Consider the following 57,671-nt stretch of genomic DNA (forward strand, 5'->3'; position numbering starts at 1 on the left):
CGTTCCTGGTTTGCGACCGCCGGCGGTCTCGGCTTGCAAGAGTTGCGGCAACGTCAGACCACCGAGTCCAAGGGCGCCGATCTGCAGAAAGCTGCGGCGAGAAACTCCATTGCAAAGTGAATTGCGCGTGCCTGCGGCGTGAGGAAGGGAAAGCATCGGCGGGACGTCCTGTGGGTGGGCCGGAGAGGACGGTTTGATGTTATCTCATTATCGGCATCGGATCAATCTTGGTGGATGAAAAGATGGCAGGGACGGGCGGCGAGACGCGAGAGGCGGGGGGAAGGATCGTGAGCCGAAATACGCTGGTCGAGGTAGCGACTTTGGATTTATTTCGAGAAAGTCAGATTTAAATCTGACAGTGTGTCGTAGTTCACAAAGTTTCGTGCGTAGTTACCGCAAAGCGAGTGGCAGCGGCGTTGTGAAGTCGGTCTGAAAAGAAATGACCGGTATTGATTGAGTATCGGGTTTGATCGCGCGCCGCTGCCAGCGAGTGATCAGTCTATTCAGACTCCTCTCTTCACTCGAAGGTTCTTCGCATGTATCTCTCCCTGCGCGCACGGCGTGGATTCACGCTGGTGGAATTGCTTGCTCGTTGTCATTGCGATCATCGGCGTCCTCGTGGCGTTACTCTTGCCGGCAGTGCAAGCCGCGCGCGAAGCAGCCCGGCGCACCAGTTGTGCGAACAAAGTTCGGCAGTTGGCGATTGCGGTTCATAACTTTCACGACACGCGCAACAAGTTGCCGCCCGGCGCATCGGCGGCTGTGTATACGGTGCAGGGCGGTACGACGACGGTGCGGGGCACAAGTTGGATTGTGCATATCTTGCCCTTCATCGAACAAAACGCGCTCTACTCGCAGTATCGCTTTGATATGAACTACGACGATGCGGTCAATTCCGCAGTTGGCGACGTGATTATTCCCACACTGTATTGCCCATCGGGCCCGGATCCGAAGAAATACAAAGATCCCAACGCCGGCGTAACGACCAACGTGACCACGCATTACTACGGCGTGATGGGGCCATCGGGCGCGGCCAATCCCACGACGATCACCGTCGGTGGCATGACCGTGAGCTATACCGTTGGCAGCCCCGGTGCCAACGGCGCGTGGTCGGCCGAGGGCATGATGAGCCAGTATCAAGATACGCCGAGCGGCAGCGTGAGCACCGGCCGCAACATTCGGTTTGCCGATGTGACCGATGGCACCTCGAACACGCTGATGCTCGCCGAGCGCTCGCGGATTTTGCCGGCGACACAGACGAACGACTATCGATCGTGGATTCGCGGCCAGAATGGTGGCAGTGGCGCGACCAAGAACGTGATGAACCCAATCAACGCGGTCTACTACAACGGCAGCTCGAACTTCAACGATTTCAGTTTCGGCAGTCAGCATCCGAACGGTTGCCAGTTTGCCCTGGGCGATGCCTCGCTGAAATTCATGACTGCCAATGTCGACCAGAACATCTACATGGCCGCGGCGAGCATGGGTGGAGGAGAAGTGATTCAACTGCCGTAGTGTGCAAAGCGTTAATTAGCCGCCACACAACTCCTCTGCGTTGGAAGTAATTCACATGTCTAATCGATCGTTGGTTGCTACTGGTTTCGGCTGCGCTGCAATCTTGGCTTTGTTGTCAGGTTGCGGCGATGGCGCGGGGCATGTCTCCGGCAAAGTCACGTTTGGTGGCAAGCCGATTCCCGCGGGCAAGGTTTTGATCCTTCCCGATGGAAGCAAGGGAAACACAGGCGTTTCGGGCTTTGCCGATATCAAAGACGGCGTGTTCGATACCAAGTTGGCCGGCGGGCATGCTGCTTCCCCGGGGGCGGTGACCTTTGCCGTGGAAGGGATCGATCTCGTGCCGCCGCCAAATGCTCCGCCGGACGTGACGACGACGGTCCTCTTTCCACGCTATGAAGAAAAAGGCGAGCTGCCGGCCAAAACCAGCACCAAGGATATCGACGTGCCGTTGACCGCGGCTCAGCGAAACCTGCAGACCGGAACTCAGCACAGAGGTCCGTAGCTCTAGACGATCGTAATTTGACCTGATCGGCAGGACGGTTTAGATTTTGGCCGTGGATCCTGCCTCTTATTCATCGACGAATTCCAGCGTGGTCGCGCGCGTGCGAGCGGCCGATGCGCGGGCTTGGGAACAGTTCGTCGAGCTGTATGGGCCGCTATTATTTTTCTGGGCTCGCCGCGGCGGATTGAACGCGGCCGATGCGGCCGATCTCACGCAGGACGTTTTCCTCGCTATTGCCCGGTCGATCGATCGCTTCGACAAAGCCAAGGGCTCGCTGCGCGGTTGGATGCTGACGATCGTCCGCAACAAGGTCGCCGATCACTACCGGCAACGCCCTGCGGCGGTCGCTGGCGGCGGCACGGAGTTTTTGCGCCGTCTGCAGGAACTGCCCGATGCAGCCGAGGAGGCTCCCGAGGAGCAAAGTCAAACGCAGGCGCTCTTTCGCCGCGCTCTCGCACAGGTCGAGGCAGAATTTGAACGGCGGACCTGGATGGCCTTTTGGCGGGTCGTGGTCGAGGGGCAAGATACGGCGGCGGTGGCGGCCGACCTGGGGCTATCGGCGAGCAGCGTGAGACAGGCCAAGTCGCGAGTGCTACGGAGATTGCGGGAGCAACTGGGCGATTGGCTGCCGGAATAAAGTCGTGTCACACGGCTGCGTACTTGGTGGAGTATGGCAATTTCCTCGTATGCCTGATGAAGTGCACCATGGCCAAGCATCCGCAAACTGACGAACTCCGTTCCTATCTGCTGGGAAAGTTGCCGGAGGCAGCTGCGCAGCAAATCGATTCGCACATCGACGACTGCCCGGCCTGCGAACAGACGATGGCCAGCCTCGACGGCGAAGCCGACACGCTGATCACGCAGTTAAATGCGCAGGCGAGTGCAGTGTCGGGCGACGGAACCGATCCGCAACTGCGGCGGGCACTCGATTTTGTCATTCAGCATGGCAAGACGGTGAGCCCGGGAACTGTTGCCGCGAAAGACGCGAGCCAACCGCCGGCCGAACAGCTGCGCGAGTACAAGCTGCTGGAGAAGCTCGGCGAAGGAGGCATGGGGGCGGTCTACAAAGCAGTGCACACGCGGCTCAACAAGATCGTGGCGATCAAATTGCTTGCGGCCGACAAAATGCAATCGACCGATGCGGTCGCGCGGTTTCAGCGCGAGATGTTGGCCGTCGGCAATCTCGATCACCCGCATCTCATTCGCGCACACGACGCTGGTGAAGTCGACGGCCCCCATTTTCTCGTCATGGAGTTCGTCGCCGGCAGCGATGTGAATCAGATCGTGAAACAGCACGGCCCACTGCCGATCGCCGCGGCGTGCGAGATTGTCCGGCAAGCGGCGCTCGGTCTCGCCGAGGCGCATCGCCACGGGCTCGTGCATCGCGACGTGAAGCCGTCGAACTTGATGCTGACGAGCAAAGGCCAGGTGAAGGTGCTCGACCTGGGCCTCGCACTCCTCGCCGATCAACTGCAGCCGCAGGACCTGACAACCAGCGGACAGATGATGGGGACCATCGACTACATGGCGCCCGAGCAAGGTGGCGACAGCCATCGAGTGGATGCTCGCGCGGACATCTATAGCCTGGGCGCGACGCTCTACAAATTGCTCACCGGCGATGCGCCCTTCAGCGGACCGCAGCATGACACGCTGATGCGAAAGTTTGTCGCGTTATCTTCAGAGAAACCAGCGCCGGTTCGCACGAAGCGGCCTGAAGTGCCGGCGGTGCTCGCGGCGATTGTCGAGCGGATGCTGGCGAAGGATCCCGCCGCGCGACCAGCCACGGCGGATGAAGTGGCGGCAGCGCTGTCGCCGTTCATTGCAGGTGTCGATCTGAATGGCCTGGTGGCGCTATCGGGCGCGGCTGCTTCTTCAGCTCGCGGTAGTGGTGAAGTAGGCGATACCGTTTCCTTGCCGGCGAATTCTCTCGCGCCGGCAGCGACTGCGGAGTTGAAGATCGCGCAGCATCGTCCGCCGACTCGCAACTGGGTGATTGCGGCAGGCTTTGCCGCGGCAGCACTTCTCGCGCTCGGCGTCGTGTTGATTATTCGCAATCGCGACGGGAAAGAGACAGGTCGGCTGGAGCTCAAGCCCGGTGATACCGTCGAGCTACAACAATCGCCAGACAAAGTCCCAGCGATTGCGAATCCACCGACTCCGGCCAAACCAGCGATCGACAAGCCAGTCGCGCTGGTCCGCGGAGATCAGCCCGTTCGTTTCTTTCGCACGCTGGCCGGCGCGCTTAATGAGCAACAACCGGGCGATTGGTTGGAGCTGCACACCAACGGTCGGGTGGAACTAACGGGAGTCGACTCGGTGAAGGGGCAGTTTCGCATCCGCGCAGCGGCCGGTTACCGGCCGATGTTGGTTTTCACGAAGGTCATCCAACTCACCGATGCGGCGGTGCTGGTCGACAGCTGCGATTTTGACATGCGAGTTGTCAATAGTGGCCTGCAGGGGAATGGTCCAGCCTGGGAATTTCGCGGCTGCCGGATTTGGGGTTACGGTAGTTCGATCATGACTCGCAGCACGAACACGCGATTCGTCAATTGTCTGCTCGCCTCGGCTGCCACGCTGATTTCGGCGAGCGGCGATAGCGATGTCACGCTCGACAACTGCATCACCGCCGTTTATGGCGGTGTGCTGAGCATGGGCTACGGCAAGCAACATCTCACCCTGCGAAACAATACTTTCTCGCTGTTTGGCTTTGGCACGCCGACGGTGGTCATGTATACGCGGGCGAACAACGCGACGATTCATGTCGAGGCGGAAGGAAATCTCTTTCTGATCAGCAATTCCGGTTTGATCGGACCGATGATGATCGACAACACTATTCCCCCGGCCGAGAAAAACCTGGAAGAGAAAGTTGTGTGGCGCGGCAAGGAAAATCTGTACGTGGGCAATTGGCAGCTCGCTCCCAACAAACTCGTGGGCGCCGACTTAGCCGATTGGAATGCACTCTGGACTCAACCGGAGGAAGGCTCGCGCGGCGCGGCAGAGGTCGATGTCGACTGGATGCAACTTCACAAAGGATCGTTGGCTGCCGTGATGGGGTACTTCGAGCCGCTCATCGGTGCGTCGCGGCAACGCCATTCGCTGCCGGATCTGGGGCCTGATGTGGCCAACATGGGGCCCGGCGGTGCCTATCAACGAGCGCGTGAGCTCGCCCGCGGCAAGCCATTTACTCCCGACGAAATCCGCGAGGAAGTGAGCGACGGCAAGCCGCTCGTCGTGTTTCGCAAAGACGAACACGCCGGTAGTTATAAGGAATTAAGCGACGCGTTGGCTGCCATGCAGGATGGCGATGTACTGGAGTTCCGAACCGACGCTCTGATCAGCGATGTCGTCAGACCTGCCAAGCCGCGAACGCTGACGTTGCGGGCCGGCATCGGCTACCAGCCTCGCATCCAGATCAACAGTGAGATTCAAGATCGCCTTATTTTGGAAGGGCTCACTTTTCCTCGAGCGATTCAATTTGGGGTTGGGAACAACACAACCAATGCATTTGATGGAACGGGACGGTTAGAGCGCATGAGCCATTGCCTTGTCGAGGGTGCAGTGCAGGGAGGCATGGGTGGCGGTGATTCGCAGCCCGCCACGATCACGCATTCTTTTGTCCATCGCGTTCATGCTCAGTTGAAGGAAGGCGGTTTGCGGATTTCGCAGTCGCAGGTGCGCGAAGTGCAGGTTGCTCCCTGGGAAGAGAAGGGCAATCACTTGCAGATCGATCATTGCCTCCTCGCCGGTTTCAGTCCGGGGTGGAACGGTTACGCGTTCTTGCTGGTGCGCAGCGATAATCCGCAGCCGCCACTGCGAGTCACGATGGAGGATTGCTACGTGCAATCGCACGCGCACCTGCTCTTTGCCAACGAGAACCTCGTCTGGCAAGGTGACCGCAATGTGTACGGCAGTTTGCAGGGTTACGCTTCCGGCCAAGCGGTGCAGTTGCTAAGCGATATGCAGAAAAAGTACGGCAGCGATCAGAAGTCGGCGGAGGACTTGCCGTTGTTGCTGGAGCCGGAGCAATGGGCGATTTCTGCTAGATCGCTGGAGATGGCCAAGCGAAGGTCTGGAGGATTTGTGGGCGCGGATGTGAGCCAAGTGGCGGGGAAACGGAAATAGAACCACAGAGGCACAGGGGACACAGAGAGGAGAGTAAAGGAGTGTTTCTCTCGCCTCCCTCCTAGTTCATGTCGAGCATGTCAAGATTTGGCGCGAGGATGTGTAGTTGCTCGGCCATGTAGCGTTTGACGGCTGCGGTGGTGCGGAGCGTCAAGGCGCGGCGGAGAATGACTCGGCAGGTTTCTTCGGTGAGGTGCGTGGCCAAGTCTTTCATCGAAGGGATGAACGACGCGCTCATGCTGAAGCAGCGCAATCCCATCGCGAAGAGCAAGACGAAGGCGCGCGGCTGAGCGGCCATTTCGCCGCACAGAGTGACGGTTTTGCCGGCTTTGTTGCAGGCCTTGATCACGGTCGAAAGGACACGGAGGACTGGCGGCGCGAGCGGCTGGCAGAGATGGCTGACCTTGGGGTTGTCACGGTCGGCGGCCATCAGGTATTGGACGAGGTCGTTGCTGCCGATGGAGACGAAGTCGACGAGCGGCAGCATGTCGTTGATCGAGATAGCCGCGGCGGGAACTTCCAGCATCATCCCTAGCGGCACTTCGGCAAATGGTTTGTTCTCGGCGCGCAGCTGCTGCGCGGCACGGCGGACCATCGCTTTGGTTTTGCGGACTTCCTCGACGGTGGTGATCATCGGGAACATCAGCTTGACGTTGGTGCCGACTTCCTTCGCATCGGCGGCAGCGCGCAGCACCGCGCGGAGCTGCGTATTGAAAAACTCCGGATGCTCGAACGACAAGCGGATGCTGCGCCAGCCCATGAAGGGATTGGCTTCTTGATGCGTGTGGCCGAGGTAGGGAACCGTTTTGTCGCCGCCGATATCGAGCGTGCGAATGGTCATCGTCATGCCGGGGCAGGCGAGGCAGGCGTCGCGATAGGCGATGTACTGCTCTTCTTCGTCCGGCACGTCGGGGTGCGTGAGATAGATGTACTCAGTGCGAAACAGGCCGACGCCGGCAGCGCCTAGCGCGACGGCGGTGGTGGCATCGAGTGCGCCGTTGATGTTGGCGAGCAGATCGAGCTTGATTCCATCGGCGGTAACGGCGGGCTGATCTTTGTTGGTCGCGAGCGCATCCTTGAGCAGGAAGAACTCGCGCTCGAGCTTCAGGTATGCGCTCTTTTGCTCAGGATCGGGATTGACCAACACGTGGCCGCCGCGGGCATCGACGACGACGATATCGCCGTTCTTCACCTGGCGGAGAATATTGCGCATGCCGCTGACAGCGGGAATGCCCTTGCTGCGGGCGATGATCGCCGCATGGCTGGTTTGACTACCGGCCTGGGTGACGATTCCCTTGACCTGCAAACCCTTGAGCGCGACGACCTGCGACGGCAGCAATTCATCGGCAATCAGAATCACCGGCTGATTGAGCAACTCGGGATCGGTATTCGTGGCTTGGGTAATGTGGGCGTTGAGGCGAATGACAACGTCGCGGAGATCGTTCATCCGCTCGCGCAAGTATTCGTCGTTCGTTTTCTGAAACAGAACGGTGTATTGCTCGAGGAGTCGATGGAGCGCGGCTTGGGCAGTCAGCCGTTCGTCGACGATCCAGCCGCGGACTTTGTTGGTGAAAGCCGCGTCGCGCAAGATCTGCTCATGCACGCTGAAGATAGCAGCCTCGTCGTGGCCGACCTGGCTAGCAACCTTGTGCTGCAGCGCGCGCAGCTCTGCTGCCGCTTCATCGCGAGCGGTTTCGTAATTGGCGAGTTCGGCGGTGACTTCGTGATCTTCGAGGCGTTTCGTATCCGGATTAATGAAAATCTCGTGGATACAGTAAGCCACCCCAACCGCGACACCGGGTGATACGGGAATTCCTTTGCGCATACGGAGCGAGAATGTACCAGCAAATGCTGGCGGTGACAAACGAGCCAGTGCCAGGATTGCAATTAGGGCGATTAAATCTGCTTTAGGGGGGATCTTACGGTCGGCTCGACTTCCCTTCGCTTGGTTGTTCGACAGCTAGTTTTGATCAGTCGACGGAAAGAATCGGCACTCGTTGCCAGCAATGCTGTCCGCTAGCGAAACCTCGGTTGTGGCAATTCGCGCAGGGGGTTATAGTTGCGGACTTTAACGACAATGCGGAGAATGGAAGCTTACGCGGTCCTGCCGATGATTTTATCGGGTACTGCCAAAACGCAGTCCTGCCGATAACAGAGTCGCCCAGTACCCGAGTGTTCCCGAGGAAAGAAGACATGCGGTTTTGTTTGTTGGACCGGATCACCGACCTACAACGAGGGTCGAAGATTACTGCCAGCAAGCTGCTGCGCCCGGAAGAAGACTATCTGGCCGACCACTTTCCCCGCTTTCCGGTCATGCCGGGCGTGCTGATGCTGGAATGCATGTATCAGGCCGGCGCCTGGCTGGTTCGCAGCTCGGAAGATTTCAAACACGCGGCCGTGCTTCTCAAAGAAGCCCGCAATGTGAAATACAGCGACTTCGTCACTCCGGGCAAGGAGCTCGTCGTGACGGCTGAACTGCTGAAGGAAGACGTCACCACCGCCACGCTCAAAACCTCGGGTACGGTCGACGGCAACCCTGCCGTTTCGGCCCGCTTGGTCCTGGAAAAATTCAACGTTGGCGATCGCTTCCCCGTGCGGGCTAATTGCGATCCTTACATCCGCATGTGGATGCGCGGCGTGTTCGATCGGCTGATGAAGGCCGGGCTCGATTCGTCGAGCGGCAGCAGCGGATCCCAAATTGATGTCAAATCACAGCTCGTTTCCGCTCAGTCTTAGAGGCCTACGGACGGTCCTCGGCGGAAGCAGCCTAAACGCAACAACCAAACGGACGGTTGCACTTTTTAGTTTTGGAGAATTGATTCCCATGGCAGTCTCGAAAGACGAAATTTTCAAGAAGGTGCAAACCGCCCTGGTCGATGCGCTCGGTGTGGATGAAGAAGACGTGACGCCCGAAGCCACGATGGTCGGCGACCTCGGTGCCGAATCGATCGACTTCCTCGATATCGTGTTCAAGCTCGAAAAAGCCTTCAGCATCGAAATTCCCCGCAAGGAATTGTCGCCTGAAGACATTCTTACCAACGCCGAATTTGTGAAGGAAGGCAAAGTCACGCCGGCCGGCATCGCCGAGCTGAAGAAGCGGATGCCCTTCGTCAACTTCACCAAGTTCGAAGCCAATCCGAACGTTCGCGAATTCAGCAACCTGATGACCGTCGGCGATCTTTGCCGTTACGTCGAAAGCAAGGTTGCCAAGTAGTGTCGGCTTTCGCTGCGGCGAAAGCAGGCGTCTTCTGAGAGCCGGTTGATTTTTAGTTGAGCGAGATTCCATGCGTTGGTACTGGATCGACCGGTTTACAGAGTTCAAGCGCGGTAAGAGCGCGACTTCGATCAAATGCGTCACCATGTCGGAGGAGCAACACGACTCCTACCTGCCCGGCTACCCGGTCATGCCGTCGTCGCTGATGATCGAAGGAATGGCTCAAACGGCGGGCATTCTCGTCGGTGAAATGAGCGGCTTCGAAGAGCGCGTCGTGCTCGCCAAAATCGGCAAGGCTGTGTTTCACACGCCCACCGAGTGCGGCGATGTGTTGCGGTACTCTGCCGTGCTGCAAGACGTGCAAAAGGACGGCGCCATCGCCTCGGTCACGGCTCACGTCGGCGACGAACTGAAGGCTGAAGTCGAGATGATGTTTGCCTTTCTCGACGATCGCTTTCCGAAGGGTCCGCTCTTCGATCCAGGCGACTTTCTCGTCATGCTCCGCTCGTTTCATTTGTACGATGTGGGGGTCGACGAGAACGGGCAACCGATCACGCCGCCGCAGTCGTATCTCGATGCGGAACGGGCCAAGTATCAGGCCGCGGGAATGCTCTAGTCTGGTGGCTGCCCGGCTGTACCCGGGTTGATTTCGGGCTGCGAACCACGAATCATAGAGGTTCGTGGCGAATGAATTGTTAGGACCTGCCCAGGATAGCGGTGAACGGATGAGACGGCGCGTCGTAGTTACCGGCATTGGCTGCATCAACCCTCTGGGCAACGACATCGAAACGATGTGGTCTGCCCTCAAGGAGAGCAAGTCGGGCGTGGGCCTGACCACCGTCTTCGATGCCAGCCGCTTTCCCACCAAGATCTCGGCTGAAATCAAAGACTGGGACATCACCAAGAGCGGTGAAGACGGCAAAGTGTGGGGCGAGCGCGCTCGGCACACCCGTTTCGCCGCCGGCGCTGCCAAGCAGGCCGTCGCGATGTCCGGCATCCTGGACGACAAATCGCTCGATCCCACGCGCTTCGGCGTTTATCTGGGTGCTGGCGAAGGCTCGCAGGATTTCATCGCCTTCTCGCGTTTGCTCACCTCGGCCCTCTCGCCCGAAGGTGTCGACCTGACCAAGTTCATGCGGGTGGGCCTCGAAACCCTCAGTCCCACGCAAGAAATCGAACAAGAACCGAGCATGCCGACCAGTCACCTGGCCGCGATGTTCAATGCTCAAGGACCGAATGCCAACTGCCTTACCGCCTGTGCGGCCAGCAGCCAGGCCATGGGCGAAGCCACCGAACTGATCCGCCGCGGCGACGCCGACGTGATGATCAGCGGCGGCGCTCACTCGATGATTCACCCCTTCGGCGTGACCGGCTTTAATCTGCTCACGGCACTGTCGACGAGCAACGATGACCCAACCAAGGCTTCGCGACCGTTCGATCGGCTGCGCGATGGCTTTGTGCTGGGCGAGGGTGGCGCGATCGTCATTCTCGAAGAACTCGAACACGCCAAGCGCCGCGGCGCACCGATCGTCGGCGAGATTCTGGGTTACGGCACGACGGCCGATGCGTATCGCATCACCGACATTCACCCCGAGGGTCGCGGCGCTATCGCTTGCATGACCATGGCCATCAACGACGCCGGACTCACGCCCGCCGACATTCAATATGTGAATGCCCACGGCACGAGCACGGCTGTGAACGACCGCGTCGAGTCGTACGCCTGCAAGACCGTCCTCGGCAAAGAAACGCCGGTCAGCAGCACCAAGAGCATGATGGGCCATCTCATCGCCGCGGCCGGCGTGACCGAAGCCATCGTCTGCCTACTCGCGATTCGTGACGGCGTGTTGCCGCCGACCATCAACTACGAAAATCCCGATCCTGATTGCGATCTCGATTACATCCCGAATGTCGCCCGGGAAAAGAAACTCGACGTCGCGCTGAGCAACAGCTTCGGCTTCGGTGGTCAGAATATCTCGCTGGTCGTAGGCCGGTTTAAGGGATAAGTAGGACGGACCATTGGTCCGTCTGGAACTGCGACTGCGGCGGTTTGGCTTTGTGCCCGCTTCGAGGACGGACCAATGGTCCGTCCTACTACGAGTCTTCTATGACCATCTTCAAACGAATCATCGACAAGGAAATCCCGGTCAAGATTCTGTACGAAGATGAGCTCTGCCTCGCCTTTCCCGATATCAGCCCGCAGGCTCCGACGCACGTGCTGGTGATTCCGAAAAAGGAAATCGTTAACGTCGGCGCTGCGCTCGCTGAAGACCAGGCCTTGCTCGGTCATCTGCTGCTCGTCACGCAAAAAGTGGCCGCCCAACTCGGCCTCGCCAATGGTTATCGCGTCGTCATGAACTGCGGTCCTGATGGCGGCCAGAGCGTTGATCACTTGCACATCCACCTCCTCGGCGGACGGCAGATGAAGTGGCCACCGGGCTGATCTTTATGAAGCTTTTTACCAACCCCTTCTTCGCCTTCCTCGTCATCGTCGGCCTGGTCTTCGCCTTCACCGCTTGTGCCTACACGGTGATGAGTTTTCAAAATCTCGACCCACACACCGTCGATCAACCGGGCATGAGCCAGCTGATGAAACAGCATGGCTTGATGATTCTCGCTGTTGAACTCGGCCTGCTCACCGTACTGACGATCGCGGCGATCGGCACGGATGATTTCTGGACGAAGCGAGCTGAGAAGTAGCAGCCGTTCTCTTTTGTTGCCGCGAACGACGACCGTCGTTGCAACCAGCGCGACGAAACGAATATCCTGGGATAACTCTTCATCCCGCCGCCTCTTCGAGTTTCTCATGTCTGCTCCTGCAAAGCGCGTTCAAGAGCTCCGCAAATTGATTCGTCATCACGACGAACTCTATTACAAAAAGGCGACGCCCGAGATCACCGATCTGGAATACGACAAGCTGATGCAGGAATTGCAGCAGCTCGAGTCGCAGCATCCAGAGCTGATCACGGCTGACAGCCCCACGCAGAAGCTGGGCGATCAGCCCGTCGAGGGTTTGACGCAGGTGGCCCATCGCGTGCCGATGCTGTCAATCGAGAATTCGTACGACGTACCGACGGTGAAAAAGTTTGCCCAGAGCACAGCAGATGCGCTCGACGGCGAAGCGGTCGAGTGGGTCGTCGAATATAAGATCGACGGCGCTGCGATTGCCCTCACTTATGAAAAGGGAAAGCTCGTGCGGGCTGCCACGCGCGGCAACGGCTCTGTCGGCGACGACATCACGCACAACGCGGTGACGATTCTCGATGTGCCGAGGCGGCTGGTTGGTTCGCCGCCGCCGATTTTGGAGATTCGCGGCGAAGTCTACATGAATAACAGCGACCTGGTGGCGCTCAACGAGCGCCAAGCCGAGCGCGGCGAAGCGGCGTATGCGAATCCGCGTAACGTCGCCGCGGGAAGTATTCGGCTGCTCGATCCGCGCGAGTGCGCATCGCGACGTCTGCGGTTCTTCGCGCATGGCGTGGGTTATTGCGAAGGGTTGCAGGTCGCCGATCACATCGAGTTCTTGAAGGACCTGGCTTCGTACGGTTTGACCCCCACACCGCGCGTGCAATCTTTCAAGAGCATCGACGAAGCCCTCGCGCATTGCGACGTGATGATCGAAGAGATGGGCAATCTCGATTTCGAAATCGACGGCCTCGTGCTGAAGGTGAATCGCTACGACCAGCGCGAACGCCTCGGCATGCGCACCAAGAGTCCGAAGTGGGTGATCGCCTACAAGTTTGAAAAATACGAAGCCAAGACAAAGGTCAACAAAATCAGCGTGCAGGTCGGCAAGACCGGCGCCATCACACCGGTCGCGGAACTCGAGCCGGTGCAACTCGCAGGGACAATCGTCAGTCGCTCGAGCCTGCACAATGCCGACGAAATCAAGCGGAAGGATATTCGCGAGGGGGATTGGGTCATCGTCGAGAAGGCCGGCAAGATCATTCCGCATATCGTGCGCGTCGAGAAGCACGAGCGGACCACCGAACTGCCGGAGTTCGCTTTCCCAACGCATTGCCCCGAGTGCAAAACCGAACTCATCAAAGACGAAGGTGGCGTTTACATTCGCTGTCCCAACCCGGGTTGCCCGGCGAAGCTGCAGGAGCGGATTCGTTTCTTTGCCTCGCGCGACGCGATGGATATCGAAGGCCTCGGCGGCAAACTCGTCGAGCAACTGGTTGCCGGCGAGATCGTAACGACGTACGGCGACTTATATCGATTGTCCTCCGATTCGCTGATGAAGCTCGAACGGATGGGCAAGAAATCGGCTGACAAATTGCTCGCCGGCATCGAAGGGAGTAAAGGCCGCGGCCTGGCCCGGTTGCTCAGTTCGCTATCGATTCGGCACGTCGGTCAGCGCGTCGGCAAACTCCTCGCCGAGAGCTTCGGCAGCATCGAGGCGTTGTCGGCCGCCAGCGAAGAGCAGCTGCAAATCAACGAGATCGGCCCCGCCATCGCCGCGAGCATGCATGAGTTTCTGCACAGCGATTACGGCCAAGCCATGATCGCCGATTTGAAGTCGCTCGGCGTCAATATGGAGGAAGAAATCAAAACGCCGGCCGCGACGGCTGGCGGCGTGCTCGCGGGAAAAACGCTGGTCGTCACTGGCACGCTCGCCAAGTATAAGCGGAACGAAATCGAAGCCCTGATCGAAGAACACGGCGGCCGGGCGAGCGGCAGCGTGAGCGCGAAGACGGATTATTTGGTCGCTGGGGCCGATGCGGGAAGCAAGCTAGAGAAAGCGACGAAGCTGGGCGTGAAGGTAATTTCGGAAGATGAGTTTCAGGAATTGATTGGGTTGAAGTAGCAAGATCCGCGGTGTGCGATCGCCGCCTGAAGCTGTTCGGCGACACGCTGGTGTTTGAACCGCGATGGAGCGGAGTTGAGGAGCCACCAACAGGGCAGCCCCTCACCCCGACCCTCTCCCCCGGAATACCGAGGAGAGGGAGTAAGACAGGAGGGTCTACGCACGCGGGTATGCGGTTTGCTATGATCGGTGGCATGGAACCGCACACTTACTTTGTGTCAGATCTCCATCTGTTCTCGCGCCGCTCGCAGGCGCCGCAGCATGCGGCCGCGCTGCACGCGGCAGCCCGGCGGGCTCGCACATTCGTGCTTGGTGGCGACATCTTTGATTTTCGCTGGTCGACGCTGGGATCGATTGAAACGACGGTGAGGGCTTCGGTCGATTGGATCGACGACCTGGTTCGAAAGTGTCCAGACTGCCAGTTTCACTTCGTCGCCGGCAACCACGATTACAACCAGCGGTTTCTGAATGCCATCGGCGAGTATTCGCAGCAAACGCCGAACTTACAATTTCATCATTATTACCTGCGACTCGCTGGCAGCATTTTTCTGCATGGCGATGCTGCCGATCACCCGACGATGTGTGCCAGCCGGCTGCAAGCCAATCGGCAACATTGGCTGAAGGATGAATCGCGCGGGCCGATCAAGAACTTGCTTTACGATCTCGCCGTGAAGGCTCGGCTGCATCGCCTGGCTGGCGTGGTGCATCCCAAAAAGAAAGTCGCTCAGCGATTGACCGGCTATCTCGACCGCATCGGCCATGGCCCGGGGAGCGGCCTGGAGCATGTCTACTTCGGCCACACGCACCAGGCCATGTCGAACTACTCGCTCGGCGGCCTGACCTTTCATAACGGCGGAGCGCCGATGGCAGGGCTGCAGTTCCGCATCGTGCCGGTGAATCCGACTGAGGCTACTGAGCAGAGCATTACATCGGGGAATGCGATTGCTGGGGCTTAGTGCGTTTCCATGACCCATCTAGCGCCAGGTGGGCAAGGTCGGTAACTTAGGGATCATCTCAAGGAGGTCTGGTCTGATGGAACCGATTGCCGTGGAAATTCGCACCGAGATTCTTGCCGCTTGCGATGCTGGCGAGGGCACACGCATCGTCGCCGTACGCTACGGCGTGTCGGAGTCGTGGGTGCGACGCGTGAAGCAGCAGCGTCGCGAATCGAATCAGCTTGGCCCGAAGACGGCAGCGCCGCGGCAGCCCGAGTGGAAGGCGTGGGGCGATTGGTTGGTGGCGAAAGTCACGGCTCAGCCGGACATTTATTTGCGCGAGCTGCAGGCGGAACTCAAGGCCGAGCGCGGCGAAGAAGTTTGTTTGATGACGATCTGCAATGCGTGTCGCGCGCTCGAGCTCACGCGAAAAAAAAGACGCTGATTGCGAGCGAGCATGATCGTCCGGATGTTGTCGAGAAGCGCGAGAAGTGGCGCGCTGAGCAGCAAACCATTCCTCCCGAAAAAGCAGTTTTCATCGATGAAACGTGGGCCAAAACTTGTATGACGCGGACCTATGGGCGTTCGCTCATTGGTACGCGACTGATCGAAAAAGTTCCCAGCGGCCGTTGGGAAACAACGACGTTTCTCGGTGCGATGCGAGCCGAAGGATTTATCGCGCCGCTGACAGTCGAAGGAGCCATTAACGGCGAGCTGTTTCTTTCTTGGGTGCGGAAAGAACTATCGCCGGTGTTGCGGCCTGGCGACATTGTCGTGATGGATAATCTCTCCAGCCACAAAGTGGCCGGCGTCCGCGAAGCGATTGAAGCCGTAGGTGCCGAGGTGCGTTACTTGCCGCCGTACTCACCCGACTTGAACCCGATCGAACTGGCGTTCGCGAAGTTCAAAAAGCTACTGCGCGATGGCGCGCGACGCACCGTCGAAAAACTTTGGGAGCTATGCGGCACACTGCTCGATGAATTCACCGAGCAGGAGTGCCGCAACTACTTCAAGCACTGCGGCTACCGCTACACCTAAGATGGAAACGCACTAAGTTAGTAATCCCAGATCTTTGAATTGCGAATGCAGAGAGCGGCTGCGACCGAAATGCATAGCGCGGCAAAGATTCGAATGCGTGCGTCGGGATCGTCTTCGAAGTTGATCCCGCGAGGAAAGACGAAGCGATTCGCGAGTATTGCCAATAGCGCCGCGACAGCAGCGATTCTGAGCGAGCGCAGAAATCCTGGGTTGCGAGCTGGTAGTCGCCACAACAAGCCGGTCAGTCCACCGACCCATGTCAGATAAGGGATGACGAACGACAGCGTAGTCCAGTTGATCAGCGGCGTTGAGCCCACGCTGGGCTGGGCCGACGGTGTTCGGAATGCGAAAGCTAACGCTCGAGCAAAACCCCAAAGCGCGAGCGGGACGATCAGCCCCACGGCCGCCAGCAGCAACGCTGAGATCAGTCCTCGCGCGGAATTTTCCGTGGGGTGCTTACTTAGCGTGGCGCCGATGGGAGGTTCGTCGATCATGCGATTGCCGAACCTCCGAAATAAAATCATCTCGCTCCGCGCGGGATCGACCGAAGCCGGAATTCCAACTTAGCCAAACAGTTTCGTTACCGGTTCGGCCTTCACCAACTCGCGAGGTTGGTTCAGGTGGTTGTAAACGATGGTCTGCGGGTTGATGCCGACGGCGTGGTAAATCGTGGCGAGTAACTCGATCGGATGCACGGGGTTTGCAACCGGGGCCGAAGCCGTTTTGTCACTCTCGCCGTAGACCGCGCCGCGCTTGATGCCGGCGCCGGCGACGACTGCCGTGTAGCAGTAGGGCCAGTGATCGCGGCCGTCGGCGCTGTTGCCGTTGCCGCTGGTGCTCACGCCGCGCTGCGGACTGCGGCCGAACTCGCCGAGGGCCACGACGAGCGTTTCGTCGAGCAGGCCGCGCTGATCGAGGTCTTCGATGAGCGAACTGAGACCGGCGTCGAGCATCGGGGCGGCTTGCTTCTTCATGCGGTCCGGCAAGCCAACGTGAACGTCCCACGAGTGGTTGTCGCTGTTCGCGACCTTCGGCCAGATGACTTCGACCACGCGCGTGCCAGCTTCCACCAAACGGCGAGCGAGCAAGCAGCATTGGCCGAACGTGTTTTTGCCGTACTTTTCGCGGAGGGCATCTTTCTCACTGCCGATGGCAAAGGCTTCGCGAGCCTTGCCGGACATGATGAGGTTGAGCGCCGAGTCGTAGTACTTATCGAGGTCGTACTTCGCGACGGCCTTGTCGATTTCCGGCATGCCTTGATTGACGAGATCGCGCAGGCGAGCGCGGCGATCGAGGCGAGCTTCCGAAACTTCCGGCCGCAGCGTCAGATCGTCGACGCGGATCTTCTCCATCTTCGACATGTCCATGTCGTCGCCTGGTGGAAACAGATAATAAGGATCAAAGGCCCGGCCGAGGAAACCCGCGGTGCCGGCCTTGTTGACGACGTTGCTCTCTTGCAGCGGCCGCGGCATCATCACGAACGGCAGCATCGGCGTTTCTGGCGGCTTGAGGCGGACGATGTTGCTGCCGAACGTCGGAAAATCCTTCGGCGAGGGAGGTTCCAACTGACCCGACGGACTCACCTTATCGGCGGTGTAGCCCGTGTGAATCTGATAGATGGCCGCGGTGTGATTAAAGAGCCCAACCGGCGTGTAGCTCATCGAACGAATGAGCGAGAGCTTGTCGGTGACCTTGCCGAGGTTAGGCAGCAGTTCGGTCAGATCCATGCCGGGAACTTTGGACTTCTCGGTCTTGAAGATCGACTTCACGTTCTCCGGCACGTTCTCTTTCGGGTCCCACAGGTCGAGATGGCTCGGGCCACCCTGCAGGTAAATCATGATCACGCTTTTGGCTTTGCCCCAACCGGGACCACTGCCGGGGGCGGGCGTGGCGGCCTGCACGGCTTGCGTGCGCAGCATGCCGGCCAGCGACATGCCGAGAATGCCGCTGCCGCCGACGCGGAGAATATCGCGGCGAGTAACGCCCAAATGCTTGTCGCACAAATCCTTACCCGGTTGACCAGGGATGCACAGCATCAGAAAGCTCCTTCGGAGAGGCCAAGTTTGGAGTAACTCGGTGACAGCAGGTTGAGCTTTCAACTGCAGCGGTGCAGCGAAATGCGCTGTCGGCGGGACGTAAAGCCAATACGGCAATATACTAAGATCGGCTGATGGGTGTCAAATATTTGCCGGAACGGTAGTGGTTCACTTTGAAAATTCCGGCCCAGCCGCCGGCGCGGTAGAATCTCGGCATGGTTGAATCACGAACCCGTTGCCCGGAGTGTCGCGGCTCAGGAATCGACAAGTCGCTACCCCATCGGTACACCACCGGCGGCCACAACGACCGAGCCTGCCCGCGATGCAACGGCGAATGCTATTTGGAAGATATGCCACGCGACAACGAACACAACCCAGACCCGAATCAAAACGCGGCGCAGATCGTCGCCAAGTCTACCGCAGTCGCCCAGGAGCCAGCAGCCGGCGACATAGAAGCCGCCTGGCTGGCGTGGTCCGGGCATATTCAGAACGTGGATGAACGCGGCATGACGCTATTGCGGGCCGCGTTTGAGGCAGGTTACGACGCTGGCTCGTCGGGCAGCAGTTCTGGGTCGTCTAGGTGATCGAATAGCGGCATTGGCCTGATCGGCAAGTACTTCGGCAGCGCTTTGTTTAACCGCCGCTCAAAATCGGTCCAGTCGTCGGATGATTTCATCAGCGCAATAACTGCCGAAATATGCTCCTGTAGTTTTGGATGGCCAACGTCATCTGTCAGCCATTGATGAAACTTGCTGGTGCGATGGCCCCGCGCGGACTTCGGTGTCTTAGAGCGCAGTTCATCAAGAACCCCTGGGGCAAGTCGCTTGTAAACCAAGTTGTTCGTCCAATGGCCTACGTACTGGGGCGGGTTCTTTTCCGTCGGCCAATTAAGCCCCTTTAAACGAAACAGCTGCACGTAGAATTCATCGGGAAAGCGCTTGGCCCACTTCCCGAGTTCATCTTTGATGAACGCCTCCAGAATTTCTTCGAGTGCATGACGAGCACGGTCGTACTGAAACCCAGTGGCCTCATCAACAAGCGCGGTGATACCAACTTCGGCAAGGCCACGAACGAGAATGTCACATGCATCAACAATTCGCTGCTGCTGCTTCGTGGTTTTGCCGGCATCCCGAGCCTTCAAATAGACTTCGCATACCCGAGGGAGCAATTTGGCTTCGTAGCCATACGTGCGTGCGCCGTTTTTCGAGCGAAACACAATCGGAACCGTCGCTTTCCGTAAGTCGTCATCGACAAACGGCTTAAGCGCTTCGGCAGATAAAAACGGTGGCAATCCGTCGGGCGACGAAACAGCCTGACCGCCCTTGCCCTTAGGAGATCGCCCTATTGCCTCCAGAAATGTCTCTTGCGTTAACACGCGGCGACCATCTTCAAGCACAGCGCAGGAAATTTGATTCCCGGCGATAGTCAAAGCACCGTCGTGTGTTGCCTTGACGGCTACGCCACCCCACCGCTTCGCAGCAGCTGCTTTTGCAACAGCCTTTCGTTCATCCGGCTCCATGCTCTCTGCACGAGCCTTGCCACCTTTTGCAGCGCCCAGTTCGGATAACGCCCGAGCATGTTCGCTGGCCAGTTCACTCTTCTTTTTCTTACCCATGTTTTTCTCCTTTGCATGGTAGGTTCCGTAATTGTAGCCGATGGTGCCTTCCCGAGCAAGCATAGAATTTTGAAATTAATTAGTATTGCATGCTTGCTCGGCCTAGGATAAGATAAGTCGCATCACCCGCTAATGGATGCTGCCTGCCATGCGAAAACTGAGCACCGAAAAACGAGTCATGATTCTTTCCGCTCTGGTGGAAGGAAACAGCATCAACGCCACTTGCCGCATGACCGGCGCAAGCAAAGTAACGGTGCTGCGGTTGCTCGCCGACGCTGGCACGTTTTGCGCTCAGTATCACAATGTGTTCGTTCGTGAGTTGAAATCGAAGCGCGTGCAGCTGGACGAAATTTGGTCGTTCTGCGGCTGCAAAGATAAAGCCAAGCAGCAAGGTGCTGGCGGTCATGGCAGCGTGTGGACTTGGACCGCGATTGATGCCGACAGCAAGTTGTGCGTCAGCTATTTGGTTGGCCTGCGTGATGCGAGCTACGCCGCCGCGTTCTGCAAAGACACCGCTGATCGCCTTGCCAATCGCGTGCAACTGACGAGCGATGGTTACAAGCCCTACTTGGCTGCTGTCGATGCCGCGTTCGCTGGTGCCGTCGATTACGCGATGCTGATCAAAGTTTACGGCGCTGGTGACGACGATCACCGCTACAGCCCAGCCACTTGCACTGGCTGCAAGACGGAAGTGCAATCCGGCAGCCCAGACCCAGAATTCATCAATACCAGCTACGTTGAACGGCAGAATCTGACGCTGCGAATGTCACAACGCCGGTTCACGCGGCTGACGAATGCGTTTTCCAAGAAGATTGAAAACCACGAACACGCGGTCGCTCTGCATTACTTCCACTATAATTTCATTCGGAAGCACCAGACCCTTAAAACCACGCCGGCTGTTGCCGCTGGTATCGCCAGCAAGTCGCTGACGGTGTTGGATTTGGTGACGATGATCGAAGCAGAAGAAGCAAAACTTGGCGAACGGCTTACAAGCTACTTGCCCGCAAAACGGAAGGAAAGCGAATAATGGGTCACCTGCTAATCGTTCCAATACTCCCGCAGCCAATCGCCATGCCAGAAGTGGTGGCCAGCGGGCACGTATGCTACCAATTCGACGGCGGAACGAAGTGCTGTGAGCATCTGCCAAAATCGCTGTACCCTATGCCGGAGGAGTGGGCAGCCCATGGCGAGCATGACCAGCTATCGGATGCGGCATTCGCCGGCAAGCAAGTTCAGGTGAAATTCAGAGACGATAAGCCGGACTTCAATTTCACAAAGTGGCGCAACGGACCGCCACCATATTGGGCATGGCGCTTTCGTATTGAAGAAATCAACTGGCGACGAACGCTGGATGAAATCGATGGCCCAATGATGCTTCGTTCGCTAATTCCAACTGCGGGGGCAATGAAGCCTGCGCAGACTGAAAATGCGTTCTTGGAACATTTCCACAACAATTATCCCGATTTTTGGAACCGCAACCTGCTTTGCTGGGTGTACTCAGTTTCAAAGTGAACCACTACCGCCGGAACCGCTGCCCGGCCAACGCGGCGGTTGAATTCACTTTCGCGAATTTTGTTACGCTGAACTCAGTCTGCCCACACATGCCGGATTTACAGGGGACGAAATGACTGAGCCTGAGGATGATGACTCTGAATACGACTTGGCGCCACTCGAGGGCGAACAGGCTCACGCGCCCAAAAATCAGCCGGCGGCGGGCGGCGATTATCCCGTGCAGGTGCAAGTTCGCACGAAGCCCGGGGCGGCAGCTCCGCGGCGAAAACGAAGCTCACCGATTTACGAATTGATCGGCGTTGTCGTGGGCGGCGTGATGGGCTTGTCTCTCGGTGTGCTGCTGCTGACTTACGTTTTTAAAATCGATCCCTTCGGCCTGTTTCCGCCGGCGAAGAAAGCTCCGGAAGCCACGCCAGCCGTGGCGCCCGCAACCGCCACCAACCCCAGCAGCGCACCAAGCGGCTCGGGGCAAATACCCGGACCTCCGCCGCAAATTCCGGGACCGCCGTCTCCGCAGGTCCCTGGTCCGCCAGCGCCTCAAGTTCCTGGCCCGCCGTAGCACGCGATTAGCTCTGCCACAGCAACTTCGCCGAGTGATTGCCGCAGCCGCAGTCGAATACATACGCGCAACCGCCGCCGCCAAAGTTCATCGCTGGCTCAGGGCCTTCCTCCAGTTGCGCCAGAAAATTCATCGGCTGGCCGCAAGCGTTGCACTCGGGCGTTTCATCGCCTTGAATCCACGCTGGTGCGCGCCCGCATTCGCGCTGGATAATAAAGGGAAGATTTGCGGCACACAAGCATTTCTGAACAGCGTGGGCACTTCACAACCCGCTGCAAACAGGACTGCGCAATGGCTTGCCCGCGTGCTAAAATGTGAACCATGGCCAAAGAAGCAACTCCTGGACCCGCTGCCTCGCAGCTTACTGTGCAACAAGCTCGCGAAATGCTGCGCGCCGCCGATCTGCGGAGCACGGCCTCGCGCCTCGCCGTGCTGCAGCATCTGGCCCAGTTCGATAAACCCCTCAGCCATGCCGAAGTGGCCGATGCTCTCGTGCCGCAGGGCTTCGATAAGTCGACGCTCTATCGCTGCCTGGTCGAGCTCGCCGATGCCAACTTGCTGTCGCGGCTCGACGCCGGCGATCACGCCTGGCGGTTCGAGCTCCGCCGCGGCGACGAGCACGAGGCCGGCGCCCAGCATCCGCACTTCATGTGTCTCGATTGCGGCAAGGTCACCTGCCTGCCCGAGGTCGAAGTCAAAATCGTCCCCAGCGGTAAAAAAACGCTGGCTCTCGGCGACGTGACCGAGATTTTTCTTAAAGGACATTGCACGGAGTGCAAGTAAATGTCGAACCGACTCATCGATCAATACGCGGCAGGCCCTTCGCAACTGCGAAGCGCAGTCGCCGGCATGACTCGCGATCAGCTCATCGCCCGGCCGATCAGCGGCAAATGGAGCACGCTCGAACTCGTCGCTCACATCGCCGATTTTGAACCGGTGTATGTCGATCGCATGAAGCGAATCATCGCGCAAGACAAACCAGCGATGGCGAGCGGCGATCCTGATCTGTTCGCCAGCAAACTGGCTTATCACGATCGCGATATCAACGAAGAGCTCGCCCTGATCGATGCTTGCCGCGTGCACATGACGCGTGTCCTCCGCACGCTGCCGCCGGAAGCCTTCGAACGCGTCGGCATTCACAGCGACAACGGCCCGATGACGCTGGAAAAGATCCTCACCAACATCGGCAACCACATTCCGCATCACTTGCCGTTTCTCGCGGAGAAGCGGCGAGCGCTCGGCGTGTAAGACGGACCATTGGTCCATCTCGACGCGCGGCCTACACGGGCCAATCCCAGCCGTTGCCGATATATCTTCCTCGGCCTAATATCGACAGTTCTGTCGTGCGTTGGATCGGTTTCAGGAGGCGGCATGTCCGAGTTTTTTAGTAGCCCTTTGCAGCGGGCAATCAGTCGAGGCATGCAGCCCGGCAAGAACCTCGTCGAGGAACTGGGAGAACTCAGCGATTACACCGTCAGCTCGGCCAAGGACGGCGAAGCCATCGTTGCCGCTCTCCAGCAGCTGCCGCTCGGGCGCGAAGAAAAGACCTATACCACGTCGCTCCGACTGTTGACCGGTTTGTTTCAAGATGTCGATGGGCGGGAGTCGCCGGCCTACGAAGTGTTGTTCGAAAGTGGCCTGCCTGAGCTCGTGCGAATCTTCCGCGCGCAGTTTCCCACCACCGACGACAAGCTCGCCGACGACCTGCTGTTTGTGCTGAAGATTCTCGCCATGTACGGCGCCCCCGAGGGACCGGAATGCGTGCTGCAAGCCGTTCGGCTGCCGCTCAAGCCCGGCGACTACATGTGGCAAATGGTCCTCGGCGGTTACTCGCCCGAGCATCCGCAGCGCGATGAGATTTTCGCCGCGCTCCGCGATCCGCTCCCGCCCGATTTCATCGGCATGTCGTTGCTCGATGCAGCCAACGGAGCAGCCATCGAAGGAGATCTAGCCGAACATCCCTTCGACACGCCGGCTGGTCACGCGCAGCTGCGGGCCTGGCTGGAAGACACCAATCCCGAACACTTCAGTTATGCCCACAGCGCTACGGCGGCTCTGCCGTTTCTCGACCCCGAGGCCCGCGATCCGTTGCTCGACATTGCGCTCGATCACGTCGACACCGGCGTGCAACTCGAAGGGGCTTGGGCGGCGGCGAAAGTCGGTCGCGATGAAGGGCTCGATTTTCTCGCGCGATATTGCCTCGATGTGAATCACGGCGACGTCGCAGCCCGTTACTTGAAAGAACTCGACCGCGAGGACCGCATTCCCGAGGCGGCCACGAATCCCGACTTTCAAGCCAAGACGACGTTCGCGCGCTGGCTCTCGCACCCCAACGAATTGGGCCGGGCTCCGGATGAGATCGAGATCATCGACAAACGCGAGCTCGTCTGGCCTCCTGAGCACGAGCCGACCGACTTCTGGCTGGTTCGCTTTCTGGCTCGCGACCCGGAAGGGCTGGAAGCCGATCGAATCGATTGCGGGCTCGTGGGGAGCATGACGTGGAGTTTTCTCACGTATCAAATGCACCTGCGTCCGCCGGAGGATGCCTACGCCATTCACTGCTACTTCGAAATGCAGAATCTCAATCTGATCGAAGAAGCCGAGGTCGACGATCCGTCCGATTACGCGCACCAGGTTGCGCAGTGGCAGGGTCCGCCGCTGGTCGATCTCAAGCTGCAGGAGGTCGCCGAGATTTCTCCCGAGCTGCAGATCACGCCGCGGCTGGTCGTGTTGGGTACGGCAACGGTCGAAGGCGTGCCGGGCTGGATCGTGCTCGATGGCCCGCGCAGCCAGTTTTATCCCGCCGCCGAACAACCGTCCGATGCGTCGCGCATCCCGCCGACCCTGATGATGCACGTCGGCCGCCAGATACTCGGCTTTCCGCTCACTGCCGATCGGCTTACGTACTTGAACCAAAGCAAACCGCAGGTCGATCCGGAACTGTTCCTGGGATCTTACGAACGGCTTCTCAAGGAAGTCGCCGATCGGCGCACGCCGCCCGAACGACAAAAAGAACTGCTCGTCAGCTGGAGTCCGCTCACGCGCCACTTCGATAAATATGTCGAGCTATTATCGGCTGCGAATGGCATTCCGTTAGTGCAAACTCGCATCGAGGCCTATCACCGCGTCTTAGCCATCGCCACGGAAGCCGACGAATCGATTCGCCGCGACGTGCTCGACGAGCTCGGCCTGGTCGGCAGCAAGTTCAATGATCTCGTCACCGATCTGCAGGCGACTGATAACCAGCAAGCCGCCGAAGCATTGCTCGATCTCTTCGCGCCGCTTTGGGATAGCAACCTCGGCTACGGTCAACTCAGCTCGGCAGCCTTTCGCCTGGGACGCGTCGATGTCGCCGAAAAGTTCGCATTAAAACTCCTGAACGACTACGAGCAGTATTTTCGTAGCGAAGAAATGAGCCGCCTCGCCGAACTCTGGCACAGCCGCGGCGAAACCGACCGCGCCCGCGAACTCCTCCTCGACTGCCTCCGCAAAACGGCGGTGCACATTCAAGAAAGCAAATACAACTCCGACCGCGACATGTTCGCCGCCGAATACGCAGTGCATCGCGCGACCTATCTCAAGCTTTTCGACAATGACGAAGAGGGCCTACTAGCGCAAGGAATTGTGGTGGACCCATTGCAACTACCGCGAATTCAGCGGACGGAATAGTTCTGCAATCGTTGCTTTGAAAAGTAGCTGAATTCGCCAGAATTCAGATGGTCACCTCCAATTGCCGCCTCTGAATTCTGGCGAATTCAGCTACTTTCGAATCAACCTAACAGCCTATAAGAAATTCTGTTGAAACTTCGTTGGCCGCGAGAAATGATGGTTGCTCATCATTAGCTCCTTTCCTGCCACCGGAGTTGGTATGACAACCATTCTGGCCGTTATTATTGGTTTGCAATCCATCGCCATCGCCTGGTTGCTGCTCCGCAATCTGCAAATGGCGCGGCACCTGAAAAGTTATGATCGTATCGCCGATGCCGAACAGCATTTAGCAGCCTGTGCAGAGCAAGCCCGCATGGCCCTGGAACAGCAGAAAGCGGCTGCGGCCGAAGTGAGCGCCGGCACGACTAAACTGGATGCCATCAAGTCGGCGATCGCGCACTACCAGCAAATTCTCGGGCCGGCCAAGACCGCCGTGGAATTGCAAACACAAATCGCGACCGATACCGCCAAAGTAAAGCAGCTGTCTGCCGCGCTCGGCAAGTTCGAGAATGCTTTGCAACTGAAGGCATATCTGCAGAACCAAGAGGAGACCATCCGCCAGGCGAAAAACGAATTGGATGAGTTGCAGGCGCGCATCGGCACTTCCTACACCTTCCTGGAACTCCGCGCGCAAATTGAACGCGGCACGGTGAAGATGCAAAAGCTGGCCGCAACAATCGGCAATCTGGAAAAAGCTTCCGAGCTCGAAGAGTTTCTCGCCAGGCAGCAAGCGTCGATCCGAGCGCACAGCGGTACGCTCGATTCATTGCGTCACGCCATCGGCGCCGCTCGCAAGGTTGCGGAGCTACAGGCACTGATCGAACAGCACCAAGCGCGAATCCAGCAGTTGTCGGCGACGATCGGTGGTTTGGAACGCGTGCCGCAGCTGGGGAGCTATCTGCAGCAGCAAGAACTTCGCATCCAGCAGAACAACGCGCAGCTCGCCGACTTTGCCCAAGCGATTGGCAACGCCCGCACGGCCAGCGAAATCGCGGCCCAGGTTACTTACTTCCAGAACTATCTCGCAGTCCTCAAAGCCGACGTCGGCTCGCTGGAGGAAGCCCGCGGGCTGCAAGAGTTCGGCTTTTACCGCGCTCGCTACGACTTCGATTCCTCGGAAAAATACGAAGAACGGCTCGAGACCATTCGCGATCGCCAGAAAAGCATGTTGAAGAAGGAGACAGCCTGCGCTTGCGCGTCGGAGTGGACTGTCAACGGCGACAAGCGCGAAGGGAAGAAGATGACGGACAAGCAGATCAAGTTGATGCTGCGGGCGTTCAACGGCGAATGCGACGCTGCCGTCGGCAAGGCCCGTTACAACAACGTGGTCTCGCTCGAGAAGCGAATTCAAAAAGCCTTCGAGCAGATCAACAAGCTCGGCGAGACTCAACAGACTTCGATTACGTCGGAGTTCTGCCGTTTGAAGTTCGAAGAGCTCCATCTGGTCTACGAGTTTCAAAAGAAGAAGGAAGAAGAAAAGGAAACGCAGCGAGCTCTCAAGGAGCAAATGAAGGAAGAAGAGAAAGCGGCCAAGGAAATCGAACGGGCCTTGGATGAGGCCGAGCGCGAAGAAGAAATGAAGACAATGGCGCTCGAGAAAGCCCGGCGAGAACTGGAGCAGAAGACTAATGCGGCCGCGTCGGCGCAGCAGCTTTCTAAATTAGAGGCGCTAGTATCACGACTCGAGAATGAGATAAAGGACGTTATCGACCGAAAAGTAAAAGCTACTGCGCGAGCTCAACTCACAAAATCAGGTCACGTCTACATACTGTCAAATATTGGGACGCTTGGCGAAGGTGTCTACAAAATCGGTATGTCCCGTCGTTTCGATCCGCTAGACCGCGTTGCGGAACTCGGCAGCGCGTCCGTGCCATTTCCTTTCGACGTTCACGCAATGATCTATTGCCCCGACGCTCCGGCACTAGAGAACATGTTGCACCGTCGTTTCGCTGACCGCCGCGTGAACATGATCAACCTGCGGCGCGAGTTCTTCCAAGTCAGCCTCGACGAAATTCGCGCCGCCGTGGCAGAATGCCATGGCCACGTAACCTTCCTCACGATTCCCGAAGCAGCGCAGTATCGGGAAACACTCGCGTTACGGAAAGAAATGTCCGTCGTTGCGGCGCCCTTGCAGATTGCGTAGCTCTACGACGTAACGTCGTAGGACGAACCATTGGTTCGTTCCGAAGCGGGTACCAAGCCAAACTTCTTCACGCGTTGCCCTTGGCCGGACCAATGGTCCGCCCTACCGAATCGGCGACCACATTTTTCTCGCCAGCGGCGGACCAGAGTTGTCAGCGCTCCAGCGTCTAATGCCTGGTGCGAGATTTGTTCTTTGGCAATTAAAATTTCGATCTTGGTTTGCATAGGTGCATTTCCACCCAGCAACGCCCCTCTAAATAACTATTGTAAAAGGTTGTGAAGTTTTCGTGGTGAAAACACATAACACATTTGCAGAAATACAGTTACGCGGTTCAAAAGATTGCAACAACTTGTTGTGAAGACCTAGGTGTAGGCTGCAGATTGGCTAGGGTTTGGTGAAATCGTCAGGGGCGAGGTTGAATTTCTTCCAGGCTGCGAGGTCGATTTCGCCGGTGAGGGGAAGTTGGTTGTTCTTTTGCCAGGCGATGACAGCGGAGCGGGTCAGGGGGCCGAATTGGCCGTCGAGGGTGAGTTCGGGCGAGGGCTTGAGTTGGGCGTTGAGCGCGGCTTGGAGTTTTTCGACGGGCGTCCCCTGCGAACCGAGCTTGAGAACTGCTTTGTCGGTGGCGGCTGGGCCGGTTTGGAAATGGTCAAAGACAATTTTGGCGATCTTGGAGGACAGGACTTCGCCAGCGTTGTCGTCGGTCCAGCGGCGGTCCTTGTTTTCGTTGGTGAGGACGCAGACGGCGACGTTGCCCGACGAGGTTTCGATGATGCCCGCGACGGTTCGCACGGCGTTCACCGAGCCAGTTTTTTGCAGCACCTTCACGTTGGCAGGGAGATCGCGCGAGAGGCGTTTGCTTTCGCACAGCGCTAGGTGACGACGCATCGCCCCGGTCGACGAATCGCTGGCGAGTTTGCCTTGGTCGAGCAGCTCGAGGAGCTGCACCATTTCACCGGCGGTGGTGCTGCCGAGGCCGAACTCTTTGCTGCGCTCGGGCAAGATCGAACTAGCACCGCGAAAGACCTTGCTGTGGATCTTGGTGTTAGGCAGGTTGAGCGACTCCATGGTTTTGTTGGTCGCAGCGAGGCCGACTTGATCGAGCACGAGATTGGTCGCGGTGTTATCGGAGTAGACCATCATCAGATGAATCGCATCCTGCAGCGGCAGAGTCATGCCTGCGGAGAAGTGAGTCGTGAGGATGCCGCTGCCGGGAACTTTGTCGTCGGTGGTGAGCGTGAGCGTTTTTTTCAGATCGACTTTACCCGCTTCGGCTTGCCGATAGGCTTCGACCATGACGGCCAGTTTGATGAGGCTGGCCGTGGGCATCGGCACTTCGGCATCGCGAGTAAAGGAGACGTCGGTTTTAAGATGCTTGACCGAACATGTGACCTTTCCCTCGTGCGCGTCGAGCAGTGGAGTCAGTTTTTCAGCGAGCGATTCGGCAGCGTTCGCGGTAGAGAGCGAGGCGCAAGAGACGATCAAAAAGGCTGTGAAAAACCAGGCACGCATCGTAGTTCTCGGGGGAGTATACTGGGCAAACTTATTCACTAGCGGAGCTCGCATGTCGCAATATCCCTCAGGTCCTTTTGGTAACAAGGACCCCTTTGGCCAACAGCCATCGTACCAATCTCCGTATCAATCGCCGCAAGGTGGCTACGGATATCAGCAGCAACCGCCGCAGCAGAGTCCGCCCCTTTCGCCGTTGGCGATGATTAGTTTATTCAGTGGGCTGGGCTCGCTGGGTGGCCTGTTCTTTTTCTGCTGCTGTGGACCGATTGTGGGCTTGAGCTTTCTGATGGGGGTTGCGTCGGTGACGACGGGGCATATCGCGCTCAAGAAATTCCAGACCGAACCGGGCCGCGAATCGGGGAAGGAAATCGCGATTATCGGCTTGGTGTTCGGTTATATCGGACTGACGATTTCGGTGCTAAGGATCATCCTGCTGATTGTCTCGATGTTGGTGCCTGCCGTCCTTCCGGCGATTGCTCCAAACAGAAGGCCGCAGTTTCACCTCGAAATGCCAGAACCAAACTAAGCAGCAAGTGACGCATGTCTTATCCATCTCCCAACGATCCTTTCGGCCAGAAACCGCCGCCCGACTTTCCGAGTCCCGGCGGTTACTACGTGCCGCCGCAGTACGATGCGCAATACGGCATTCGTCCGCCGCAGACGTCGCCGTTGGCGATTCTCAGCATGATCGGCGGCATCCTCACGTTCGCCATGAGTTGGGTTTCGTGCTGTTGTTTCTTCACCCCGATTGTGTTTGCCGGCAGCGTGGCCTCGGTTGCGTTTGGACATATCGCGCTGAGTCAGATTCAGCGCAGCATGGGAAGCATCGCGGGTCGCGAGCTCGCTTGGATCGGCTTGGGCTTTGGTTATCCCGCCGTCGTGGTAAGTGGTTTTTTTATGGCGATCTACGTTTGGGCGATGGTGCAAGCTCCGGCGAGCGGACCCAATGGGGCGAACATGTCGAGCACGGTTGCCAAGATGCCTGGCGAAGTGGAACTGCAATCGGCCGAAGAAAAAATCGACCTGGCCGTTGACGAAACCGCTCTCGGTAATTCGCCGGAAGCGATCACGTTGGCGAAGGCTTTCAACGAGCGCATGACGGAGCAGCGCAACAAGTTGGCGAGCGACAATCCGCAGCTAGGAATGAAGCCCGATGATGGCAACTTTGTGACTTGGTGCGAACTGCACGACGGCCAGTGCGCGCTGGTGGTGCAAGTTCCTGCGTATCGCACCTTCACCAGCGAGGGAAAAATCGAAATCGAAAAGCGGGCCTGGGACGCCGCGCAGGAAGTGCTGCGCGAAAAACTGCCGCCTGAATCGGACCTCGCCGTTGGTACCAAAGGGCTGCTCCTGTGGGGCAGCATCATGACCGGCAAAACAGTTGCCGCGGGAAGCGAAAACAACGGCGTGGAGACCGAGAGCAAGAACCCAGAAAATCTCTATCCTTATTTCGATCCGTAACGACAGCGATCATTATGAAGCTTGGTATTTTTGGCGGATCGTTCGATCCGATTCACTACGGACACTTGCTGCTGGCAGAGAGTGCGCGCGAACAGCTGGCGCTCGATCAGGTCTGGTTCATTCCCGCCGCCATCGCGCCGCACAAGCAAGGCAAAACCGCAACGAGTGCGAAGCAGCGGATTGAAATGTTGGAGTTGGCGATCGCTGGCCAGTCAGCGTTTCATATTTCGACGATCGAGATCGACCGCGGTGGCGTGAGTTACACAGTCGACACGCTGCGAGCCATTCACGAGCAAGTTGCCGGCGCGGAGCTCTATTTGCTGATGGGCGCCGATTCGCTCGCGGACCTGCTCATCTGGCGAGAGCCGGCGGCAATCTGCGAACTTGCCTGGCCGGTTGTTTCGCGCCGGGCTGATGCGCCGGAACCGGACTTTTCTGCGCTCGCCCAGCTCGTCGAGCCAGCACGACTGCAAACGATGGAATCACTGCGCGTGCAGATGCCGATCATTCAATTCAGCAGCACCGATCTGCGACAGCGAGCTGCCGAGGGACGTAGCTTGCGCTATCGCACGCCGCGGGCCGTGGAGCAGTACATCCTGGCGCAAGGCTTGTACCGGTAGTTTGCTCGATCGTTAGACGAGAATGTCTTTCACCACGTCGCCGTAAACGTCCGTCAGGCGAAAATCGCGACCGCCGTAGTTGAAAGTGAGGCGTTCGTGATCGAGACCGAGGAGGTGCAGCAGCGTGGCATGCAGATCGTGAATGTGAACCGGCCTATCGACGGCTTCGTAGCCGAATTCGTCGGTCGCGCCGTGTGAGTATCCGGCCTTCACACCGCCGCCGGCCATCCACGCAGTAAAGCCTTTGTTATTGTGATCGCGGCCGCTGCCACTTTGGCCGTACGGCGTGCGGCCGAACTCGCCGGCCCAGACAACGAGCGTGTCGTTCAACAAGCCGCGCTGTTTGAGATCGGCCAGCAATCCCGCCAGGGGTAAGTCGGTCGCCAGGCAACTGCGGGCCAGTTCATCCTTGATAATGAAGTGATGATCCCATTGCGTTGGCGCGGTGATCTCGATAAATCGGACACCCGCTTCGGCCAATCGCCGGGCCAGCAAACATTGCCGGCCGAAGCGATCGGTCGGCAAGTTGGCGCCAATGCCGTAGAGCTTGCGAGTCGCTTCGCTTTCGCTGCGCAGATCGAGCACGGCGGGAACTTCATCCTGCATGCGGAAGGCGAGCTCGAACGAAGCGATGGCTCCTTCGATCTCGGGTTGATAGACCTCGCGCTCGAGCTTGTGCTTGTTCAGCCCGCGGATCAGATCAAGTTGCTGCCGCTGCAGTTCCTTCGAGAGGTTGTCGTTGGCGATGTTTTTAAGCGGCGGCCCCGGTTCCTCGTCCTTCTTCAAAAAGGCTGCATAGAAACCGGGAATCTGGTTGCCGCCAATTTTCGTTCCCTGGCAGATTGCGGGCAAAAAGCCGCTGCCGTAGTTCCGCGCGCCGCCGTTGTCGGACGGCGGATTGATCGTAATAAATCCCGGCAGGTTCTCATTCTCGCTGCCGAGGCCGTAGAGCGACCAAGCGCCGACCGACGGCCTGACGAATTGAAAACTGCCGGTGTGCAACTGCGTGAAAGCCTGCGCATGGTTCGGCAAGTCGGTGTGCATGCTCTTGATCACGCAGAGCTCGTCGACCTGCTTGGCCAGATTGGGAAAGACGCTGGAAATCCATGCGCCGCTGTCGCCGTGCTGAGCGAACTTGAACGGCGAAGCGAGCAACTTTGCGCCGCCGCGTTCGCGGCCGACGGGTGACGCGCCGCCATCCTGCTTTTGCAGCGACGGTTTGTAATCGAACGTGTCGACGTGCGACGGGCCACCGTTCATGCAGAGAAAGATCACGTGTTTGGCGCGGGCGGGAAAGTGCGTCGGCTTTGGCGCGAGTTCGTTTTTGGACTTCTTCGCATCTTCCGCCGCTGCTTGATGCGCGAGGCCGGCAAAGGCGAGGTAGCCGAAGCCGGAGGCCAGCGATTGGAGGACTCGCCGGCGGGAATAGGATTGCATATTTGATCTCCTGCCTGGCCACCGCCGAGCAAGCTCGGTGGGGTCGGACTGAACTTTATCTAATCAATCCAAATTTCGAAATTCCGCCGCCGCCAGGAGCGCCTGACAGTACGCCACGAAAGCCTTATCACGATCGTCAGTCGCGGCGAAGAACTGTTTCGCTAACGCCTGCTCAGCATCATCGGGCGTACGGCCGAAGCAGAGCGTGAAGGCGCGCGTTGGTTGTTTCGCTTCGTCCGGCACTTCCAGTTTCACACGATGTGCCAACCCGCGAGCTCGCGCGGTGACGAACTCGCTGTTCATCAAATAGAGAGCCTGCACGGGAACATTCGTGGTCTCGCGATCGCCGGACACCAGGCTGGGTTCGGCGAAGTCGAAGAGTTCGAGGACATCGGGCAAGCGATCACGAATGACCGGCAGATAAACGCTGCGATGCCGCATGCCGTCGAGATCTTTGGGGATTTTGGGATTCAAGCCGATGAGCGAAATGGGGCCGTCGCCGATCTCTTTGCCGACGAGCGAGGCGGCGGGACGATCCGTTTTCAGTTCACTGCCGACGGTGAGCATGGCATCGCGGATTTCTTCGGCCGTGAGGCGGCGTTTGCTCGCCCGCCACAGCAGTCGGTTTTCGGGGTCGATCCGAAAAGCCGCGGCCTTGTATTGCGATGACTGGCGATAAGTACGCGAGAGGACAATTTCGCGCACCAACTTCTTGAGCGACCAGCCGTTCTCGCGAAACTTCACGGCAAGTTCGTCGAGCAACTCCGGATGACTGGGGCGCTGGCCGCTCATGCCGAAGTTGTCGACGGTGCGGACCAAGCCGGCGCCAAAGAGGTGACGCCACACGCGATTGGCCATCACGCGGGCTGTCAGCGGTTGCTCGGGATGCGTCAGGAACTGCGCGAGTTCGAGTCTGCCGCTTTGCCGTGCTCCGATGGCGAAAGATTCGGAAATGGTGAAGACGGCTGGGAGTGCGCGGGGAATTCGATCGCCGGGCTTTTTGAGGTCGCCACGGTCGAGCATTCGCGCCGGGCCGATCTTGTCGGATTCCAGAACGCCCATCGTGAGCGGCAGCGGCTGGCCTTCGTCGTCGACCTTTTCAAGTTGACCTTCGATGCCGCCGGTCGCCCAGAAAATGCGCAGTGCGTCGGTCAACGTAAAGGCTTTTTCGGTGTCTTCGCCCGTGCGAGCCGCCTTCATGATCGCGGCCATGCCGTCTGCTTGTTGCTTTTTCAGGTCGGTGAGTTGCTGCTTCAAATGAGCGACATGTTGCGGCGTCACGCCCTGATGAAACACCGGCAGGTTTACGCCGCGCGGCAACGGCAAGGGATCGCCGCCGAGGCGATTCGTGGGCGTGACATAGGTGCCGAAGAACGTTCGCGTGCTGCCGAAGATCCCCTTCAGCGCGTAGTAGTCGTGCATCGTGAAGGGATCGAACTTGTGATCGTGGCAACGGGCACAAGCGATGGAATTGCCGAGGACGGCCCGCGTGACAGTGTCGATTTGCTCGTCGATCACATCGGCGACAAACTGCTGGGCATCGGCTTCATCGAGATTCTTCGGCCCGAGGGCGAGAAAGCCGGTGGCGATAAGGAGCCTCGCTCGCTCGGTGTCATTTTCAAACGGCAACAGATCTCCAGCGATCTGCTCGGTCAGAAAACGATCGAAGGGAATGTCCGCATTCACCGCATCGATCACATAGTCGCGATATCGCCAGGCGTAAGGGAACGCCATGTTGGCTTCCTTGCCGCTCGACTCGGCGAAGCGGGCCACATCAAGCCAATGCCGGCCCCAGTGCTCGCCGAACTGCGGCGTGCCGAGCAACTTGTCGACCTCGCGGGCGATTGCAACATCCAAGCCGTCAGCACGGATCGCAGTGTCGAACTCGCTACTCGCCGCTGGTGTCGGCGGCAAACCGATCAAGTCAAAATACAACCGCCGCAGCAACGTCGTTGGCTCGGCATCTTTGCTGGGAGCGAGTCCGGCCGATTCCAACTTCGCGAGAATGAAATAATCCAACTTTTGCTTCGGCCAGTCGGCGTTCTTCACCTCTGGCGCGATCTGCGCGATAGGCTTTTGCAGGCTCCAAAACTTCCTGCCGGTCGCCAGATCCACTGGCGCGACAAAGCCTGCGGCGACCGCTTCGCGCGGATCGGGCGCACCCATTTTGATCCACTTCGCGAAGTCACCGAGGACTTCCTTAGCTAGCCGCTCTTTTTTCGGCGGCATCTTCAGATCGGCGGTGTGTTCGATCGCGGCGAGAAGAATGCTTTTGTCCGTGTCGCCAGGGACGACGGCGGGCCCGCGGTCGCCACCTTTGCGAATCGCGTCGCGCGAATCCAGCAGCAAGCCACCTTCCGATTTTTTCCCGCTGGTCGAATGACACTGATAACAATGCTGCACCAGAACGGGGCGGATCTTGGCTTCAAAGAATTCCAAGCCTTTGGGATCGGCAGGGTCTGCGGCGCGACCTGCATTCGCCAAGATCGCCTGCAGGGAGAACGTCAGTGCTGCGACCATCAACAGTCTGAGCATTTCACCAACTCCGCTCCATTGGTAAGCAATCTGACTCTGTTTATACCTAACGCGCGATCGCAACTCCACGCAGATCACAGCCGGCCGCTGAGCAAATACGCTGGTCATACTCCTCATTCCCTGCTCGGGTTGCAGCAACCGCTGGATTTTCGGGCAGTGGAGTCAGTTTCTGGCGGCGAAGAGAAGCTGAAGAAGTCTGAAAAATCCAGTTCTGAAGAAGTGACAAGTTCGCCGCGACACAGCGACAAAACCACCTGAATGAGCGACAGGCCGTTACAATCCCCACTTATCTGGTGGAAATGATTGACTTTTCACCGAAACTTCAATCACAATCCCGCTGTTAGCCATTCGGGGTTGAAAATAGCGCATTGCCAGCACAACCGCTACCTATCACACCCCAACAGAAGAGTGCAGGGATCCCTCGCAATAAGCACGATTGCGCAACGCCGCAAAGAACGGTTTGCGGCAAGCGGCAAGATCAACCTCCGCTGATCTTGCGCGCGCATTCTCGCCATTGCGCCCTGCCTTCAGCCTTTTCCTCGTTGGTTGCTCTCATAGCACGCCGGAAATCATCCGCGGATCTTCATCGCCGCTTTACAACTTATTGAATGGAACCTCTCCATGACACACCGCCAATCCTATGGTCGCAGCCACGATGTACGGATCGAGCGTTCGAAACGGAAGTGTGCTGCTCCCCAGCGGCGGAAGATGTTTCTGGAGCAACTTGAAGAGCGCTCGCTACTGGCCGTGATGACCTGGGATGGTTCGGCGAATGCGTTGTGGTCGAACCCAGCCAACTGGGTCGGCGACGTGGCGCCGATGGCAGGCGACGATCTGGTATTTCCCACCGGTGCTGCGAACCTGGCCAACACCAACGACCTGGTGGCTAACACACGTTTCAATACGCTCTTGATTCAGGGGAGCGGCTACAACATCGGCGGCGCTGGAGTGGAACTGTATGGCGGTCTGACCGCGAACAACGCCGCCGGCGCAAACACGGTCGGACTCAATATCTCGCTGGTCAATGCGCAGTCGTTCGTATCGGCAAACGCCAGCACGACGTTGACCTTGTCGGGGGCGATCGACACGCAGAACATTTTGGGATCGACGACTGCCTTCGGCGGCACGATCTCGGCGCTGACGCTGGATGGTTCCGGCACGCTCAATATCACCGGCGCCATCGGTGGGGCTGGCAGCGTCAACAAGTTGGGCGCGGGCACGGCGATCCTCGGCGGCAACAACACGTACGAAGGCATTACGGACGTGCGCCAGGGCTTCTTGCGCGTCACCAACAGCAGTGGTCTCGGTTCATCCGTGACTGGCGATACGCAAGTGCAAGCCGGCGCTCAGCTGCAGATCGCAGGAAATCTGACGATCGCCGAACCGATGTCGATTCGGGAAGGTGGCGTTGGTTTCGGCAATGGCAACGATCCCTCGGGCCTCGGCGCTTTGCGCAGCGTGAGTGGCAGCAGCACGTTGACGGGGGGCATTGAACTCGCCGGCGGCAACAACCTGATCGGCGCGGACACGGGTAGCACACTGATTTTGACCGGCGTCGTCGCTTCGGCGACTTCCAATACCAACCGCCTTGTCAAAGTAGGTGGTGGTACGTTGCAACTGGCCGGTACTCAGGACAACGTCAACCGTGGTGAAACGCGGGTACTGCAAGGGACGCTCGAGCTCAACAAAACCGCAGGCCGCAATGCGATCGGTGGCGATCTCTACATCGGCGACAACGTCGGCGGTGATAACTCGGCGACGGTGCGGTTGCTGGCGAACAATCAGATTCCCGAAGTCGATTACTTCGGCGTGAGCGTCACCACGATCACGATGTTTAGCGCCGGCATGCTCGATTTGAATGGCCGTAGCGATACGCTGGGCAATCTTATCCTGACAACGGGAACGACCTACAGCTCGGATATTGTCCTGGGTGGCGGCACGTTGACGATGGGCGGCAACCTGACCGTCAACAATTTTCAGGGGAGCAGCGGCGCGACGCCGGCCGCAACGATCAGCGGCGGTACGTTCGATTTGGGAACGTTGTTCTCGGGCGGTGGCTCGGGCTTAGGCACGGGAGCTTCACGCACTTTCCAGATCAACGATACACAGCTGACCAACTTTGCAGCCGATCTCGACATTTCGGCCAACATCACCGGCAGCGCGAACGTGGGGATCACGCGGCGTGGCGGTGGCACGCTGCGGCTGAGTGGCAATAACTCCTATGCCGGGCCGACAATTCTGGTCGATGGCGGCGTGATGGAGATCGGCAGCAATTCGGCGTTTGGAACGGGCGTGTTGTCGATCCAAAATAATAATACGACCTTCATCGCGGGGGGCGGAGCCTGGACAGTTCCCAATGCGATCGGCTTGGATAGCAATTTTTACGTCGCAGGCGCAAACGGCCTGACGTTTTCCGGTCCGGCTACACTATCGGGCGCGCGCGAAATCTATGTGTCCGATGCGGCTGGCACGTTGACATTTTCCGGCGTGATCGACGAAGGAATTTTTGGTTCGCAGGGCATCGGCAAGGCCGGCGCCGGCACACTGGTTTTGACGGCTGCGAATACCTTTAGCGGAACCACAACCGTTCGCGACGATGGCGGCACGCTGTTGCTGCGCGGTGGCGGCAGCATTTTGAACTCCGTCAGCAACTTAACGATCGGCGTGAACGGCACGTTCATGATCGATAACAACAGCGGTGGCAATCTAGCCGATCGCGTGAATGATGCGACTCTCGTCAATCTGCTCGGCAAGTTTATCTTCCGGGGCTCAGCCACTGCGAATTCCACGGAACTTCTGGGGCAGTTCAATACCAATGCTTCCGTAGCCAATATCGTTCAGATCGAAAACACCTCGGGTGGCGCGTTTACTTCGGCGGTTACGACGAACACGCTGGGAACTAACACCGATCGCACCATGCAGTTCGTCGGCGTGGGGGGCGACCTCAGCGCTACCGGCCCGAACCGGTTCAGCATTCAAAATCCCCCAGGGTTGACCAACGGCATTCTGGCGGGTGGACACGTCCGCACCTCTGCCTCCACCGAAATGGCCACCTTGGTATCGGGGCCAGACGGCCTCGCCGTGGTTGCCTTGCCGCAATCGGCGTATGTAACGGAACTCAACCTGGCGGGTCCCGTGAGCAATCTCAAGCTCACCACGCCCGGCGTGTATACGCTGAACGAATCGCGGACGATCAACTCGCTGTTGCTAGGTCCAGGCGTGACGCTGACAAGCACCAATCCCAATGTCACGCTGACGATTGGAAGCAGCACCGTAGCATTTGCCGGTAACTCGACAATTTCAGTCGGGAACTTCAACCCAAACAATGGTTCGATCTACGTCGATGCGGGCGTCACCGCGACGATCGACAGCAGCGTGGTGCGCAGTTCTGGCGGCAGCGCGGCGATTAACAAAGGTGGTCGCGGCAAGCTGATTTTGACGGGCGACAATCAATTCGACGGTAACCTGACGATCAACGAAGGGATCGTCAATATTCAGCGGAGCACGGCTGTCGGCGGGCCGTTGTCGGGAACGTTTATTCGCAATGGCGCGACCCTGGAAATTGAGCAAACGACTTTCGGCCCCGTGAATGTGGGGCCCGAAACAATCGAAGTGCGCGGGTCAGGCGTCGGCGCTTCGTATGCCACCGGGATTGGCGCCGTTCGGAACGTCGCTGGTAACAATAGCTGGGCAGGAACGGTCAGCCGCGCGGGGAATAATGCGCAGGCAGACATTACTGCGCTGACTGGGAACCAGCCCACCATTTACACCGCGGTGAACATCATCAATGTGGCCACCGGATCACAATTGACACTCACTGGCAATACGGCTGATGGCGGCAGCAATCCAGAAATCGTCAAACGCGGCGGTGGCACGCTGGAATTTGGTGGCGTGAATAATAACGCGACGAATACGTTGCGCGTGCTCGATGGCACGGTGGTGCTGAATAAGGAACCTGGCGTTCCGGCGCTCGCCAGTACCATCGTCATTGGATCCGATCAGCCTGCGGCGCCAACCGCCACGCTCCGGTTGGCCGGTGGGGATCAAATCAGCGACACCGTGACTGTGCAGGTGAATAGCGCCGGCGTGCTCGATTTGAACGGCCAGGCCGAAATGATCGGCGCGCTCAATCTGCTCGTGGGACCGAACGGTGCTGGCACCGTGAATATCGGCACGGGTGGCATTCTGACGGTGAACGGCCAGACGACGGTCTTCACGCAAGGATCCGGCAATGCTACCGGCGCAACGATCAGCGGCGGAACGTTCGCTCTGCAACAGTTTGGCACCAACGGCGGCGCGCGCACCTTGCAAGTGAACGACGGCGCTGCCGGTAATGACCTGACGATCAGTTCGTCTATCACCGATGGCAGCGGCATTGGTTCCCTCGGCATCACCAAGACGGGCCTGGGCACACTCGAATTGGCGGGCACGACGGCGAACACTTACACCGGCGACACGATCGTGCAGGAAGGCACCATTCTGTTGAATAAGGGAACCGGCACTGGCGGTGTGAATGCATTCGCCGGGCGGTTGCTCATTGGCGATGCTAACAACCAGATTGGGACAACGTTCGCCTCGATGGCATACGCCAATTCCGATGTCGTCCGTCTCAATCAGCCGAATCAGATCCCGGACAACTTGGCGCTCGTCGACGTGCGAACCACGGGTTTGTTGGATTTGAATGGGAACAACGAAACGATCGGAGTCGCCGATGCGCAGAACGCGCTGACGATGCAGGCTGCCTCTACCGTGGATTTAGGTGGAGCAACGCTCACGTTGATCGGAAATATCGGTACGTCGGCGAATAATGGTGCGAGCCTGTGGACCCTGGTGGCCGCTCCGAAGATTATCAACGGAACGCTGGCTCTGGGATCGCTGGCGCGGACCATCGATACGGGTGGCGATCAGAATCAGTTGCCGTACGAACTGGAGATTTCGGCCAACATCACCGGCACGGCCGGAATCGTCATGAATTTGACCGTCAACAACAACGGCACGTTGTTGCTCTCGGGCGCCAACGGCGGATTGTCGGGCGATTTCTTCCGCACCAACGGCAACATTGCCATCGGCAGCGACTCTGCGCTGGGTACCGGACGATTCATGTTCAACGGCGGCCATATTCTGACGTATGGCGGACCGCGGACCATTGCCAATGAAATCTGGATGGCCGGCACGATTGCGCTGGGCACCGGCAACGGCATGATGGGGACGAGCGCGGTTGGCGGTGGTGGCAACGATTTGAACTTCACCGGCATTACGAACCTGACGAACAACGTCAACCTTATTACTGCTGCGGCGTCGGCGAATGAGTTTTCCGGCGGCGTGGGCGAATCGTTCACGGGCTCGTTCTTGAACAAGACCGGTTACGGCTCGTTGATTCTCTCCGGCGTGAATACCTACAGCGGCGGTTCGACGGTGAACACATCGGGTGGTCACTTGGTGCTGAGAGGCGGCGGCACGTCGCTGAATAACAACTTCGCGGTGAATATCGGCGGCGTACTGCAGATCGATAACAGCACGACGGCGCTCACCAATCGCCTCGGCGATTCGGCGCAGGTCCAACTCCTCGGTGGCGCACTCGCCATTGTCGGTAAGACGAATGCGGCGACTTCGGAGTCCCTTGGTCAGTTGTTCATCAGCAACAACTTCAGCTCCAGCATCCAAATGCTGTCGAACTCTCCCTTTGGCCTGAACACGTTGCGGTCCACAAATCTGGCCCTGCAAAACAACAACAATGGAAATACGCTGAACCTGGTCGGTCGCGGCACCGATCTGGGCTCGACCACCGGAAATCGAATTGCCTTCAACACGTTGCCGACGCAGATCAACGGGATTATCCCTTACGCGGTTATCAGCAATTCGACGGGGCTTGAGTTTACCTCCGTCGTGAATGCCACTCCGACCGTTACTCCCTTCGATAACTTCGTGGCGCCGCTGACAAGCGGGCCGAATTTTTCGACGAATCTCGCCACGGCGACAGCGACACAAAATGTGAAGCTGACCAGCAGTGTCGCATTGGGCGCAGCCGCTGTGGCAAACGCCCTGCTGTTGTCGGGCAACAACATTGCCGTGACGGGCGCTAACGTGACCCTCGCCGGCAGCGGTTTGTTGGCCTCGTCGGGAACGAACAACAGCGTGTCCGGAGCGACGCTGCAGTTAGGTGGCACCGAAGGCCTGGTGTTTGTCGATCGCAACAGCGATCTGACCATCGGCAGCGCGATCGCCGGCGCTACGACCGACCTCGGCAAGGGTGGCGCTGGTCGGCTTACTCTTTCCGGCGCGAATACGTACACGGGTGGCAGCACGTGGGTCACTCAAGGCGTGGTGGCGGCGCAGAGCAACGATGCCTTTGGAGCGGCCGGGACGGCCAGCAACGTGCAAGTCATTTATGGCGGCACGGTGGAATTGAGTGCCAACATCACCACGCCGACAACCAAGACTGCGTTTTTACGCGGCCAAGGCGAATTCGAATTCGCAAACGTGCCGCTGCGCAATGTAAGCGGCACGAATACCTGGGGCGGCAATGTCGATCTGCAGACCAATCGCACTGGCATCCGAGTCGATACGGGCAGCTCGCTAATTCTGGCCGGCGTGGTCTCGAATCAAGGCTTCAATAAATTTGGCGCGGGTACGTTGCAATTGGCAGGTGCCGCCGCGAATACCTTTGCGCAACCCACCACGATCTGGCAAGGCGTGCTGGAATTGAACAAGACCGGAGTCAATGCGATTCCTGTTGCCCTGACGATCGGTGACTTCGTAGGCACGCAGGGGGCTGATGTCGTACGACTTCTGCAGTCGAATCAGATTGCGGACACGGTTGCACTAACGTTGAACTCCACGGCATTGCTCAACCTCAACAATCAGTCGGAATCATTTGTTCCTGCCGCGGCTGGCACGGTGCTGAACCTCAACATGGGGCCGACATCGAGCTCGAGCATTACGACCGGCACGGGCACTCTCACGCTCGCCGGCGCCGGCGCGAATATTGTCGTCAACAGCGTCAACAACGTGGGCATGCCAGGTGGGGCGCCGACGCCGATCACGATTACCGGAAATTTGAATTTTTCGTCAACGGCTGCGCAAACCATCACCGTCAACGACGCGGCGGGAGTTTCGGATTTTGTCATTTCGGCGGCGATCACCGGAACCCAAGCGGTCACCAAAGCCGGCGCGGGCCGGATGGTGTTGTCTGGCGCGAATGGCGGCTACACCAATGGGTTCACCGTGACTGGCGGCGAATTGGTGGCCCAATCGAGTACCGCCCTGGGAACAGGGACGGCCACCGTGAACAGCGGTTTCTCGCTCTTGCTGGATGGTTCGATCGCCCCGCTGACAATCGCCAATGCCGTGAACATCAACGGCGTGGGCTTTGGTGGCGAGGGCGTGATTCGCAGCATCGTGGGGAACAATACACTCACCGGCGCGGTGACCTTGGCGGGAACTTCGACGATTGGCGTGGATGCGGGCACTTTGCTCGATATTACCAACGCGATCGGCGGTGGCGCCAATGGTGTGACAAAGCTGCTCGGTGGTACGCTGCGTTATTCGGGCGCCAGTGCGAATACTTATACCGGTACCACGAGCGTCTTTGAAGGAACGCTCGAACTGAACAAGACGGCCGGCGTAGCCGCCATTCAAGGCGTGCTCACGGTCGGCAATGACAACGGTTCGCAGGATGCGGACCTTGTCCGCTTGCTGCAGGCGAATCAAATCCTCGATACGGTGCAAGTGCAGGTCACGCCGTCGGGGCGGTTGGATTTGAATAACAACAACGAGACGCTCGGCAATGCCGCGGTTACCGGTCTGAACTTCTTCCTGGGCGTGACAACGTTCCCGAATGTGACGACAGGCACGGGAACATTGACCATGGCAACCGGCCTGGGGATGCAGACCCAATTCAGCACCGGCATCGTAGCCGCTTTCACTGGTTCACCGGGCGCCTCGGTGAGCGGCAATCTGAATCTGAACAACCTGCCGCACACGCTGAATGTGACGGACACCGGTTTCAATCTGCGCGAACTCGTCATCAGCGCCGCCATCAATGGCGGCGGCGCCAGCGGCGTGCTCACGTCGCAAGGCAACGGTCTGCTGTTGCTCAGCGGCGACAATAGCGCCATGTCGGGCACGCTCACGTTCAACGGCGGCAATGTTGCTGCCGGACACAACAATGCTTTCGGTACCGGTTCGGTGAATGTGGCCGCTGCCAGCTCGCTGTTCTTCAATACTTATGGCGGTGCGCCCACCACGACGAACATCTCCATTCCGATCACGCTCAATGCCGATCTGAACGTGCGGGGCGATAACAACTTCAATCTGAGCGGTGTGATCTCGGGTCAGGGAGCTGTCAACCGGTCGCTGAACATCAACATGAATAATGCCTCGGCGGCGACGCTGTCGGGCACGATCAATCCATCGAACAACACCGCGCAGCAGCTGATCACCGTCAATACGAACACGTTCAATCACGTAACGACGATGTCGGCCAATCTAACGAGCGGCACCGGTCAGATTCACAGCTTCACCAAGGGGGGCGTCGGCACCCTCGCGCTCAATAACAACAACAGCTCGTTCGACGGCACGTTTACAATCGCGAACGGTGTGGTGCGTCCGCTGAATGATGGGGCGTTTGGGTCGACGATCGGCAATACGTTGGTTAACAGCGGCGGGCGCGTAGAACTCGCTGGCGGCCGCAATTTCTCGGAGCCATTGACGCTGGCTCTCGATTCGCGCGGTTTCGGGATTTTCACGGGCGCCATTGTGAATGTTGCCGGCAACAACACGTGGTCGGGCCCGATCATCATGACCAACGGCGGCAGCAACTCGAATGGCTTTGGTGTGGATGCAGGGACGCTGTTCCTCACCGGTCAGATCACGCAAACGGGCGGCACCAACTTCTTGAAGCAGGGCGAAGGAACGCTGGAAATCGGCGGTCCTTACACGAATGTCTTCGGCGGCTCGATTATCGTTCGCCAGGGAACGGTCGCGCTGAACAAGATTCCGGGACAGAATGCGCTCAGCGGTGGTTTGACCATCGGCGATGAAGGTGGCGGCCCGAATGCGGACAAAATCATTCTCAAGCAAGCCAATCAATTCCCGAATAACCAGGTTGTGACGGTCTTGGGTTCTGGCTTGCTCGACATGTCTACTGCCACTCAGGGCTACCTGGGTTCAACTGCGCTGAACGAAGTGCAGATGATCACTTATTCGGCGCTGACCTCCACGACCGCCACGTTTACGCTCACCTTCGGTGGCTTCACCGGACAGACTACAGCTGCCATTCCATACAACGCTGCGCCAGCGACGGTGCAGAGTGCGCTCGACACCGTGCTCAGTGCCGCCTACGGATTCGCAGCCGGAACAATTAGCGTGACGGGCACGCCGGGCGCTTATGTGCTGACGTTCACGGGGCCACTGGGGAATGCGAATCTTCCTGCGATGACGGCAGCGGGGACCGGCATGACTCCGGTGGTCGCCACGTTGCGCGATGGCATTGGCAACGAAGTGCAAACCTTCCCCAACACCGCTTTCACCCCGCAATACAACGGTGTCGCGGGAACTGCCGTGGTGGCGAATGCAACGGCCGCTCAGGTGCGGGCCGGCATTACTGCGATTCCCGGCTTCACGAATGCGAACACGACGGTCATTGGCGTCTCGGGCGGCACGCTGACTGCCATCTTCAACGGCAACCTGGCCGGCGTGAACTTGAATCAGTTGACTGGCGCTGCCGCAACGACCATCGGTGGAATTGGCTCCGAGACGCAGCATCTGCGGTTTACGACCTTGCCGGCGGCGGGAACGACTTATCGTTTGGAAATGGCCGGGCTGTCGCGCAATGTCACGTTCAACGCCGCCAGTGCGCTCACCGATTTGCAAGCCGCGATGGATGGCATGTTCGGTGTGAACAACGTAACCGTGCTCGGACCTGCCACGGCCGTGGTCAACTCCGATTACACCATTGTTTATCGCAACGACGGCGCGTTTGGCACGGCGAATTTGCCGCTGCTCAATGTGCGGCCCTCCACCGGCGCGATCTCGATGACGGCGATCGGCAATACCGATGGCACGACGGCGAGCGAACTGCAAGCGGTACAAATCACCGGCGCTGGCAACGAAGTGCAGACAGTGACGCTCTCGGGCAGCAGCCTCAGTGGCACATTCACTTTGACATTCGGGGCGAGCACGACGGTTGCGTTGGCCTTCAATGCGACTGCAGCCACCATTCAAACAGAGCTCGAGAAGTTGCCGACCATTGGCGTGGGGAACGTCTCGGTCACGGGCTCGAGCAGTGGGACGGGCGGGACCTACAATCTCACGTTCCAAGGCGGACTGGGTAACACCGATGTGGCGCAAATCACGGCGACGAGCTCGCTAAGTGGAACATCCCCGGCGATCGTGACCGCTACGGCCACGCCCGGTGTCGCGCTCGGCGGCACCTACACGCTCAGCTTCGGAGCTACGGCGCCGACGACCACGGTGCCGCTTTCGGTCAGCGACTCACCCGCGGCAGTGCAAGCCGCGTTGTCGGCGCTGGGAGATATCGGCGCGGGGAATGTCAATGTCGTTGGATCATCCAGCACCGCAGGCGGAACTTACCTGGTGCTGTTTACCGGAACGAAGGCCAATCTGGATGTCGCCACGCTCACGGCCAATTCTTCGCTCACGGGAACGACGCCGGCTGTAACGCCTGCAACCGCGCTTGAGGGTGGGCTAACCGGCAACGAAATTCAATCGATCACGATTGCCGGCAACGGCTTGGGTGGCTACTTCCAACTTGCATTTAACGGTCAGGTCACCACGCCGATCGCAGCTGGTGCTTCGGCTGCGACGGTGCAAGCCGCACTGACCGCGCTGGGAACGATTGGTACGGGCAACGCGGTGGTCACTCAGGTCGCCACCGATAGCAGCACTACTTACTTCGTGCGGTTTGCCGGCGGGATTGCCAATCAAGATGCCGCGGCGTTGACTACTTCGGCCAACTTGTTGACCTCCACTGCTGCCACGCCAACGATCACCATCGCGACTGAAACCAACGGCTTCTCGACCGTCTCGCAGAATGCGAACTGGGTTCTCGAGTCGGCGCTGAACAACGGCGGGGCGATTGTGACGGGCGGCAACACGCTGGCGTCGATCAGTTCGGCCTTTGTGATCAACAGCTTCGGACCCACGGATGGCACTGCGCTGCCGGCCACGTTCTCCGGCAACCTGGCGATCAATGCCTCCGGCCGCAATTTTCAGATCAACGACACTTTTATCCCCAATAGCGCAGATGATTTTGTCATCAGCGGAGCCCTGAGTGGCGCTGGCAGCATTTCGACTTCGGCCGGTGGCGCTGGCTTGTTGCCCGGTACGCTGGCGCTCACAAATTCGAACAACAGTGCGGCTGGAACTTTCACGGTTGGCACAGGTAACGCGATCGTATTGCGCGGCAACGCCGCGCTGCTTGGTGCGGGCGCGATTGCGGCAAACGGCGGCAACTTTGGCCAAGGTCAGTTCGTGCTGGATAACTCGGCCGGAAATGTCGCTGATCCGCGTGGACGAATTGCGGATGTCGCGACCGTTACGATGGCTGGTGGTGTGCTGTCGTTCATAGGCAACGCAACGACTCCGACAACAGAAACAGTCGGCGCTTTGATCGTCAACGGCTCGAACGCAGGGACTTCGGTGGTTCGCTCCACGGCGGGCGCAGCTGGGCAATCGTTGACGTTCACCAATCCGATGACTCGCGGCGCCGGCGGCAATATGAACTTTGAAGGAGTCGGCGCGGATCTCGGCTCGGCGAACAACCGTGTGTTCTTCTCGGGTGTGAATGAGCAGCAAACGGTGGTGATCGCCGGTCGGAATCTGGGTGGTACGTTCACGCTGACGTTCAACGGTCAAACGACGGCTGCGATTCCGTTCAACGCCCCGGCAACCGGCGCTGGGAGCGTGCAGGCAGCGCTCGAAGCTCTCAGCTCAATCGGTGTGGGGAACGTGGCCGTTGCTGGCAGCTCGGGTGTGAGTGGCGGCGTGTATGTCATCACGTTCCAAGGCGCGCTCGGCACCGCCAACGTGCCGAATGTGACCGGCGCCAGCACCTTGACCGGGCTAACCCCGACCTTGGCGATCAATACCAATCTGCAGCAGCTGGCGGGCCAGAACAACGGCGCTGGCAATGAACTGCAAACGATCGGGTTTAACGGCAGCATCACTGGCGGCACTTACACGCTCAATCTGGGCGGCGTGTCATCGACTGCAACTTTTACTGCGGCCACGCTGCGGGCTGATTTGCAGGCAGCGATCGAAGCCATCGTGGGTGCGGGAAATGTGACGGTCGTCGGGCCGGCGGCTTACACCGGCGCGGTGACCTACAGCATTCTCTTCACTGGCGCGCTGGCGAGTTCCAACCTGCCGACGATGACGGTTTTCAGCGCGCTCACGGGCGCGACGGTGAATGCACCGGCAGCCAGCGGCGAAGGTGTGCTGGCCACCCTGACTCCGACGCTCGTCACTTCGACACTCGGCTTTGCGACGCTCACCGGCCAGGCCGGCCTCGACTTCGTTACCTACAACAGCACCAACGGTATCGTACCGAATCTGAACTTTGTGACGTCGCTCGCCGCGGCTACGCCGACAAGCAATGTCAAACTGAGCGCCAGTGAAGTTGTCACCGGCGACAAAACGGTCAACGCCCTGATGTTTGTCGGCGGGGGTAACACGATTAGCGGCGGCAACTCGCTGCATGTCCGCAGCGGTCAGATCATTGGCAATAACATCGGCAGCAACACGGTCTCGACACCGCTGCGCTTCACCAGTGCCGATGCCACGTACATCGTCGACACCGGTGCGTCGTTGAGCCTGACGGGCGCGCAGATCGCTGCCCTCAACGAACAGCAGACGCTGACAGTCGGCGGCGCCGTGTTGACGTTTACGGTTACCTTCCCCACCATCCCTGGCGTTGGGCTGGGTGGAACCACTGCAGCACTCACGCGCGGAACAACCACAGGCGACGCCTTGCAACTGGCGTTGCAATCGATTCCCGCCCTGGCCGGAAATGTGAACGTCACAGGCGGCGCTGGTGGCGCTTACACGATCAACTTCATCAACGCTCTCGCCGGTTTGAACTTGCCACTGATCACTGGAACAACGGCGACCTTCACGGCGGGTACGGGTGACAACACCATAACCGCCCTGGAAAACATTCGCGGCGGCGCGATTGGTCCGGTCGTCAGTGAGCAGCAGACGCTGACGGTCAGTCAAAGCGTGACCGGATTCACAATCAACTTCAACGGTGTGGCCGCGACCGCGCTGGTGTATGCCGCGGGCACCACAACTGCGGCCGACATTCAGACCAATCTGAATACGATCCCCGCGCTAAATGGCAACGTGTCGGTGAGCAGCCCCAATGCCACCGGCGGCCCGTATATCATCACGTTCACCAATGCACTCGCCAATCAAGATGTGAGCGCGCTGAATATTACTGCGACCACTGGTGGTGGCGCGGTACCAGTGGTCGCTGAAACGGCGAAGGGTGGCGCGGGCGTCTCGGGCGCGCTTGGCATTACGATTCGCAAGGAGTTCGGCGGCGACTTGATTCTGGGCGGCGATAATACCGATCTGACGGGCGCTCTGATCGTGAATCAGGGAACGCTGACCATCCAGAACAGCAACTCTCTCGGCCGCGTGCAGGAATATCAGAATCTGACTTTGAATCTGGTTGCTGGGTCCTTCACAATCACGCTCAACGGCTTGACGACGACGCCCATCGCCACGACGGCATCTCTCACAACGACGGCGACTGCGGCCCAAATTCAAGCCGCGCTCGAAGCCCTGCCGAATGTCGGTCCGGGCAATGTACGGGTCGATCAGGTTTCGACTGCGCCCGCGTTCCGGATCTGGTTCCAGGGGAACCTGGCCGATCAGAATGTGGCGCTCATGACCACGAACGTGACCGGGGTTACGGCGTCGCTGGCTGCAGGTCGCGATGGTCAGTCAGGCGCAACGACCGTCAGCAGCGGCGCCTCGTTGCAATTGCAAGGCAATCTGGCCGTCGGCAATGAGACGTTGACGCTCAACGGGGCTGGTGTTGTTCAGGAAGTGCAACGACTGAGCCTGAGCGGCGCAGCAGGCAGCTTTACGCTGACGTATTCCGGGCAGACAACGGCGGTGCTGCCGTTCAATGCGACTCCGGCTCAAGTGCAGAGCGCGCTCAATGCACTTTCGACCATCGGTGCTCGGGGTGGAGAGGTCGCGGTGGTCCGCCGTGATCGCGGGGCCGGCAATGTGGACTTCCTCATCACTTTCGGCAAGCAATTCGGCAATCCAGCTTTTGGTCTGGATGTTTCGACGCTGACTGTCACGCCGAGCGGCGGTCTGGGCGCAACCATCGCCACGGCGATTGCGGGGGGCGGGCTGATCTTTGGCGGCAATACATTCTTCAATGCGGTGAATGGAGGTGGCGCGCTGCGCAGCCTCAGCGGCGATTCGACTTGGGGCGTGCTGATTCCCTCGACGATCACGCCCACGAACACGGCAATCAACTACGCGACAAATCCGACCGTGGTCGGTGTCGACGCCGGCCAGTTGAATTTTGAAGCGACGGTCGGTGGCAATGTGACGTTCAATAAGACCGGCGATGGCACGCTCGAGTTCCGCGGCGTGCAGGGAAATAGCTACGGCCAGCAAACGCAAGTTCTGGGTGGCACGCTCAACCTCAACAAACGGGCGAACACTGCGAATTCCGCCGTGCCGGCCAATGTCGGCAACCCGATTGTCATCGGCGACGACGGAGGTGCTGCCAATGCGGATCGCGTGGTGATCTTGGCTCACGATCAGATCATCAACGGCCAAGGCCTGATCGTAAATCGCTCCGGTCAACTGGTGGTAAACGTCAGCACGTTTAACGAAGTGCAGACCGTTTCGTTCGCCGCCGCGACGGCGGGCACGTTCACGTTGACGTTTGCCGGACAAACGACGACGGCGATCGCGTTCAATGCGCCGGCCACGGGTGCCGGCAGCGTGCAGGCAGCGCTCGAAGCATTGGGGAACATTGGAGTCGGCAATGTTACGGTGACTGGAGCAGCCGGCGCGTATGTCATCACGTTCTCGGGAACGCTGGGGAGCGCCAATCTGCCGCAGATGGCGGCGAAGAGTTCGCTCACGAATGCAGGTTCACCGGTAGAGATCAGCACCGCCACGACCGTGCATGGTTTTGGCAATGAAGTGCAAGCGATTGCCCTCGCGAGCGGTGGTTTGAGCGGTACTTACACGTTGAACATCGCGGGCAGCACGGCAACTAACAATGTCGCGATTGGCGCGACTGGCGCGCCCGCAACTTTGGCGGCGGCGATCGCTGCGCTGTCGAACGTGGCCACGGGAAATGTGCAGGTCATCGGCCCCGACTCGAGCGTTAACGGCGGTATTTTCTATGTCATCTTCCGAGGCACGCTGGCGAATACCAATATCCCGCTGATGACCGGGGCCAACGGCACCATGGCCAACGGTGGAGCACAGTTTCCAGCGCCTGCCGTTTCTGTCGCAACGCTGGCCGAAGGGGCCGGCAGCGAGTTTCAGACGCTTACGCTCGGCGGCACGCTCAGCGGCGGGCAGTATCGCTTCTTGCTGGGAGACTTTGTCTCGGGCGAAGTGCTCACGACCGCAACCGCGGCGAATATTCAAACGACTCTCGAGGGCATGCCGAATATCGGTGTCGGCAACGTGCGCGTCGTCAGCGCTCAAACCGGCAGCGGCGCGGTATTCAATATTTACTTCACCGGCGCGCTCGCAAATATCAACGTGCCGTTGTTGGCCATTCTGAATAACACCACGGGCGGCGGCACACTGACGATGGCGGCAGGACGCGAAGGTGGCTCGGAAGACATCACCACCACGAGCATTGTCGAAGGCAATCTCGATGTCCAAAACGGTTCTTCGTTCACGACAACGGGCCTGACGTTGCAAGGCGGCAGCGTGACCGGCGCTGGCGTGTTGAACCTCAACGGCAACATTCAGTACAACCCCGGTCCGCAAGCCACCATCAGTTCGGGCATGAACCTGACCGGTGTGCAGCGAATCGTGACGGTCGGCGACGGCAAACTTGCGAATGACCTGGTAATCAGTGGGACGGTGGGCGTTGGGGCTCTGGCAGGTGCAGCGGGCGGCCTCTCGAAGGCAGGCGGCGGTACGTTGCTAGTGCCAACCAACGTCGTGAATTACACCGGTTTGAACTCGGTGCAATCGTTCACGATCACGGGCGCGACGTTTGGAACGACGCAATACACGATGACATTCAATGGCCTGGTTTCACGGCCGATCATTCTGACGGCGACGGCGGGACCGGACTCCGTGGCCGGAACCGCGGCGTTCAACTTGCGGACCGCTCTCGAAGCCATGCCGTACGTAGGTGTGGGCAATGTCGAAGTAATTGCTTCGACGAATGCGGCTGGACAGATGCTGTTCATCGTACGTTTCAAGGGCGCGCTCTCGGCTATCAACGTCGGCGCTCTGACATTGGCAATTACGACCGCTCCAGGTACAGCCAGCGCGGTGACTGCGAACGTAACCGGCAGCGGCACGGCTCACACGGCAGGCATCTTGTCGCTGGGTGCGAACAACGCGCTCGGTACGATTCCGCTGACGGTGAGCGGCGGCGTGATCTGGGCCGATGGGGCCGATCGCAGCATTAGCACTCCGCTGGTGCTGGCGGGGAACTTTACGGCTGGCGGCAAACGAGATTTCGGCGGCACGTTTGATTTGAACTTCACCACTGGTGGAGCTCGCGCGCTGCTGGCGAACCCAACCATTACAGTCGAAGACCCGCAGTCGCTGGTAACGATCAGCGGTGTGCTCAGCGAAAACGCCTTCAACCGCACACTGACCAAAGCCGGCAACGGCACGCTGGTACTTTCCGGTGCCAACACTTACACCGGCACGACCACGGTTAGTGCAGGTCTGCTACGTCTGCAGAACAACGACGCGCTCGGTCTGCGGGCGAACGAATTGAGTTACGTTCAGGACACAGGGGCTGCGTTCACCCTGACGTTCAATGGCTTCACGACCGTGTCGATACCAACCGGCTCGACGGCGGCGACCGTGGCTGCGGCGCTCAATGCACTTCCCAGCATCGGCGGCTCGAATGCTTCGGTCAGCGTGACCGGCACCGGTGTGATCAACACCACCACTTACGATCCATTTATCATCGAGTTCCTGGGAGCACTCTCCGGCACCGACGTTGCGGCGGTCACCGCCACGGGCGCGACCGTGCTCGCTGTGAATCGCGCGGGGAGCGGAACGGTGGTTAGCTCCGGAGCTGAACTGCAACTCGACGGCAGCCTGGCGATCGGCAACGAATCGTTGACCTTCGACGGCTTTGGTTTGTTCAACCGGACAGGCTCGCCGTCTACGCTCACAGGCGCGGTGCACACGATCAGCGGCAGCAGCACGTGGGGGAGCGGATTAACGCCCATCACGCTCAGCGGCAACGGCGCCAATCAATTCAAGTTTGTGGGTACAGATTCTGGCACCTCACTCGTGCTGAATGCAATCATTGGCCAGAACCAGGTTCCGTTGTTTCTGGATAAGGTGGGTGGCGGTACGTTGGAATTAGCGGGCACGGCCAATAACACCTACACCGGGCAAACGGCGATCCTCGACGGCACCTTGGTCCTCAATAAAACTCCGGGCGTGAATGCCATCCAAGGGACGATCATCGTCGGCGACAATGCGGGGGCCGCGAATTCCGATGTGCTGATTCTGAATGCCGCCGAGCAAATCAACGATGGGGCGGCGGTGATTGTGACGGGTACTGGTCGCGTGCAAACGTCAGTTACGCAGGCCGCCTCGGTGACGAACGAAGTGCAGCAGATCTTTGTCGGCAACGCGGGTTTGGGCGGCAATTTCCGCTTGTCATTCAACGGCGTGAGCACCGGCGATTTCAGCTCCGGTGCAACGGCGGCTCAAGTGCAAGCCGCGTTGAACGCTCTGTCGACCATTGGCGGTGTGGGTGGCAGCGTGGTGGTTCAAGGTGGACCGCTGCAACAGAACACCTCCGTGACGGTGACCTTCCTGGGGACACTCGCGGGGCTCAACCAGAATCAGATTCAAGTTCTATCCGGCACCACGGCTTACTCGGGCGCTGCGATTGCGGTGACAACGCTCGCGCAGGGTGGCTTGGCCGGCCGTGAAACGATCGGCGCGCCGACGTTGCGGATTGCTTCGCAAGGAGCCGGCAATATTCAACTGCAGGCCGGCAGCACATTGAGCCTCAACGGCGATCTCACCGTGGATAGCTACGGCGCGCTGCCGGTGACGGCACTCACGGGAGCGGCCATCAATGGCGGTTCGCTCGAACTACGCCCGCAGTTTTCGACCGGCAATGCAGCGAATCGCAATTTCAACGTCAACGCCGATGCCCCGGTCAATGACGATTTGACGATTTCGTCGACCCTCGTCGAAGGTGCTCAAGGTTCGATCTCGGGCTTCAATAAGGGTGGTGCTGCCAACAGCCGACTGGTGCTGAATGGGACAAATCAGAGCACTTATGTCGGCTCGACGGTTGTCAGCAGCGGCAACTTGACGGTGACGGGCGGCAACTCCTTCGGCACGAAGTTTACCGACGAAGTGCAGAGCTACGTCATCAACAACGCCTTTGGAAATGCCTCGGGCACGTACACCATCACGACGGACTTGGGGACAACGGTCGCGATTCCCTTCAACGCGACTGCCAACCAGGTGCAAGCCGCGCTGGAAACACTGTACGGTGTGGGGAACGTGCAAGTGGTGAGCACGGTCAACGGCAACACCAACATTCAGTACTTCATCCATTGGTTGCAGGGTGCCCGGGTCGTCTATCCGACGCTCACCTTCACGCCGGATGCAACGGGCACGTTCAATACCGCATTGAATGTGAACGAAACCGCGATGGACGCCATCAATGGCGCTGCCGGTACGACGAACTTCGAAGCCGCCTGGACTGGCCGCGTGATTGTGGGTGGCGCCGACCCGCTCACTTGGAGCTTCGGCACGAACAGCGATGACGGCAGCGTGATTCTCATCGACACCAACAACGATGGGTTCTTCAGCGCAACCGAACGGGTGGTGAACAATCCGGGTTCACACGGTGTGTTGCCGGCTTCCGGCAACGTTACGTTCCCTGCGGCTGGCACTTATCGGATTGCCATCCTTTATTTCCAAGGAACCGGCGGCGGTTCGATCGAAGCACGGTTTGCCAAGGGAGCCAACGTTGCGATTGCCGATCAGACGATCATCAATCCGGGCTTACCAGCGCAGGCCGGGATCTTTGATGACGGTGTGACGCCGAACCAACTCGCGGTGAGCTTCTACAACCGAGTGCCGGTGATTACCGACACCGATCCGAACATCCGGCAGATCACACTTACCTCGAGCCTGACCAATGCGTCGGTCGGTACGATCACCACGCACCAAGAGGGGCCCGTGGCATCGGGAACGACGGTGAATAGTGGCGCCCTCGAGTTGCGCGGTGGGGCCGGCATGACGGTGAGCGATGAATCGCTCGCGCTGAACAATACGGGCATCATCAACGGCCCGGTGACGAATGTGTTCAACAACGGCGCTCAAGCGTCGGTCGGCACGGGCGCCCTGCGCAACGAAAGCGGCGTGAATTTCTGGCAAGGCAATCTCAGCACGCTGGGCAATCTCACCATCAACACTAATCCGACGGCGATTGCCGTCGATGGCGGTTCGCTGACGTTCAACGGAGCCTCGGGGGTGATCGCCGGTGGCACTGGCGCTTCGCTGCTGAAAACGGGCGTCGGCACGCTGGAGACAGCCGGTGTTTCGTCCAACACCTTCGCAGGCAACACCTACGTGCAGCAGGGAACGCTGTTGCTCAATAAGCAGGGCACAAATACTTCCTCGATCGTCGGCGGCGAAGTAATGGTGGGCGACAACGTCGGCGGAGATAACGCCGATGTACTGCTCTACGGCGCGGCTGCGAGTGCCAACCAGAATCTGGATCGCGTGGTACGCATCGCGCGCACCGGCTTCATGAATATGAACGGTGTAAGTGATGTAATTAACAACGCCATTGTGCTGGATGTCGGCCCGACAATCAGCGGCGATTTGGCGACCGGCGTCGGTGTGCTGACGAACAACAACGCGCTGATTTCGATCAGTCAGTCGGGCACAACGACGGCGAGCGTGGCGCCGACGGTCACTGGCATCTACAACTTCAACGGCGGCACCCGTAATATCGACGTCCGCGAAGGGAACGCCCTGGTTGATCTCGATATCTCCGCGGTGCTGCAGGTGACGGGTGCATTTGGCTTTACCAAAATCAGTCGCGGTACGCTCGCCATTTCGGGTAACAACACCTATACGGGGACGACAACGTTTAATCCCGACAGCGGTACGCTGCTGGTGAATACGCCGAGCACAGTGACCGCCTCCACCTATACCGTGCGCGAGGGAAGCACGCTCGGCGGTAGCGGTACGATCAACGGCGCGGTGACCTTTAGCGCGGTCGCTTCCAATCTCGCCGTCGGCGGCATTCTCAATCCTGGTCCGAACGGGGCAGCGCCGGGTAACACCGGCATTCTGACGGTCAACAACAACGTGACCTTTGGCGCTGGTTCGCGCTACCTGGCAGATATCAACGGCACGACGGCCGGAACGCAATACGACCAGTTGCTGGTCGGCGGCACCGGCGCAGTGACGATCACCGGCAATGCGACGACGAATATCGCCAATAACGCAACCATCAATGGCACTCTCGGCAACGGATTTAATCCAGTCAACGGCGTCGATGCCTTCAAACTCATCAGCAAGACGAGCGCTGGCACCATCAGCCAAGGCGTGAATAGCTTCCTCAGCGAGATCCTGCCACTGCTGCCGGCCACTTCGCCGACCACGGTGACGATCGGCGGCAAGACGTACTCCACCAGCTACAACGTGGCGGTCGGTCTCAACGACGGCAACGATTTCGTGCTGCAAGCGGTTGCTGCGACACGGGTGTGGGACGGTCGAATCGACAACAGCATGGTGAATGTCAGCAACGATTGGACGCTGGCCACCAACTGGGTCGGCGACGTCACGCCGTTTGCCGGCGACGATCTGGTTTTCAACGACGTTGGTCTGGCGAACGGCAAGAACGCGCCGTTCAATAATTTCGCCGCGGGAACCGACTTCCGCACGATCAACTTTGGAAACACCACGGGCACCTACACCATCACGGGCAACAGCGTAACGCTGAACGCCGCGAGCGGCGGTGTGACGAGCGACAATGCGACCGATGTCGCTGTTACCAACAATCTGAACCTCGCGCTGGTTACAGCAGCCAATCCGCAAACGATCACGATCAAGGATGGCAGCACGCTCAACCTGGGCGGAGCGATCACGCTGGTGGCAGCCGGTCCGCTAACGGTGACGAACGGTGCGGGCGTCGATGCGGTGGGCTCTGTCGTCTTCAACGGCACGATCAATGGCGGTGGCGCGCTGACGGTGAATATGGCCGGCGCGACCAGCGATGCAACGTTCAACGCGGCGATCGGTGGTGTCACGCCGCTGGCTTCGATCAGCGTGACGTCGGTCGATGACCTGATCTTCGGCAGCACGATTGCCACGACCGGCGACGTGACGCAAACGGCAGGTACCGGCACCACAACGTTGAATGGTGGCAACGTCGGCGGTCTGCTGACGATGACCAATGAAGTCATCGCTCTCAACGGCGGCACGCTGACAGTTGTGGGCGTTGCCACGCTGACAGCAACGGTCGGCAGCATCGTCGATGGTAACGGCGCGGCGAACAACATCACCGCTCCGAGCCTCGCGGCCACCGCAGTCACCGGCATCGGCACGGTGGGCGATCCGCTGGAAACGACGATCGGCAACTTCGAAGCTCAAACGACGACGGGCGGCGTGTTCCTCAGCAACACCGGCACGCTAAGCATCGGCGGTGTGAATGGCACGCTCAGCGGCGTGGACGTAACCGGCGCGAGTGGCAACATCAGCCTGGTGGCAACAGGATCGATCAACGTCTTGCTCAACGCACAAGACGTGCGCGGCCCGGCAAATATTACTCTGAACGCGCAGGGAGCAACGAGCAACGTCAACACAGGTGGCGGCGCAACCGCCGTGCAAACGACGGGAGCGGCGGCGTTGGTTTCGATCACGGCTGGTCAGGACGTAAACCTGGGCACCGCGACCTTGGGCGATTTCGGCGATGTGCTGAGCGCGGGGAGCATCCTGGTAAGTGCCGGGCGGGATTTCAATATTCGGCAAGCGACGCACCTCGATGTCACCGGCACCGGTACGAACACCGTCAATGCCACGCGCGACATCATCGTCATCAATGACTCGACGGCCTCGCGTATTTCGACCAATGGTGGCTTGCTTAACCTGACTGCCAACCGCAACATCGTGGCCAATTCTGGTCAGAACACGGCCAC

34 protein-coding genes (2 of these 34 cut by a window edge) are annotated in these 57,671 nt (G+C 59.0%); 25 read left to right on the forward strand and 9 right to left on the reverse strand.

The window, feature by feature from the left end:
- Positions 1-156, reverse strand: partial view of a DUF1501 domain-containing protein gene (locus M9Q49_RS10475; RefSeq protein ID WP_254508691.1) — the beginning only. It extends 1,224 nt beyond the left edge of the window; 156 of the gene's 1,380 nt are visible here — the first part of the coding sequence; the start codon lies at positions 154-156; its stop codon lies off the left edge, out of view.
- 405 nt (positions 157-561) lie between these two features.
- Here M9Q49_RS10475 and M9Q49_RS10480 point away from each other — a divergent pair, with 405 nt between their 5' ends.
- From M9Q49_RS10480 to M9Q49_RS10495, 4 genes are all read left to right on the forward strand, one after another.
- Entirely contained in the window at positions 562-1,515 is a 954-nt protein-coding gene (locus M9Q49_RS10480; protein ID WP_254508692.1) for a DUF1559 domain-containing protein, read from the forward strand.
- Positions 1,516-1,570: 55 nt separating this feature from the next.
- Positions 1,571-2,017: a hypothetical protein gene (locus M9Q49_RS10485; protein WP_254508693.1), complete on the forward strand. Its 447-nt coding sequence runs from the start codon at positions 1,571-1,573 to the stop codon at positions 2,015-2,017.
- Between the two features lie 52 nt (positions 2,018-2,069).
- Positions 2,070-2,654: an RNA polymerase sigma factor gene (locus M9Q49_RS10490; RefSeq protein ID WP_254508694.1), complete on the forward strand. Its 585-nt coding sequence runs from the start codon at positions 2,070-2,072 to the stop codon at positions 2,652-2,654.
- 68 nt (positions 2,655-2,722) lie between these two features.
- Complete coding sequence (locus tag M9Q49_RS10495; protein WP_254508695.1) at positions 2,723-6,139, forward strand: serine/threonine protein kinase; 3,417 nt, start codon at positions 2,723-2,725, stop codon at positions 6,137-6,139.
- A gap of 61 nt (positions 6,140-6,200) precedes the next feature.
- Here M9Q49_RS10495 and ptsP read toward each other — a convergent pair whose 3' ends face one another.
- Positions 6,201-7,964 (reverse strand): phosphoenolpyruvate--protein phosphotransferase, encoded by a 1,764-nt coding sequence (gene ptsP / locus M9Q49_RS10500; protein WP_261365042.1) that lies wholly within the window; start codon positions 7,962-7,964, stop codon positions 6,201-6,203.
- 368 nt (positions 7,965-8,332) lie between these two features.
- Here ptsP and M9Q49_RS10505 point away from each other — a divergent pair, with 368 nt between their 5' ends.
- The 10 genes from M9Q49_RS10505 to M9Q49_RS10550 all read left to right on the forward strand — a co-directional run bounded on the left by M9Q49_RS10505 (position 8,333) and on the right by M9Q49_RS10550 (position 16,133).
- On the forward strand, positions 8,333-8,875 hold the full coding sequence (locus M9Q49_RS10505; protein WP_254508697.1) for a 3-hydroxyacyl-ACP dehydratase FabZ family protein: 543 nt from the start codon (positions 8,333-8,335) through the stop codon (positions 8,873-8,875).
- An 88-nt stretch (positions 8,876-8,963) separates the two neighbouring features.
- Positions 8,964-9,353 (forward strand): acyl carrier protein, encoded by a 390-nt coding sequence (locus M9Q49_RS10510; protein ID WP_254508698.1) that lies wholly within the window; start codon positions 8,964-8,966, stop codon positions 9,351-9,353.
- Between the two features lie 70 nt (positions 9,354-9,423).
- Positions 9,424-9,969 carry a beta-hydroxyacyl-ACP dehydratase gene (locus M9Q49_RS10515; RefSeq protein WP_254508699.1) on the forward strand — a complete coding sequence of 182 codons (546 nt, stop codon included), beginning with the start codon at positions 9,424-9,426 and terminating at the stop codon, positions 9,967-9,969.
- Between the two features lie 109 nt (positions 9,970-10,078).
- Positions 10,079-11,356 carry a beta-ketoacyl-[acyl-carrier-protein] synthase family protein gene (locus M9Q49_RS10520; protein WP_254508700.1) on the forward strand — a complete coding sequence of 426 codons (1,278 nt, stop codon included), beginning with the start codon at positions 10,079-10,081 and terminating at the stop codon, positions 11,354-11,356.
- 101 nt (positions 11,357-11,457) lie between these two features.
- On the forward strand, positions 11,458-11,793 hold the full coding sequence (locus M9Q49_RS10525; RefSeq protein WP_254508701.1) for a histidine triad nucleotide-binding protein: 336 nt from the start codon (positions 11,458-11,460) through the stop codon (positions 11,791-11,793).
- A 5-nt stretch (positions 11,794-11,798) separates the two neighbouring features.
- Positions 11,799-12,050 (forward strand): hypothetical protein, encoded by a 252-nt coding sequence (locus tag M9Q49_RS10530; protein ID WP_254508702.1) that lies wholly within the window; start codon positions 11,799-11,801, stop codon positions 12,048-12,050.
- A 106-nt stretch (positions 12,051-12,156) separates the two neighbouring features.
- Entirely contained in the window at positions 12,157-14,160 is a 2,004-nt protein-coding gene (gene ligA, locus M9Q49_RS10535) for an NAD-dependent DNA ligase LigA (protein ID WP_254508703.1), read from the forward strand.
- 194 nt (positions 14,161-14,354) lie between these two features.
- Positions 14,355-15,116 carry a metallophosphoesterase gene (locus M9Q49_RS10540; protein WP_254508704.1) on the forward strand — a complete coding sequence of 254 codons (762 nt, stop codon included), beginning with the start codon at positions 14,355-14,357 and terminating at the stop codon, positions 15,114-15,116.
- A 76-nt stretch (positions 15,117-15,192) separates the two neighbouring features.
- Complete coding sequence (locus M9Q49_RS10545; RefSeq protein ID WP_254508352.1) at positions 15,193-15,540, forward strand: hypothetical protein; 348 nt, start codon at positions 15,193-15,195, stop codon at positions 15,538-15,540.
- On the forward strand, positions 15,501-16,133 hold the full coding sequence (locus M9Q49_RS10550; protein ID WP_254508353.1) for an IS630 family transposase: 633 nt from the start codon (positions 15,501-15,503) through the stop codon (positions 16,131-16,133). Before M9Q49_RS10545 ends, M9Q49_RS10550 begins: the two co-directional genes overlap by 40 nt.
- A gap of 17 nt (positions 16,134-16,150) precedes the next feature.
- On the opposite strand, the gene M9Q49_RS10555 is transcribed toward M9Q49_RS10550, so the two are convergent.
- The 3 genes from M9Q49_RS10555 to M9Q49_RS10565 all read right to left on the reverse strand — a co-directional run bounded on the left by M9Q49_RS10555 (position 16,151) and on the right by M9Q49_RS10565 (position 19,784).
- On the reverse strand, positions 16,151-16,627 hold the full coding sequence (locus M9Q49_RS10555; RefSeq protein WP_254508705.1) for a hypothetical protein: 477 nt from the start codon (positions 16,625-16,627) through the stop codon (positions 16,151-16,153).
- Between the two features lie 69 nt (positions 16,628-16,696).
- Positions 16,697-18,169: a DUF1501 domain-containing protein gene (locus M9Q49_RS10560; protein WP_254508706.1), complete on the reverse strand. Its 1,473-nt coding sequence runs from the start codon at positions 18,167-18,169 to the stop codon at positions 16,697-16,699.
- Positions 18,170-18,707: 538 nt separating this feature from the next.
- On the reverse strand, positions 18,708-19,784 hold the full coding sequence (locus tag M9Q49_RS10565) for a P63C domain-containing protein (protein ID WP_254508707.1): 1,077 nt from the start codon (positions 19,782-19,784) through the stop codon (positions 18,708-18,710).
- A gap of 148 nt (positions 19,785-19,932) precedes the next feature.
- Here M9Q49_RS10565 and M9Q49_RS10570 point away from each other — a divergent pair, with 148 nt between their 5' ends.
- The 3 genes from M9Q49_RS10570 (at position 19,933) to M9Q49_RS10580 (ending at position 21,855) form a co-directional block, all read left to right on the forward strand.
- Positions 19,933-20,811: an IS1 family transposase gene (locus tag M9Q49_RS10570; protein ID WP_315861167.1), complete on the forward strand. Its 879-nt coding sequence runs from the start codon at positions 19,933-19,935 to the stop codon at positions 20,809-20,811.
- A complete protein-coding gene (locus M9Q49_RS10575) occupies positions 20,811-21,296 on the forward strand; it encodes a hypothetical protein (protein WP_254508709.1) in 486 nt (161 codons plus the stop codon). Before M9Q49_RS10570 ends, M9Q49_RS10575 begins: the two co-directional genes overlap by 1 nt.
- 112 nt (positions 21,297-21,408) lie before the next feature.
- Positions 21,409-21,855, forward strand: a complete 447-nt coding sequence (locus tag M9Q49_RS10580; protein ID WP_254508710.1) for a hypothetical protein — start codon at positions 21,409-21,411, stop codon at positions 21,853-21,855.
- Between the two features lie 7 nt (positions 21,856-21,862).
- Here the strand turns inward: M9Q49_RS10580 and M9Q49_RS35400 are convergent, their stop codons facing one another.
- Positions 21,863-21,988, reverse strand: coding sequence for a hypothetical protein (locus tag M9Q49_RS35400; protein WP_261365043.1), 126 nt, complete (start codon positions 21,986-21,988; stop codon positions 21,863-21,865).
- Between the two features lie 188 nt (positions 21,989-22,176).
- Here M9Q49_RS35400 and M9Q49_RS10585 point away from each other — a divergent pair, with 188 nt between their 5' ends.
- The 4 genes from M9Q49_RS10585 to M9Q49_RS10600 all read left to right on the forward strand — a co-directional run bounded on the left by M9Q49_RS10585 (position 22,177) and on the right by M9Q49_RS10600 (position 27,706).
- Positions 22,177-22,638, forward strand: coding sequence for a Fur family transcriptional regulator (locus tag M9Q49_RS10585; protein WP_254508711.1), 462 nt, complete (start codon positions 22,177-22,179; stop codon positions 22,636-22,638).
- On the forward strand, positions 22,639-23,103 hold the full coding sequence (locus M9Q49_RS10590; RefSeq protein ID WP_254508712.1) for a DinB family protein: 465 nt from the start codon (positions 22,639-22,641) through the stop codon (positions 23,101-23,103).
- Between the two features lie 123 nt (positions 23,104-23,226).
- Positions 23,227-25,524, forward strand: coding sequence for a HEAT repeat domain-containing protein (locus M9Q49_RS10595; protein ID WP_254508713.1), 2,298 nt, complete (start codon positions 23,227-23,229; stop codon positions 25,522-25,524).
- A gap of 199 nt (positions 25,525-25,723) precedes the next feature.
- The gene (locus tag M9Q49_RS10600; RefSeq protein WP_254508714.1) at positions 25,724-27,706 is read left to right on the forward strand and encodes a DUF4041 domain-containing protein; all 1,983 of its coding nucleotides are present in this window, start codon (positions 25,724-25,726) and stop codon (positions 27,704-27,706) included.
- 384 nt (positions 27,707-28,090) lie between these two features.
- On the opposite strand, the gene M9Q49_RS10605 is transcribed toward M9Q49_RS10600, so the two are convergent.
- On the reverse strand, positions 28,091-29,218 hold the full coding sequence (locus M9Q49_RS10605; RefSeq protein ID WP_254508715.1) for a serine hydrolase: 1,128 nt from the start codon (positions 29,216-29,218) through the stop codon (positions 28,091-28,093).
- Between the two features lie 52 nt (positions 29,219-29,270).
- Between M9Q49_RS10605 and M9Q49_RS10610 the strand changes: the two genes are divergently transcribed.
- Genes M9Q49_RS10610 through nadD form a run of 3 tightly spaced genes read left to right on the forward strand, consistent with a single transcriptional unit; the run spans position 29,271 to position 31,299 of the window.
- Positions 29,271-29,744, forward strand: a complete 474-nt coding sequence (locus M9Q49_RS10610; protein ID WP_254508716.1) for a DUF4190 domain-containing protein — start codon at positions 29,271-29,273, stop codon at positions 29,742-29,744.
- Between the two features lie 14 nt (positions 29,745-29,758).
- Positions 29,759-30,679, forward strand: coding sequence for a DUF4190 domain-containing protein (locus M9Q49_RS10615; protein ID WP_254508717.1), 921 nt, complete (start codon positions 29,759-29,761; stop codon positions 30,677-30,679).
- 14 nt (positions 30,680-30,693) lie between these two features.
- Entirely contained in the window at positions 30,694-31,299 is a 606-nt protein-coding gene (nadD, locus tag M9Q49_RS10620) for a nicotinate-nucleotide adenylyltransferase (protein WP_254508718.1), read from the forward strand.
- A gap of 12 nt (positions 31,300-31,311) precedes the next feature.
- Here the strand turns inward: nadD and M9Q49_RS10625 are convergent, their stop codons facing one another.
- Positions 31,312-32,736 carry a DUF1501 domain-containing protein gene (locus tag M9Q49_RS10625; RefSeq protein ID WP_254508719.1) on the reverse strand — a complete coding sequence of 475 codons (1,425 nt, stop codon included), beginning with the start codon at positions 32,734-32,736 and terminating at the stop codon, positions 31,312-31,314.
- Positions 32,737-32,799: 63 nt separating this feature from the next.
- Positions 32,800-35,271 (reverse strand): PSD1 and planctomycete cytochrome C domain-containing protein, encoded by a 2,472-nt coding sequence (locus tag M9Q49_RS10630; protein WP_254508720.1) that lies wholly within the window; start codon positions 35,269-35,271, stop codon positions 32,800-32,802.
- Positions 35,272-35,892: 621 nt separating this feature from the next.
- On the opposite strand from M9Q49_RS10630, the gene M9Q49_RS10635 reads away from it, so the two are divergent.
- A protein-coding gene (locus tag M9Q49_RS10635; RefSeq protein WP_254508721.1) for an autotransporter-associated beta strand repeat-containing protein crosses the window boundary here: on the forward strand, positions 35,893-57,671 show its 5' portion. Its footprint extends 3,955 nt past the window's final position; only the first 21,779 of its 25,734 coding nucleotides appear in the window; its start codon is at positions 35,893-35,895; its stop codon lies beyond the right edge, outside the window.

Source organism: Anatilimnocola floriformis (genome assembly GCF_024256385.1).
Classification (GTDB): domain Bacteria; phylum Planctomycetota; class Planctomycetia; order Pirellulales; family Pirellulaceae; genus Anatilimnocola; species Anatilimnocola floriformis.

Excerpts from the sequence above, each read along its gene's own strand:
- M9Q49_RS10615 (WP_254508717.1), top strand. The coding sequence starts at position 29,759 with ATGTCTTATCCATCTCCCAACGATCCTTTCGGCCAGAAACCGCCGCCC.
- M9Q49_RS10605 (WP_254508715.1), bottom strand. The coding sequence starts at position 29,218 with ATGCGTGCCTGGTTTTTCACAGCCTTTTTGATCGTCTCTTGCGCCTCG.
- M9Q49_RS10580 (WP_254508710.1), top strand. The coding sequence starts at position 21,409 with ATGACTGAGCCTGAGGATGATGACTCTGAATACGACTTGGCGCCACTC.
- M9Q49_RS10540 (WP_254508704.1), top strand. The coding sequence starts at position 14,355 with ATGGAACCGCACACTTACTTTGTGTCAGATCTCCATCTGTTCTCGCGC.
- M9Q49_RS10570 (WP_315861167.1), top strand. The coding sequence starts at position 19,933 with ATGCGAAAACTGAGCACCGAAAAACGAGTCATGATTCTTTCCGCTCTG.
- M9Q49_RS10630 (WP_254508720.1), bottom strand. The coding sequence starts at position 35,271 with ATGCTCAGACTGTTGATGGTCGCAGCACTGACGTTCTCCCTGCAGGCG.
- M9Q49_RS10485 (WP_254508693.1), top strand. The coding sequence starts at position 1,571 with ATGTCTAATCGATCGTTGGTTGCTACTGGTTTCGGCTGCGCTGCAATC.
- nadD (WP_254508718.1), top strand. The coding sequence starts at position 30,694 with ATGAAGCTTGGTATTTTTGGCGGATCGTTCGATCCGATTCACTACGGA.
- M9Q49_RS10510 (WP_254508698.1), top strand. The coding sequence starts at position 8,964 with ATGGCAGTCTCGAAAGACGAAATTTTCAAGAAGGTGCAAACCGCCCTG.
- M9Q49_RS10595 (WP_254508713.1), top strand. The coding sequence starts at position 23,227 with ATGTCCGAGTTTTTTAGTAGCCCTTTGCAGCGGGCAATCAGTCGAGGC.
- M9Q49_RS10600 (WP_254508714.1), top strand. The coding sequence starts at position 25,724 with ATGACAACCATTCTGGCCGTTATTATTGGTTTGCAATCCATCGCCATC.
- M9Q49_RS10555 (WP_254508705.1), bottom strand. The coding sequence starts at position 16,627 with ATGATCGACGAACCTCCCATCGGCGCCACGCTAAGTAAGCACCCCACG.
- M9Q49_RS10585 (WP_254508711.1), top strand. The coding sequence starts at position 22,177 with ATGGCCAAAGAAGCAACTCCTGGACCCGCTGCCTCGCAGCTTACTGTG.
- M9Q49_RS10530 (WP_254508702.1), top strand. The coding sequence starts at position 11,799 with ATGAAGCTTTTTACCAACCCCTTCTTCGCCTTCCTCGTCATCGTCGGC.
- ptsP (WP_261365042.1), bottom strand. The coding sequence starts at position 7,964 with ATGCGCAAAGGAATTCCCGTATCACCCGGTGTCGCGGTTGGGGTGGCT.
- M9Q49_RS10575 (WP_254508709.1), top strand. The coding sequence starts at position 20,811 with ATGGGTCACCTGCTAATCGTTCCAATACTCCCGCAGCCAATCGCCATG.
- M9Q49_RS10520 (WP_254508700.1), top strand. The coding sequence starts at position 10,079 with ATGAGACGGCGCGTCGTAGTTACCGGCATTGGCTGCATCAACCCTCTG.
- M9Q49_RS10505 (WP_254508697.1), top strand. The coding sequence starts at position 8,333 with ATGCGGTTTTGTTTGTTGGACCGGATCACCGACCTACAACGAGGGTCG.
- M9Q49_RS10590 (WP_254508712.1), top strand. The coding sequence starts at position 22,639 with ATGTCGAACCGACTCATCGATCAATACGCGGCAGGCCCTTCGCAACTG.
- M9Q49_RS10610 (WP_254508716.1), top strand. The coding sequence starts at position 29,271 with ATGTCGCAATATCCCTCAGGTCCTTTTGGTAACAAGGACCCCTTTGGC.
- M9Q49_RS10545 (WP_254508352.1), top strand. The coding sequence starts at position 15,193 with ATGGAACCGATTGCCGTGGAAATTCGCACCGAGATTCTTGCCGCTTGC.
- M9Q49_RS35400 (WP_261365043.1), bottom strand. The coding sequence starts at position 21,988 with ATGAATTTTCTGGCGCAACTGGAGGAAGGCCCTGAGCCAGCGATGAAC.
- M9Q49_RS10565 (WP_254508707.1), bottom strand. The coding sequence starts at position 19,784 with ATGGGTAAGAAAAAGAAGAGTGAACTGGCCAGCGAACATGCTCGGGCG.
- M9Q49_RS10495 (WP_254508695.1), top strand. The coding sequence starts at position 2,723 with ATGGCCAAGCATCCGCAAACTGACGAACTCCGTTCCTATCTGCTGGGA.
- M9Q49_RS10560 (WP_254508706.1), bottom strand. The coding sequence starts at position 18,169 with ATGCTGTGCATCCCTGGTCAACCGGGTAAGGATTTGTGCGACAAGCAT.
- M9Q49_RS10525 (WP_254508701.1), top strand. The coding sequence starts at position 11,458 with ATGACCATCTTCAAACGAATCATCGACAAGGAAATCCCGGTCAAGATT.
- M9Q49_RS10625 (WP_254508719.1), bottom strand. The coding sequence starts at position 32,736 with ATGCAATCCTATTCCCGCCGGCGAGTCCTCCAATCGCTGGCCTCCGGC.
- ligA (WP_254508703.1), top strand. The coding sequence starts at position 12,157 with ATGTCTGCTCCTGCAAAGCGCGTTCAAGAGCTCCGCAAATTGATTCGT.
- M9Q49_RS10515 (WP_254508699.1), top strand. The coding sequence starts at position 9,424 with ATGCGTTGGTACTGGATCGACCGGTTTACAGAGTTCAAGCGCGGTAAG.